General features: G+C 61.6%; 48 protein-coding genes and 2 pseudogenes (2 of these 50 cut by a window edge). 29 read left to right on the top strand and 21 right to left on the bottom strand.

Annotated features, from left to right (window positions below):
- The 3 genes in view from ASE04_RS15745 to ASE04_RS15735 are tightly spaced (at most 53 nt apart) and all read left to right on the top strand, a layout consistent with a single transcriptional unit that may run on beyond the window.
- Positions 1-1,134: the 3' portion of an ABC transporter substrate-binding protein gene (locus ASE04_RS15745; RefSeq protein WP_056818836.1), read on the top strand. Its footprint begins 192 nt before the window's first position; the window shows 1,134 of its 1,326 coding nt (coding positions 193-1,326); the start codon falls outside the window, past its left edge; the stop codon is at positions 1,132-1,134.
- A gap of 53 nt (positions 1,135-1,187) precedes the next feature.
- Positions 1,188-2,060, top strand: a complete 873-nt coding sequence (locus tag ASE04_RS15740) for a carbohydrate ABC transporter permease (RefSeq protein WP_056818833.1) — start codon at positions 1,188-1,190, stop codon at positions 2,058-2,060.
- Positions 2,057-2,878 carry a carbohydrate ABC transporter permease gene (locus ASE04_RS15735; protein WP_056818826.1) on the top strand — a complete coding sequence of 274 codons (822 nt, stop codon included), beginning with the start codon at positions 2,057-2,059 and terminating at the stop codon, positions 2,876-2,878. Before ASE04_RS15740 ends, ASE04_RS15735 begins: the two co-directional genes overlap by 4 nt.
- 38 nt (positions 2,879-2,916) lie before the next feature.
- Here the strand turns inward: ASE04_RS15735 and ASE04_RS15730 are convergent, their stop codons facing one another.
- The 6 genes from ASE04_RS15730 to ASE04_RS15705 all read right to left on the bottom strand — a co-directional run bounded on the left by ASE04_RS15730 (position 2,917) and on the right by ASE04_RS15705 (position 9,910).
- Positions 2,917-3,444 carry a hypothetical protein gene (locus tag ASE04_RS15730; protein ID WP_156408807.1) on the bottom strand — a complete coding sequence of 176 codons (528 nt, stop codon included), beginning with the start codon at positions 3,442-3,444 and terminating at the stop codon, positions 2,917-2,919.
- 312 nt (positions 3,445-3,756) lie between these two features.
- On the bottom strand, positions 3,757-4,827 hold the full coding sequence (locus ASE04_RS15725) for an LLM class flavin-dependent oxidoreductase (protein WP_056818822.1): 1,071 nt from the start codon (positions 4,825-4,827) through the stop codon (positions 3,757-3,759).
- A gap of 51 nt (positions 4,828-4,878) precedes the next feature.
- Entirely contained in the window at positions 4,879-6,033 is a 1,155-nt protein-coding gene (locus tag ASE04_RS15720) for an acyl-CoA dehydrogenase family protein (RefSeq protein WP_056818820.1), read from the bottom strand.
- A gap of 17 nt (positions 6,034-6,050) precedes the next feature.
- Positions 6,051-7,088 carry an ABC transporter substrate-binding protein gene (locus tag ASE04_RS15715; RefSeq protein WP_056818819.1) on the bottom strand — a complete coding sequence of 346 codons (1,038 nt, stop codon included), beginning with the start codon at positions 7,086-7,088 and terminating at the stop codon, positions 6,051-6,053.
- A gap of 10 nt (positions 7,089-7,098) precedes the next feature.
- Positions 7,099-8,277, bottom strand: a complete 1,179-nt coding sequence (locus tag ASE04_RS15710; RefSeq protein WP_056818817.1) for an LLM class flavin-dependent oxidoreductase — start codon at positions 8,275-8,277, stop codon at positions 7,099-7,101.
- A gap of 25 nt (positions 8,278-8,302) precedes the next feature.
- Positions 8,303-9,910, bottom strand: coding sequence for an ABC transporter substrate-binding protein (locus ASE04_RS15705; RefSeq protein ID WP_056818815.1), 1,608 nt, complete (start codon positions 9,908-9,910; stop codon positions 8,303-8,305).
- 274 nt (positions 9,911-10,184) lie between these two features.
- Between ASE04_RS15705 and ASE04_RS15700 the strand changes: the two genes are divergently transcribed.
- From ASE04_RS15700 to ASE04_RS15670, 7 genes are all read left to right on the top strand, one after another.
- On the top strand, positions 10,185-11,174 hold the full coding sequence (locus ASE04_RS15700) for an ABC transporter permease (protein ID WP_056818813.1): 990 nt from the start codon (positions 10,185-10,187) through the stop codon (positions 11,172-11,174).
- Positions 11,171-12,175, top strand: coding sequence for an ABC transporter permease (locus ASE04_RS15695; protein WP_056818811.1), 1,005 nt, complete (start codon positions 11,171-11,173; stop codon positions 12,173-12,175). The genes ASE04_RS15700 and ASE04_RS15695 overlap by 4 nt, the downstream gene beginning before the upstream one ends.
- Complete coding sequence (locus tag ASE04_RS15690) at positions 12,175-13,167, top strand: ABC transporter ATP-binding protein (protein ID WP_056818808.1); 993 nt, start codon at positions 12,175-12,177, stop codon at positions 13,165-13,167. Before ASE04_RS15695 ends, ASE04_RS15690 begins: the two co-directional genes overlap by 1 nt.
- Positions 13,148-14,083, top strand: a complete 936-nt coding sequence (locus tag ASE04_RS15685) for an ABC transporter ATP-binding protein (RefSeq protein WP_056818806.1) — start codon at positions 13,148-13,150, stop codon at positions 14,081-14,083. The genes ASE04_RS15690 and ASE04_RS15685 overlap by 20 nt, the downstream gene beginning before the upstream one ends.
- Before the next feature lie 13 nt (positions 14,084-14,096).
- Positions 14,097-15,155, top strand: coding sequence for an aldo/keto reductase (locus ASE04_RS15680; protein WP_056818804.1), 1,059 nt, complete (start codon positions 14,097-14,099; stop codon positions 15,153-15,155).
- An 83-nt stretch (positions 15,156-15,238) separates the two neighbouring features.
- Positions 15,239-16,480, top strand: coding sequence for an acyl-CoA dehydrogenase family protein (locus ASE04_RS15675; RefSeq protein ID WP_056818802.1), 1,242 nt, complete (start codon positions 15,239-15,241; stop codon positions 16,478-16,480).
- A gap of 106 nt (positions 16,481-16,586) precedes the next feature.
- On the top strand, positions 16,587-18,002 hold the full coding sequence (locus ASE04_RS15670; RefSeq protein WP_056818800.1) for an FAD/NAD(P)-binding protein: 1,416 nt from the start codon (positions 16,587-16,589) through the stop codon (positions 18,000-18,002).
- Positions 18,003-18,071: 69 nt separating this feature from the next.
- On the opposite strand, the gene ASE04_RS15665 is transcribed toward ASE04_RS15670, so the two are convergent.
- Entirely contained in the window at positions 18,072-19,688 is a 1,617-nt protein-coding gene (locus ASE04_RS15665; protein ID WP_056818798.1) for an ABC transporter substrate-binding protein, read from the bottom strand.
- Positions 19,689-19,987: 299 nt separating this feature from the next.
- Here ASE04_RS15665 and ASE04_RS15660 point away from each other — a divergent pair, with 299 nt between their 5' ends.
- A complete protein-coding gene (locus ASE04_RS15660) occupies positions 19,988-20,998 on the top strand; it encodes a LysR substrate-binding domain-containing protein (protein WP_056818796.1) in 1,011 nt (336 codons plus the stop codon).
- Positions 20,999-21,013: 15 nt separating this feature from the next.
- Here ASE04_RS15660 and ASE04_RS15655 read toward each other — a convergent pair.
- From ASE04_RS15655 to ASE04_RS15640, 4 genes and pseudogenes are all read right to left on the bottom strand, one after another.
- Positions 21,014-22,232 (bottom strand): annotated as a pseudogene (locus tag ASE04_RS15655) (acyl-CoA dehydrogenase family protein).
- Between the two features lie 13 nt (positions 22,233-22,245).
- Positions 22,246-22,587: a DUF3088 domain-containing protein gene (locus ASE04_RS15650; protein WP_056818794.1), complete on the bottom strand. Its 342-nt coding sequence runs from the start codon at positions 22,585-22,587 to the stop codon at positions 22,246-22,248.
- Between the two features lie 10 nt (positions 22,588-22,597).
- Positions 22,598-23,956: an LLM class flavin-dependent oxidoreductase gene (locus ASE04_RS15645; RefSeq protein ID WP_056818793.1), complete on the bottom strand. Its 1,359-nt coding sequence runs from the start codon at positions 23,954-23,956 to the stop codon at positions 22,598-22,600.
- Between the two features lie 11 nt (positions 23,957-23,967).
- Positions 23,968-25,146, bottom strand: coding sequence for an acyl-CoA dehydrogenase family protein (locus ASE04_RS15640; protein ID WP_056818791.1), 1,179 nt, complete (start codon positions 25,144-25,146; stop codon positions 23,968-23,970).
- A gap of 350 nt (positions 25,147-25,496) precedes the next feature.
- Here ASE04_RS15640 and ASE04_RS15630 point away from each other — a divergent pair, with 350 nt between their 5' ends.
- From ASE04_RS15630 to ASE04_RS15615, 4 genes are all read left to right on the top strand, one after another.
- The gene (locus ASE04_RS15630; RefSeq protein ID WP_056818787.1) at positions 25,497-27,095 is read left to right on the top strand and encodes an ABC transporter substrate-binding protein; all 1,599 of its coding nucleotides are present in this window, start codon (positions 25,497-25,499) and stop codon (positions 27,093-27,095) included.
- 17 nt (positions 27,096-27,112) lie between these two features.
- Positions 27,113-28,198 carry a rhodanese-like domain-containing protein gene (locus ASE04_RS15625; RefSeq protein ID WP_056818785.1) on the top strand — a complete coding sequence of 362 codons (1,086 nt, stop codon included), beginning with the start codon at positions 27,113-27,115 and terminating at the stop codon, positions 28,196-28,198.
- A 93-nt stretch (positions 28,199-28,291) separates the two neighbouring features.
- The gene (locus ASE04_RS15620; RefSeq protein ID WP_056818783.1) at positions 28,292-29,545 is read left to right on the top strand and encodes an acyl-CoA dehydrogenase family protein; all 1,254 of its coding nucleotides are present in this window, start codon (positions 28,292-28,294) and stop codon (positions 29,543-29,545) included.
- On the top strand, positions 29,542-30,849 hold the full coding sequence (locus ASE04_RS15615; RefSeq protein WP_056818782.1) for an NtaA/DmoA family FMN-dependent monooxygenase: 1,308 nt from the start codon (positions 29,542-29,544) through the stop codon (positions 30,847-30,849). The genes ASE04_RS15620 and ASE04_RS15615 overlap by 4 nt, the downstream gene beginning before the upstream one ends.
- 276 nt (positions 30,850-31,125) lie before the next feature.
- Here ASE04_RS15615 and ASE04_RS15610 read toward each other — a convergent pair whose 3' ends face one another.
- Both ASE04_RS15610 and hisD read right to left on the bottom strand, forming a co-directional pair.
- Positions 31,126-32,226 (bottom strand): branched-chain amino acid aminotransferase, encoded by a 1,101-nt coding sequence (locus ASE04_RS15610; RefSeq protein ID WP_056818780.1) that lies wholly within the window; start codon positions 32,224-32,226, stop codon positions 31,126-31,128.
- A 265-nt stretch (positions 32,227-32,491) separates the two neighbouring features.
- Positions 32,492-33,796 (bottom strand): histidinol dehydrogenase, encoded by a 1,305-nt coding sequence (gene hisD / locus ASE04_RS15605; protein ID WP_056818778.1) that lies wholly within the window; start codon positions 33,794-33,796, stop codon positions 32,492-32,494.
- Between the two features lie 180 nt (positions 33,797-33,976).
- Between hisD and ASE04_RS15600 the strand changes: the two genes are divergently transcribed.
- The 5 genes from ASE04_RS15600 (at position 33,977) to ASE04_RS15580 (ending at position 38,794) form a co-directional block, all read left to right on the top strand.
- A complete protein-coding gene (locus ASE04_RS15600) occupies positions 33,977-34,525 on the top strand; it encodes a cupin domain-containing protein (RefSeq protein ID WP_056818776.1) in 549 nt (182 codons plus the stop codon).
- 118 nt (positions 34,526-34,643) lie between these two features.
- A complete protein-coding gene (locus tag ASE04_RS15595) occupies positions 34,644-35,684 on the top strand; it encodes an ABC transporter substrate-binding protein (RefSeq protein WP_056818774.1) in 1,041 nt (346 codons plus the stop codon).
- 82 nt (positions 35,685-35,766) lie between these two features.
- Entirely contained in the window at positions 35,767-36,831 is a 1,065-nt protein-coding gene (locus ASE04_RS15590) for an ABC transporter ATP-binding protein (RefSeq protein WP_056818772.1), read from the top strand.
- Positions 36,828-38,006 (top strand): ABC transporter permease, encoded by a 1,179-nt coding sequence (locus ASE04_RS15585; protein WP_200960730.1) that lies wholly within the window; start codon positions 36,828-36,830, stop codon positions 38,004-38,006. Before ASE04_RS15590 ends, ASE04_RS15585 begins: the two co-directional genes overlap by 4 nt.
- A complete protein-coding gene (locus ASE04_RS15580; protein WP_056818770.1) occupies positions 38,003-38,794 on the top strand; it encodes an ABC transporter permease in 792 nt (263 codons plus the stop codon). Before ASE04_RS15585 ends, ASE04_RS15580 begins: the two co-directional genes overlap by 4 nt.
- 7 nt (positions 38,795-38,801) lie before the next feature.
- On the opposite strand, the gene ASE04_RS15575 is transcribed toward ASE04_RS15580, so the two are convergent.
- Together ASE04_RS15575 and ASE04_RS15570 are read right to left on the bottom strand one after the other, a co-directional pair.
- Entirely contained in the window at positions 38,802-40,907 is a 2,106-nt protein-coding gene (locus ASE04_RS15575) for a hybrid sensor histidine kinase/response regulator (protein ID WP_244490423.1), read from the bottom strand.
- The gene (locus tag ASE04_RS15570; RefSeq protein WP_082597363.1) at positions 40,897-42,387 is read right to left on the bottom strand and encodes an ATPase domain-containing protein; all 1,491 of its coding nucleotides are present in this window, start codon (positions 42,385-42,387) and stop codon (positions 40,897-40,899) included. The genes ASE04_RS15575 and ASE04_RS15570 overlap by 11 nt, the downstream gene beginning before the upstream one ends.
- Before the next feature lie 234 nt (positions 42,388-42,621).
- Here ASE04_RS15570 and ASE04_RS15565 point away from each other — a divergent pair, with 234 nt between their 5' ends.
- The 4 genes from ASE04_RS15565 (at position 42,622) to ASE04_RS31000 (ending at position 45,463) form a co-directional block, all read left to right on the top strand.
- Positions 42,622-43,686: a YihY/virulence factor BrkB family protein gene (locus ASE04_RS15565; protein WP_056818764.1), complete on the top strand. Its 1,065-nt coding sequence runs from the start codon at positions 42,622-42,624 to the stop codon at positions 43,684-43,686.
- 284 nt (positions 43,687-43,970) lie between these two features.
- Complete coding sequence (locus ASE04_RS15560) at positions 43,971-44,312, top strand: hypothetical protein (protein ID WP_056818761.1); 342 nt, start codon at positions 43,971-43,973, stop codon at positions 44,310-44,312.
- Between the two features lie 121 nt (positions 44,313-44,433).
- Positions 44,434-45,024: a hypothetical protein gene (locus tag ASE04_RS15555; protein ID WP_056818758.1), complete on the top strand. Its 591-nt coding sequence runs from the start codon at positions 44,434-44,436 to the stop codon at positions 45,022-45,024.
- 196 nt (positions 45,025-45,220) lie between these two features.
- Entirely contained in the window at positions 45,221-45,463 is a 243-nt protein-coding gene (locus tag ASE04_RS31000) for a DUF982 domain-containing protein (protein ID WP_056818755.1), read from the top strand.
- A 42-nt stretch (positions 45,464-45,505) separates the two neighbouring features.
- On the opposite strand, the gene ASE04_RS15545 is transcribed toward ASE04_RS31000, so the two are convergent.
- Complete coding sequence (locus tag ASE04_RS15545; RefSeq protein ID WP_056819123.1) at positions 45,506-45,733, bottom strand: hypothetical protein; 228 nt, start codon at positions 45,731-45,733, stop codon at positions 45,506-45,508.
- A 280-nt stretch (positions 45,734-46,013) separates the two neighbouring features.
- Here ASE04_RS15545 and ASE04_RS15540 point away from each other — a divergent pair, with 280 nt between their 5' ends.
- The gene (locus tag ASE04_RS15540; RefSeq protein WP_082597361.1) at positions 46,014-49,085 is read left to right on the top strand and encodes a hybrid sensor histidine kinase/response regulator; all 3,072 of its coding nucleotides are present in this window, start codon (positions 46,014-46,016) and stop codon (positions 49,083-49,085) included.
- 22 nt (positions 49,086-49,107) lie between these two features.
- Here ASE04_RS15540 and ASE04_RS15535 read toward each other — a convergent pair whose 3' ends face one another.
- The 3 genes and pseudogenes from ASE04_RS15535 to ASE04_RS15525 form a co-directional block, all read right to left on the bottom strand.
- Positions 49,108-49,995 carry an amino acid ABC transporter substrate-binding protein gene (locus tag ASE04_RS15535; protein WP_056818753.1) on the bottom strand — a complete coding sequence of 296 codons (888 nt, stop codon included), beginning with the start codon at positions 49,993-49,995 and terminating at the stop codon, positions 49,108-49,110.
- A 117-nt stretch (positions 49,996-50,112) separates the two neighbouring features.
- Positions 50,113-50,560 (bottom strand): annotated as a pseudogene (locus tag ASE04_RS15530) (DUF2721 domain-containing protein).
- An 80-nt stretch (positions 50,561-50,640) separates the two neighbouring features.
- Positions 50,641-53,244 carry an SH3 domain-containing protein gene (locus tag ASE04_RS15525; RefSeq protein WP_244490421.1) on the bottom strand — a complete coding sequence of 868 codons (2,604 nt, stop codon included), beginning with the start codon at positions 53,242-53,244 and terminating at the stop codon, positions 50,641-50,643.
- A 270-nt stretch (positions 53,245-53,514) separates the two neighbouring features.
- Here ASE04_RS15525 and ASE04_RS15520 point away from each other — a divergent pair, with 270 nt between their 5' ends.
- Both ASE04_RS15520 and ASE04_RS15515 read left to right on the top strand, forming a co-directional pair.
- Positions 53,515-54,126 (top strand): L,D-transpeptidase, encoded by a 612-nt coding sequence (locus ASE04_RS15520; RefSeq protein WP_056818751.1) that lies wholly within the window; start codon positions 53,515-53,517, stop codon positions 54,124-54,126.
- 77 nt (positions 54,127-54,203) lie between these two features.
- Positions 54,204-54,470, top strand: coding sequence for a DUF2277 domain-containing protein (locus ASE04_RS15515; RefSeq protein ID WP_056818749.1), 267 nt, complete (start codon positions 54,204-54,206; stop codon positions 54,468-54,470).
- 259 nt (positions 54,471-54,729) lie between these two features.
- Here ASE04_RS15515 and ASE04_RS15510 read toward each other — a convergent pair whose 3' ends face one another.
- The gene (locus ASE04_RS15510; RefSeq protein ID WP_056818747.1) at positions 54,730-55,527 is read right to left on the bottom strand and encodes an anti-sigma factor family protein; all 798 of its coding nucleotides are present in this window, start codon (positions 55,525-55,527) and stop codon (positions 54,730-54,732) included.
- Positions 55,524-56,276: a sigma-70 family RNA polymerase sigma factor gene (locus ASE04_RS15505; protein ID WP_244490420.1), complete on the bottom strand. Its 753-nt coding sequence runs from the start codon at positions 56,274-56,276 to the stop codon at positions 55,524-55,526. Before ASE04_RS15505 ends, ASE04_RS15510 begins: the two co-directional genes overlap by 4 nt.
- A 289-nt stretch (positions 56,277-56,565) precedes the next feature.
- Between ASE04_RS15505 and ASE04_RS15500 the strand changes: the two genes are divergently transcribed.
- A complete protein-coding gene (locus ASE04_RS15500) occupies positions 56,566-57,540 on the top strand; it encodes an MBL fold metallo-hydrolase (protein ID WP_056818743.1) in 975 nt (324 codons plus the stop codon).
- A 12-nt stretch (positions 57,541-57,552) separates the two neighbouring features.
- A protein-coding gene (locus tag ASE04_RS15495) for a tetratricopeptide repeat protein (protein ID WP_056818741.1) crosses the window boundary here: on the top strand, positions 57,553-57,671 show its 5' end (the start). It continues 367 nt past the right edge of the window; only the first 119 of its 486 coding nucleotides appear in the window; the start codon lies at positions 57,553-57,555; its stop codon lies off the right edge, out of view.

Raw genomic sequence — 57,671 nt, 5'->3', positions numbered from 1 at the left:
AACCGCGACGGTTTCTACGACAAGCTCCAGGCTGATATGGCGGCCGGATCGGACGCGTTCGACATCAATCTCGTCGCCACCTACACCATCGGCCGCTACGCGCCATACATGGAGCCCGTGGACCTTGGACCCGACGCCGCGAAGGTCTTCGGCGATTCCGTCCTGAAGACCATGCAGTTCGACGGCAAGCAGTATGGCGTGCCGACGGATCTGTCGCTGCACTTCATGTATTATCGCAAGGACCTCATCGACGCGCTGCTGAAGGACGATGCGGCGAAGAAGACCTATTCCGAGCTTGCCAAGAAGGTGCTCGGCAAGGATCTGCAGCCGAAGGATCCCGACAGCTGGACCTGGGACGACTGGGCAGCTACCGCGCTCTACTTCTCCAAGCAGGCCAATCCGGATAGCCCGGTTCGCTACGGAACCGTGCTGCAGATGAAGAACCTGCTGTTCAACATGATGGTGTTCCAGTCGCTGCCGCGCTCCTATGGCGCAAACTGGATGGACGACAGCGGCAACATCACCGTCGATTCGGACGCCTACAAAACCGGCTTGCAGCTCTACAAGACCCTCTACGATGCCGGTGCCTCGCCAAAGGATTCGCTGAGCTACGAATATCCTGAAACCAATGCCGCCTTCGCCGCCGGCCAGGCTGCAACGGCTCTGCAGTGGAATGCCGCAGCCGCCGACCTCACCAGCGCCGACAAGTCGCCGGCCGTGGCTGATGTAACGGGCATCGTCGCACCGCCGGCCGGTTCGAACGGTCGTGCTGACCACATCCACGGCCTTGGCCTCGGCCTCAACAAGAATGCCAAGAACAAGGAAGGGGCCATCAAGTTCCTGAAATGGCTGGCAACTGAAGATGCGGCCCTGACCTACGCGCGCGGCGGCGGTTCGCCGGCCCTGATGCCCGATATCGTGGCGAAGATCGCGTCGGAACGCCCCGATCTCGTCAAGCTTGGCGAATTCGCGAGCAAGTACGGCTACGTCATGAACGGCGCAACGTCGGCCAATGCGCTCTCGGTGTACGAGTTGCAGGCCAAGGAGTTCACCGGCTACTGGTCGGGTCAGCAGAGCCTTGAGGACGCCCTTGCTCATACCAAGACCGGTATGCAGGATCTCCTTAAGAAGTAACCTCGATCCGGATGCCGGGCCAAGCCCGGCATCCCTCCATCCGGCGGACCGAAATGGCTATCGTATCACGTGCAGAAGGCAGGGCTTATCTGGTGCCGCTCATCGGCTTCCTGCTGCTCTTCCTGGGCTTTCCTGCCCTCGTCAACCTGATCTATTCGATCTCGACCGTCGGTTTCCAAAACCTGCGCAGCCCGACGATCACCGGCCTCGGCAACTATCTCGCCGTATTGCAGGATCGCTCCTTCTGGAAGGCAACGTCCTTCTCGTTCACGTTCGGCTTGATTACGGCGATCGCGGAATGCGGGATCGGCTTATTCCTGGCGATCTTCCTGGCGCCGCTGCTTGCGAAGCGCTCGGTCCTGATGGCGCCGCTGATGCTGCCGCTGATGGTTGCGCCGGCGATGATCGGCCTGATGTATCGGCTCGTGTTGCACGAGTTCGCCGGCCCCGTTCCCTATTATCTTTTCCTCTGGTTCGGCGACAGCCCGGCCTTCCTCGACGTCAACAACGCCTTCAAGACACTCCTTGTCGTTGAAACGCTGCAGTGGACACCGTTCGCCTTCCTGCTCTTCTATGTCGCCTATTCGGCAATTCCCCTCGATGTCCGTGAGGCGGCCTCGCTCGATGGCGCCTCGGCCTGGCGCATCCTGTGGTTTATAGACCTCCCGCTGATGACGCCGACGCTTGTCATCGCCTTCTTCATCCGCTTCATCGACGGCTTCCGTGTGTTCGACAACGTCTATGCGCTGACTGGAAGCGGCGCTGGCGGCTCGACGACGTCGCTGTCCATCTACATCTACCAGGCCTTCTTCAAGGAGGGGTTGATCGGCAAGGCGGTTGCGGCCTCGGTCGTGCTGTTCATCGCCTCGCTTGCGGTGCTCTACGGGTTGAATTGGTTGGCCGGTCGCAGGAGGAGGGCAGCATGATCAACGCACTTCGTTGGATCGTCTTTGCGATCGCCGCGCTTGCGATGAACTTTCCGATCATCGTGACGCTCGTCACCTCGTTCAAGAGCGCACGGGAACTGTCCAGCAATGCCGGCCTGTGGATCAACCAGCCGACGCTTGCCAACTATGCGCGCGTGCTGACCCAGACGGACCGTTTCAATATCTATTCCTACCTGTTGAACAGCACGATTGCGGCTGTGCTAGGCACCGGGCTTGCCATCCTGCTGTGCCTGCCGGCAGCCTATGCCATCGCAAGAAGCGATGTCGGTCGGCGGGTGATGTTGCCGCTGGTCATCAACCTGCGGGCCGTGCCGCTCATCATCTTCGCGATCCCGCTTTACATGATGTATCAATGGCTCGGACTGCTCGACACGCAGGTCGGCCTTGGCCTAATCCTGACGATCGTCAATATCCCGCTTGCCCTCGTCATGCTGGTCAACGCCATCAATGACGTACCGCTCGAACTGGACGAGGCGGCGCGGATTGACGGTGCATCGTCCTTCCAGGCGATGGTTCGCGTCATCACGCCCGTCATCCGCCCGGCGCTGATCACAGCATTCATCTTCGGTTTCATCACCGCATGGAACGAATTCCTGTTCGGCCTGATGCTGACCACCAACAAGGCAGTGCCCATGACCGTCGGCGCATCCTTTTTCTTCGCTGCCAGCGGTGGTGGTGTACAGTGGGGCGTCGCATCGGCGGTGATGGTGCTCGGCGCGCTACCTCCCGCCCTGCTTGGGCTGCTGATGTACCGGCAAATCTCCGGCTCGATGACGGCTGGTGCGGTCAAGGGCTAGGCCGCCATTGCATGGATAGAATGGCGTGCCTTCGCAGATCAGCCGTTGCCGATGAGCTTGCTCGCCATGATCACCTCATTCTTGTTCCAATGAGTAGACTGGCATGCAGGAGGCTTCTCGCCCAGCAAGGCGGACGTCCGGCATTTGATCATCATGGCCAGAGGCATAGTCTGGTCGAGGTCAGCACTTTTCTGGCGTGACGCGCCCCCGGAGCCCGAGGAAGAACCAGAAACCGAAGCAACCGTCGGCGCTCCAGGCGTAATCACCTTGAGACCCTTCCCGGAGACCACGGGAGAACCGTTTCCAATGATTTTTCCAGCAAGAACAATGATCTTCCTTGCTGCTGCCATATCGTCCGCCGTCGGTTGGTTGACGCCGGCCTTTTCGACGCTAATGGGCTGAGCCAGGCAGGCGATTCCCTGTCCCAACTCCGAATCGCGGCTTGCGCTGTCAGGATTCAACAACTCCGCAGTGAGACTGGCTGAGCAGTCTTCAGCACTTGCCGAGCCATAATATCCGAGAAAAAATGCTGATGCCCCCATGGCGGCAAGATATAGCTTTCGCATCTCCATTCCCCCTTAGATAGCGCATATTAGTAATATCGCATATAGGTGGAGGGGAGTCACGTCATCAAACGCGCCGGCGTGCACATTCAATCTCAGGACGAGTGATGACTGCGCAAGCAACATCAGTCTCGGGTTTTGCAGCGACCGGTAACATCTTCCGCGGCACCCGATACTTTATGCGCAGATAGCCGGCTGTCTGCGAAGGAAAGAAAACGCCACGTGCTGAGAGCGCAGGGTGGGTGAGGAGGCCTCGTGCATTAGCTTGCTGCGGAGACACTCCTGATACACCCTCAACATCTCGCCACTCACACCTCAGTCACGCAAGAGCGGCAGCAAGTCGGTTCCTTGACGTTTGATCTCCGAGAGATAAGGCGTATCCGAGAGCACGAAATGGGTGATGCCTAGGTCCTGGTATTTGCGCAGCGACCTCGCGACATCTTTGGCCGAGCCGACCAGCCAGGTCGTGCCGGCGCCGCCGCCGCCAAATTTACCGGGAGCGGTGTAGAGGTTGTCGTCGAGAACGTCGCCCGTCCGATGCAGGTCGAACAGTCGCTGTTGGCCAACGGCGACCGCCCTGCGGTGATCGCTCCAGCCGGCGCCGTTGCCCTTGGCCATGTCCGCCACCTTCGCCTCAGCGTCGGCCCAGGCCTGCTCGGTCGTGTCGCGCACCAGCGTGGTGATCCGCAGCCCGAATTCGAGCGGCGGCAGATCCCGGTCAAGCTCGCGGCTCAGCGCCTTCAGGCGCTCGATGCGCTCGCGGACACCGTCGAGCGGCTCGCCCCAGAATAACTGCACGTCCGCCTCGCTGGCTGCGACCTTTTCCGCTGCCTCGGAGGCGCCGCCGAAATAGAGCTTCGGATGGCGACGGGCTCCGTGCGCCTTGATGCGCGGCACGACGGTTGATTCCGCGACACCGAAGTGCTCGCCCTCATAGCTGACATTCTCCTCCGTCCAGAGCCTGCGGATCAGCCGCATGAACTCCCTGGTGCGGGCGTAGCGCTGTGCCTGGCCTCCCTCGCTGTCGCCATAGGCGGCGAGATTGTCGAGGCCGGAGACGATGTTGACGCGAACCCTGCCGCCGGTGAGATGGTCGAGCGTCGCGGCAGCCGAGGCGAAATTCGCGGGCCGCCAGTAGCCGGGGCGGATCGCGATCAGCGGCTCAAACGTCGTCGTGCTTGCTGTAAGTGCTGCGGCGACGGTGAAGGTGTCCGGTCTGCCCCAGCCTGTTCCGATGAGCGCGCCTTTCCAGCCATGCTCTTCGAGTGCGCGGGCCTGTTCCGTCAGCGTGGCGAGGCTATTGTGATTGTCGAAGACCGTATCGCCACGATGGCCCGGTCTCGTGTCGTTCGGAATATACCAGAGGAACTCGCTGTCTTTGCTCATGTCGGCCTGCGCTTGTGAAATCAAACCATGAAACCCGAGGTCATCATCCCGCTATCGTGATGCGAGGCGGCTGAGCGCGTTGCGGGCGGCGATCGTACGGATCATGTGGCTTTGCGGCGCGTGGGAGCGCGCCGTGATGGCGTCGCGATGGTGGCGTTCCAGCTGGAAGTCGCGATTGAGGCCGGGATTTCCGGCAAGCTCGAGGGCGAGGCTGGTGATGGCGACCGCGTTGTCGATGACGACGTGGCGGACATGCATGCCATCAAGTCCGACGACCTTGCCGGCATCGACGTCCTCGCCGAGCGAGCGCAGCAATCGGGCATTGGTCGCCAGCCGCACCTCGATTTCTCCCAGGCCGTCCTGAATACGGGGAACGGTCGAGAGCGGCGCGCCGAGGCTTGCCGGCGTGTGGTGGGCGGCGAAGGCGAGCACCCGATCGCGCGCGGAAAGCGCAACGCCGTGGTAGACCGCGCCGATCAGCGAGAAGAAAAAGGCGGTTGCGTGTTCCTCGCGGCGCAGCGGCTCGGAGGCCGGCTGGGCTTCGATGATGTCTTCGAGTGGAATGACGACGTCGTCGAGGATGATGTCGTCGCTGGCCGTCGCATGCATGCCGGCGGCGTTCCAGGCCTTTTCGATGCGCAGGCCGGGGCTGTCGGTCGGAACGAGGAAGGAAGCCAGGCGCGGTTCCGGCTCGTCGGTCAGCGCCAGCAGCGCCACCCATTTGAGAACGGCGATGCCGGTCACGTAGCTTTTGTGGCCGGTGATGCGCCAAGTGTCGCCGTCGCGGCGGGCGATGGTCTCGGGCAGCGCACCGTGGGCTGGAGAGCCGATGCGCGGCTCTGCCTGGGCGGCGTTGATCAGGGCCGGGCCGAGCCGGTTGGCGGAGAGCACGCGTTCTGCCAGATGGGCCGGCCACTTGGCGAAGCGGCGCAGGCTGTAGTGGCTGTTATAATGCATGGCGAGCACGAGCGCGGTCGACGGTTCCCCGCGCGCGATCTCGCTGATCACGGCTTGCGCCTCGGCGAGCCCGCCGCCGTGGCCGCCATGCTCGGGCGCGGTCACCAGCCCAAGCAGCCCAGCCTCGAAGAGACGCGTGAAGTTCTCAAACGGGAAGTCTCCCGTCGCGTCATAGTGCGCGGCGCGTTCGGCGAAGTCGACGGCGAGACGCCTGGCCTTGTCGACCGGATCGATCTTTTCCTGAAGCATGATGGTCTCTCTCCCGATCAGGCCACGGCGCGGCGGTCGAAGGCGTCGATGTGGCGGCGGTCGACCCAGTCGGCGATGTCGAAATCCGCGGCGAGGAAGCCGAAATCGCGCAGGAAGTCCTTGTAGTGGCCGATCGCGTCCACCAGTTCGGGCTGCAGGCCAAGCCCGAGGTGCTTGTGGATGTCGGGGCCATTGGCGGCGAGAACCTGTTCTTCCGTGGCGCCGGCCTCGCGTGCGACGAAGCGTCTCGTCTCATCGGGATGCGCCTCGGCCCAGGCGCTCGCCCTGAAGATCGAGTCCAGCAGGCGCGCGACGAGATCCGGCCGCTCGTCGGCCAAAAGCTCGTCCACCGTCAGCACCCGCGGCGAGCCGGAGTTGATGCGGATTTTCGGATCGGGGTGGAAGCCGAACTCCGCCACCTGAATCGCGCCGATGAGGTTGGCGACATTGATGCCCGCCGTGCCCTTCACATAGATGGCGTCAACGTCGCCGCGAATGAGCGCCGCGACTTCCTCGCCATAGGCCTGCCGACGCTTCAACCCGAAGAGCGATGGACCTTCCTGCGTCGACAGCACGGAGTCCGAAAGCGCGACATCGACGATCTCGACGTCATCAAGCACCAGGCCTTCGAGCGAGAGGGCGGAAATAAGGCCCTTGAGAGCCGTGGCGCGCATGAAGTCGACGATGCCCTCGGGCCTGCGAGCGATGCCGAAGCGACGGCCCTTCAGATCCCTGGTGGTCTTGATGCCGGTTTCCGGCAGCGTGATGATCGCCTGGAACTCGTCGGTCCAAGTTATGCCGATCAGCCGCGTCTTGCGGCCCTCGGAACGGGCCCGGATCGGCGGTACATTGCCGCCATGGCGAAACGACCAGTCGAGCGTGTGGTTGAAGTGACTTTGGCGGATGTTGCGGTCGGGAGAATCGATGATCGACTTCAGCGTCACGCCGTCCTTGCGGAAGTTCTCCTCGAGATAACCGAGCTGTGCCGCAAGGCCGACGGGTGTCGGCACCGGGCAGCGCGTGTACCAGATTTCGGAAATGGCATTACTTGTCATGGCGTTTCTCCTAGTGTCGCAGGCCGGCTTGTTTCATCAGCGGCAGGACGTCGGTGCCGAAGAATTCAAGATCGTCGCGGAAGTCGAAGAAGCTGAGCTGCAGGCCATCGACGCCGGCCTCCTTCAGCTTGACGAACTGATCGACCACCTGTTCGGGCGAGCCGATGACGCGAATGTTGCCACCGATCGCGCGGTAGGGATCCTGCGGATCACGTCCCTTCCATGCCTGCGCGTCCGAGTTCAGCGACTGGAAGCCTTGCGGCGAACGCTGGTCGGCATGGGCGACGATGCGGTCGGCGAGCTCCCAGGCCTCTTTCTCCGTCGGCCGGCAGATCACCATCGGGTTCAGCAGTGTGCGCACGGTGCGCCCGACGCCGATCGCTGCGTCCTTGACGCGTTTCGTGTGCGCCGGCAGCGATTGCAGCGCGCTGTCGATGTCGGCGCCTGTCGGGCTGGTGATGAAGACGATATCCGAGTAGCGTCCTGCAAAGGCGATGCCGGCATCCGAACCCGTGGCGTTGACGAGGATCGGGCGGCCGAAATTCGGCTTCGGCGTTACGAAGCCGCCGCCGAGCTTCCAGCTGCTTTCGCCTTCGAAGGAGAAGTTCTCGCTGTCGCTCCAGAGGCGCTGGACGACTTCGAGGAATTCGGCCGCGAGTTCATAACGCTTGTCGTGCTCGATGCGCGGCCAGCCGAACATTTCGTGCTCGACCGCCCGGTGACCGGTGACCACGTTGATGCCCCAGCGCCCGCCGGTGATGTGGTCGAGCGTTGCGCCGAATTTCGCCAGATGCAGCGGATGCCAGGGCCCGTAAAGCACATGCATCGTCGAAATCAGCATGATCTTCTTGGTGAGGCCGGCAAGTGCTGCCGTCGAGACGAAGCTGTCGAGCGCATGGCCATCGAAGACGCCGCCATAGCCGCCCTTCGGCAGCCATTGCGACAGCGCGAAGACCAGATCGAAGCCGAGTTCCTCGGCCCTGAGTGTCAGGGCCTTGTTGTAGTCGAAGCGCCAGTCGGTCGACCGCTCGAGTGTCGATTGCGTCCAGCCGCCGGCCTGAATTGGCAGGAAGAGACCGAGGAGGACAGGCTGCCTGAGTGCCTGCGACAGCGGGCTTTCGGGAAAATCGGTCGGAGCGGCGAATTTCGGCAGGCCGACGATCGATCCGGGTGGGTGTTGAATGGACATGGATAGGCTCCCGTTTGCTGAACGATCAGGATGCTGCGACGTAAGCGAAGGCGAGGCTGCCTGCGATGCCTTCGCCACCCACCGTGTGATCGGAAATCCGCTTGTTGTAGATCGTCAGTTCCGGTTGGCTGACGATGTCGATCGCCGGGACGTCCTCGACGAGGATCTGCTGGATCTCGCGCCACTGCTCGACGCGCTTTTTCGGATCGACCTCGATGGCTGCTGCCTCGAGCAGTTCATCAACCTTGGGATTGCTGTAGGCCGCACCGTTCGAGAAGGGGACGCCCGGCTTGAAGTTCTTGCTCCAGTAGAGGCGCTGGACACCGACTGTCGGGTCGAAGAGGTTGCTCATGCCCTCGAAGGCGAAGTCGAAGTCGCGATCGGTGTAGATACGCCTCGTGTAGGTCGCGAAATCCTGGCTGCGGACCTTGGCGTTGATGCCGACCTTTGCCAAGGCCTGGCGGATATACTCGGAGCCGCGCGGATAGGTTTCGCCACTCGGCACGTAGTCGAGATTGATGCTGGCGCGTATGCCATCGGCGCCGCGCGGGTAGCCTGCCTCGTCGAGGAGCTTCTCAGCCGCGGCGAGATCGATCGGATATGTCTTCAGGTCCGGCACGAACCATTTTGCAAGGTTGGGGTTGATCGGGCCGGGGATCGCGGCGCCATAGCCGTAGTTGATGGTGTTGAGGATGACGTTGCGATCGATCACGTGAGCGAATGCGCGACGCACGCGCACGTCCTTGAAGAAGGGTCGCTCAAGGTTGAACTCGATGCGGCTGACGCCGTTCTGGTACTGATAGCCATTGGTCTCGAAAGCCAGCCCTTCAGCGCTCTGCAGCCTTTCGAGGTCGCTGAGAGGCACGGGCGTCGAAGGGGCCAGATCGATTTCACCGGTCTCGATAGCGATCGAGCGAGCGGCGGCATCCGAAATGAAGCGGATGATAAGCTGATCGAGATAGGGGCGGGGCTGGTCCCAGTAGTCGGGGTTGCGCTCATAGACGAGATGGCTGCCGCGCACCCATTCCTTGAACTTGAACGGACCGGTCCCGATCGGCGCCAGGTTGGCCGGGTTCTCGGCGACCTTGGTTCCCTCGTAGACGTGTTTCGGCACGATCGGCGTTTCCGATGCGGCAAGAGCCGTGATCAGATAGGGCGCAGGCTTTGACAGTTTGAGGATGGCGGTCTGCGCGTCGGGCGTTTCGATATCGATGAGATTGAGGAAAGTATTGCGTCCGCGCGGGTGCACTTCCTTCAGCGTCTTGATCGAGAAGGCGACGTCGGCGGAGGTGAAAGGCTGGCCGTCATGCCACTTCACACCCTCGCGCAGCTTGAACGTATAGGTCAGGCCATCAGGGCTGACTGTCCACTCCTTGGCCAGTAGCGGTTTCGGATTGAGCTCGAAGTCATAGGTGAGAAGCCCTTCCGTCGTCTTCGGCGAGACATAGACCGCATTATAGGCCGTATGGGCGATCGTCGTCAGGACGGGCGGCTCCGCAGCCAGAAGGAGCGTTGCGGTGCCGCCGCGCGTGGCCACCGCCGCAAAGGCCGGAAGCCGTGCTGTTGCGGTGACGCCGAGTGCGACCGAGGCCAGGAGAAAGTTGCGGCGTGTGGGTGCAGGGAATAGTGACATCGTGTTCAACCCTCATGAGCTCGGGGCCATCTTGGCCCGTTTCAGTGCCATTCCGCAGATCGTTCGTGCTTTAGAGTTTTTTGCCTCGTCGCTTCAACGAAGTGGTACAAAATGCTCAATAAGAATTATATGCGGTACGGTGTTTCTAAGAGTTCGCATTATTGCGGTTTCATTGGAATTATTTACCAATATGGATTTGACAAAATCAACAGAATTAGTCAACTACTGAGCGACAAGACGAGGTGAAATCTTTTCAGATCGCGAGGTGGGGCACATGTCGGCTTACAGGCGGATCGGTCGAACGATCAGCAGGACGATCATTCAGGCCGTGCCTACGATGCTCGGGATCGTCATCCTGAATTTCTTCTTTTTGAAGCTGGCGCCCGGTGATGCGGCCGATGTGATGGCGGCGGAATCGGGGTCAGCGACGGTCGAGACGATGGCTGCACTGCGAGAGCGGTTCGGGCTCGACAATCCGATCCTGGTTCAGCTCGGTAACTACCTCAACAACCTTGCGCATTTCAGTCTCGGCTTCTCACCGCGCTACGGCATGCCGGTTGCCGATCTGATCGGTCAGCGTTTGCCGGGCACGCTTCTTCTCATGCTGACGGCGCTCGCCATCGCGATTGCGGTCGGTTTGTTGCTGGGGTCGCTGATGGCAGCCTTCTCCGGGCGCCTGCCTGACCGGATCATCTCCGTCGTCTCGCTGCTGTTCTATTCGATCCCCGGATTCTGGATCGGCCTGATGCTGATCCTTCTCTTCTCTGTCAAGCTTGGCTGGCTGCCGAGTGGCGGCGACAGCACGATCGGTTCGCGGTTGACGGGCTACCGGGAACTGCTGGACAGGGTGCGCTACATGATCCTGCCGGCGACCTCGCTTGCGCTCTTCTATCTGGCGATCTACGCCCGGCTTACCCGCGCCTCCATGCTTGAAGTCAAGTCGCAGGATTTCGTGCGTACGGCTCGCGCCAAGGGCGTTTCGCCCTTCGTGCTGACGACGCGGCACGTGCTTCGCAACGCTCTCATCCCGATTACGACCATGGCCGGCATGCACTTTGGCGGCATGCTGGGTGGCGCGGTCGTGGTCGAGACCGTCTATAGCTGGCCGGGGCTCGGGCGCCTTGCCTTCGAAGCCGTCATGGCGCGCGATTTCAGCGTGCTGCTTGGCATCCTTCTGCTTTCATCCTTCCTCGTGATCGTCGCCAACGCGGCCGTCGATCTTCTGCAGGCGTGGATCGATCCCCGAATTGGAGCAAGCCGATGAACAGTCAGAAACTTGGAACACTGGCCGGACGGGCAATCGACTTCTCGCCGCAGGCAAAGGCAGAGGCCAACCAGCCGGTTCCGGAAGCGCCGAAGCAGCCGCGGTGGACGCATATCCATGCACCTGATGTTCGCGCTTCCGTCTCGGGCACGGCCTGGCGCGGCATGCGCCGCGAGCTGAAGATCTTCCTCGGCAACTACAACGCGCTTTTCGGCACGGGCATTCTGCTGCTTGTCGCTCTGTCGGCCCTGTTCGCGCCGCTTCTCTTTCCCGACGATCCGCTCGAAATGGTGGCGCGACCCTTCCTGTGGCCCGGGCAGAATCCGGCCTATCCGCTCGGCACGGATTCCATGGGCCGCAACGTGCTTGCCGGTATCGTTCATGGCGCGCGGATATCGCTTACCGTCGGGCTCGCGGCCACCGCGCTGGGGCTGACGGTCGGGATCGCGGTCGGAGCCGTTGCCGGCTATTTCGGTGGCTGGATCGACACCGTACTGGTCAAGTTCATCGAGATCTTCCAGACCATTCCGAGCTTCGTTCTGCTTGTCGTTCTCGTCGCTATCGCCCAGCCGACGACGGCAACCGTGACCATCGCCATCGCGATCGTCTCCTGGCCGACGGTGGCGCGCCTGACGCGTGCCGAATTCCGGGCGATCCGCGAGAAGGATTACGTGCAGGCCGCTCGCAGCCTCGGCTTCGGTCATACCCGCATCATCTTCCGCGAGATCCTTCCCAATGCGCTGCCGCCGCTGATCGTAACGTCGTCGGTGATGGTGGCAAGCGCGATCCTCATGGAATCGGCACTCTCCTTCATGGGGCTTGGCGATCCCAACCGCGTTTCCTGGGGTTCGATGATCGGCGCCGGCCGCGATGTCATCCGCACTGCCTGGTACCTGACGGCGCTGCCGGGGCTGGCGATCGTCTTCACCGTGCTTTCGCTCAACCTGATCGGCGATGGGCTGAACGATGCGCTCAATCCTCGCTTCTCGGAGGAACGCTGATGGCCAAGCTGCTGGAGGTTTCCGATTTCTCTGTGGGTTTCGGGTCGGCCGAACCTGTGAAGGGTGTGAGTTTCTCGGCCAATCCGGGCGAGATGCTCGCGATCGTCGGGGAATCCGGCTCCGGCAAGTCGCTGACGGCGCTCGGCCTGATGGGGCTGCTGCCGCGGCACGCTAAGGCAGGCGGTCAGATCCGTTTCGACGGGCGCGACCTTGTCGGCCTCCCGGAACGAGACCTGCGCCGCATCCGCGGCCGCGACATCGCCATGATTTTCCAGGAGCCGATGACCTCGCTCAATCCGGTGCTGACGATCGGCGACCAGATCATCGAGGTGCTGCGCATCCATGAGGACCTGAGCCGGCGCCAGGCGCGGGAGCGCGCCATAGCACTTCTCGATCTCGTCAGCATTCCCGAGGCGCGCCGCCGCATCGACGACTATCCGCACCAGCTTTCCGGCGGCATGCGCCAGCGCGTGATGATCGCAATCGCGGTCGCCTGCAATCCGAAGCTTTTGATCGCCGACGAAGCGACGACGGCGCTCGACGTGACGATCCAGGCGCAGGTGCTGCAATTGCTCGATAATCTTCGCGTGCAGCTGAACATGGCGGTGATCCTAATCACCCACGATCTCGGCATCGTCGCGCAATGGGCGGACCGCGTCGTCGTCATGTATGCCGGGCGCAAGATCGAGGAGGGGCTTCCGGGTGAGGTGTTCGAGAAGCCGTATCACCCCTACACCAACGGCCTCCTGTCGGCATCGCCACGCCTGAAGGCCGATTACCACTACCGCGACGGGCCGCTCTCGGAAATTCCGGGCTCGATCGTTTCGGCGGCGGGCGAGAAGGGCTGTTCGTTTCGTCCGCGCTGCACGGTCGCGCGACCCTCCTGCGCTTCCGTGGTGCCGCAGCTGATCTCTTTGTCGGCCGGCCGGCAGGTGGCGTGCCCCTATGTTCCAGCCATTGCGGAGAAGACGCATGTCGCTTCTGTCGGTTGATCGCCTCTCAACCCATTACGCCGGAGCCGGCGGCACCGTGCGCGCCGTTGACGGCGTCTCGCTCGAGATCGCCGAAGGTGAGACGGTGGCGCTGGTCGGCGAATCCGGTTGCGGCAAGTCGACACTCGGCAAGTCGCTGGTGCGGCTCGTCGATCCGTCTTCCGGAAATGTCACTTTCAAGGGCAAGGACGTCACCGTCATGGCGGGACGCGAACTGCAGTTGGTCCGGCGCAGCATCCAGATGATCTTCCAGGATCCCTTCGCCTCGCTCAACCCGAGACAGACGATCCGCACGATTCTAACGGCGCCGCTCGCGGTCCACGGCATCGGCGAGCGCAAGCAGCGCGAGGCGATCGCGGCGCAGATGGTGACCCATGTCGGCCTGCCTGCGGATTCGCTCGATCGCTTTCCGCACGAGTTCTCCGGCGGCCAGCGCCAGCGGATCGGGATCGCACGCGCCCTGATCCTGCAGCCGGAACTGGTCATCTGCGACGAGCCGGTTTCGGCGCTCGACCTGTCTATCCAGGCGCAGATCCTGAACTTGCTGGTCGAGATGAAGACGGAGCTGTCGCTCTCCTATCTCTTCATTTCGCACGATCTCTCGGTCGTGCGCTATTTCGCCGACCGCGTGCTCGTCATGTATCTCGGTCGCATCGTCGAGAGCGCGCCGACGAGCGAGCTGTGGACGGGCGCCAAGCACCCCTACACGCAGGCGCTGCTTGCGGCGGTACCCGATCCGTCGCGGCGCAAGCAGGCGGCGCCGATATCAGGCGATCTGCCGAGCCCGCACAATCCGCCCTCCGGCTGCCGTTTCCATACGCGCTGTCCGCTCGCCACCGATATCTGCCGGGCAGAAGACCCGGTGTTCCGCCAGTTCGGCAACGGCCACGCCGCCGCCTGCCATCACGCCCAGTAAGAAGGAGAATACAATGGTCGATTATCGCTATCTCGGGCGCAGCGCGCTCAAGGTGTCACCGCTCAGCTTGGGAACCATGATGTTCGGCGGGCCGACGCCCGACGATGTAGCATTCCGCATCATCGACAAGGCGCGCGAGCAGGGGATCAACTTCATCGATACGGCCGACGTCTATCACGACGGCAAGTCGGAAGAGGTTGTCGGCAAGGGCATCAAGGCGCATCGCGATCATTGGGTGCTGGCGACAAAGTTCGTCAACTCCCACAAGGAGGGGCCGAACCTCGGCGGCCAATCGCGCAAGTGGGTGATAGAGACCGTGGAGAATTCGCTGCGCCGCCTCAACACCGACTATATCGACATCCTCTATTTCCACCGTGCCGTCTTCGACGCGCCGCTGGAAGAGCCGGTGCGCGCCATCGCCGACCTTATCCGCGCCGGCAAGCTGCGCTATTTCGGCGTCTCCAACTTCCGCGGCTGGCGCATCGCCGAGATCGCGCAGCTGGCCGATGAACTCGGGATCGACCGTCCGGTGGCGAGCCAGCCGCTCTACAACATCGTTAACCGCACCGCCGAAGCCGAGCAGTTGCCGGCCGCCCATCACTATGGCCTCGGCGTCGTCTCCTACTCGCCGCTAGCCCGTGGCGTGCTGACGGGCAAGTACGAGCCGGGCAAGGAGCCCGCCGCCGACACCCGCGCCGGCCGCGGCGACAAGCGCATCCTCGAGACCGAATGGCGTCCTGAATCGATCGCCATCGCCAGCGAGATCGCCGCGCACGCCGCCCGCAAGGGGATTTCTCCGACCGAGTTCGCGCTCGCCTGGGTGCTGAACAACAAGCTGATCTCGGCCGCGATCACAGGCCCGCGCACGGAAGAACATTGGGACAGCTATATCCGCGCGCTCGACGTCAAGCTCGACGCCGAGGACGAGGCGCTGGTCGACCGGCTGGTCACGACCGGCCATCCCTCCACCGCAGGCTTCAACGACCCGAGCCATCCGGTCGAAGGCCGCGTGCCGCGGAGCGCGGCAGCTGGCGCCGACAACGTCGTGCCGCTGGCGCGCGCCGTCGCCTGATCATGGCCTCTTGATGACAAGACAGGAACCCGCCGCTCAGGCGGGTTCCTGCAACCTATTTCCCCGGCCGAGAAGGGTCCCGCATGCCGAACACCGCTCCCGCATCACTGTCCCCAACGCCCACGCAAGAGGGCGGCGAGCTATCGACGCTGCTGGCGAAGATCCCGACGCTTGCGGCGGAGATCGCGAAGGATGCGGCCAAGCGTGATCTAGAGCGGGAACTTCCCTTCGAGGCTTTCCGCCAGTTCAAGGAAGCGGGGCTCGGCGCGTTGCGCATTCCCATCGCGCTCGGCGGCCCCGGCGGTTCGGTTGCCGATTACATCGAGATGATCATGGCGATCGGCGCGGCGGATTCGAATGTCGCGCATGCGCTGCGCAGCCATTTTAATTTCACCGAAACCCTCATTCTCACACCCAACACGGCGATTGACCGCACGCAGCTCGGCCGGGTTCTGTCGGGCAAGCTTTTCGGCGGTGCGCACACCGAGCAGGGCACCAAGCGCCCGGGCGAGGTGACGACGCGGCTGACGAAATCGGGTGACCACTACCGCCTCAACGGCCGCAAATGGTACGCGACGGGTACGGCTTTCTCAGACGTCGCCTCCTTCAGCGCCAAGAACGACGACGGCGCGTTCGTCAGTGTCCTGCTCCCAGTCGACCGCCCCGGCATCTCGATCCTCGATGACTGGGACGGCATGGGCCAGCGGTTGACGGCAAGCGGCGGCGTGCTGCTTGAGAACGTCGAGGTGCTGCCGCATGAGATTTCCACGCGTGGGCTCAACACGTTGGTCGGCCGACACACCTCGACCCTGCGGCAGCTCCACCTCGCGGCCTCGATGGCGGGCACGGTGCGTGGCGCGCTGGCCGAAGGCACCGATTATGTCCGACGGCAGGCACGCTCCGCCGCCCACAGCGCCGCCGAGACCGCCAATGCCGATCCCTTCGTCCAGAAGATTTTGGGTGAGATCGCCGCGGGCTCCTTTGCCGTCGATACGCTGATCCGCGAAAGCGCCCGTGCGCTGGACAAAACGGCAGAGCTTTTCGGTGCAGGCGATCCGGGGAAGCTCGAAGTCGCACTGATCGAGAGCGCGCTGGCGACGGCACACACGCAGATCGTCGCGTCGCAGATCGCGCTGGCTGCCGCCACGAATGTCTTCGAACTAGGTGGCGGCTCCGCGACGTCGCGCCAGCTCAATCTCGACCGGCATTGGCGCAACATCCGCACAGTGCTCAATCACAACCCGCTGCTGCACAAGGCGCGTGTGATCGGCGATTTCTACATCAACGGAACCACGACGCATCTCGAGGAAGGCAAGGTCTTCTAAGGCGGCGGCCGGGTCCATCCGGAATCCCTGACTGATCAACCAACGCCGCACATCGCTGCGGACCCGAGAGATTTGCCCCATCTACCGCGATGGGAAAGGAGGCTCATTGCGTATCGATCGTATTCCGCATCACTCCGTTGCCATCGTCGGGGGCGGCTTCGCCGGCGCGGTGACCGCGCTCAAGCTGCTCGACCGAACCGACGTGCCGCTGGCCATCACGATCATCGAGCGCCGGGAAGAGCTTGGTCGCGGTATTGCCTACAGCACGATGGAGCCCGTCCACCTCGTCAACGGACCAGCTGAGATCTTCTCTCTCCATCCCGAAGACCCTGATCATCTCTCACGCTGGCTGGTCGAGAACGGCCCGGCCAATGGCTGGACGCCGCCGACAGAGGTGAGCTCAAGCAGTCCGCCGCGCTATCTCTACGGAACCTATGTGCGCGACGAACTCGCCCGCGCCGCGGCAAATGCGCGGCGCGGCTCGACGCTGCGGCATGTAAGGTCAGCTGTATCGGCACTCGTGGCGGCGCCGAACCGGATCCGGATCACGATCGCCGACAGTACCGTCGTCGAGGCCGACGAGGCGGTGCTGGCTCTCGGCGCCTTCCAGCCCCGGCTGCCGGCAACGGAATCCCAGCTTGCCGGCCATCCGCGTTTCGCGGCCAATCCTTGGGACGCACGCGCGCTCGACCGGCTGGTCGACTGCAATGAAATTCTGCTGATCGGTTCCAGCCTGTCGATGGTCGATGCGATCGCCAGCATGGAGGCGAGGGGCTTTCGCGGGCGATACCGCGTGGTATCGCGCCGTGGCCAGTTCGTGGAAGGGCGCAGGACCGTCGAGACGGCGCGCGACTTCCTGGCCGATGGGCCGTTACCGGCAACCGCGCGCGAGCTGCTAAAACGCGTCAAGGCGGAGCGGCGGGCGATTGCGGCTGATGGCGCGGACTGGCAAGGTCTGCCTCTGGCGATCCGGCCGCATATTCTCTCGCTGTGGCAGGGCGCCAGCGATCGCGAGCGGCTGCGGTTCACGCGGCATCTCAGGGCCTTCTGGGACGTGACCGCGCATCGCTCGGCGCCGGAGAGCCACCAGATAGTCGAGCGTGTCATCGAGGAAGGCCGGCTGACGCATGGCCGCGCCCGCATCCTCGGATTTGCCGCCGAGGATGGCGATATCACCGCCAGGCTGAAGACAGGGGCTGATATCGAGACTGTGTCCTTCGACGGTGTGATCGATTGCCGTGGGCATCAGCTGCATGACTGGCGCCGTATTGCCGACCCCTTCGTGAAGAACTTGCTCGCCAGCGGCGAGGTTCGTCCTCACAGCACCGGCTACGGGATCGATGCGACGCCGGCGGGCGATCTCATCAACGAGGAAGGGCTTGTTCACCGCAACCTCAGCGCTATCGGGCATCCGCTGCGCGGCGTTGCGTGGGAATCGAGCTCGATCACCGAGCAGCGCGCCCAGGCGATCGCGCTTGCCGATCGCATCCTGGCGAAATTCACGCCGATCCGCGTCGCCTGATCTTATCTCTGAATGCAGAAAGGGGCGCCGCGAGGCGCCCCTTTCTCGTGCAGGCTCGGCCTCCGCGCCTCAGCCTTCGCCATCCTTGATGTAGACATCCGCGAAGTTGGACTGCACACCCTCAGCCCCGATCGTGTGGTTCTTGACCCGCTTGTTGAAAACGGTGACGTTTTCGAGCGCGATCAGGTTCACCACCGGCACGTCTTCGGCGATGATCTTCTGGAAGGCGAAGAACTGCTCCTTGCGTTTCGCGTCGTCGATCTCGACGGATGCGGCTTCGAGCAGCTTGTCCACCTCCGGGTTGGCATAGTGGCTGGCGTTCGAGAAGGGCAGGCCGAGCTTGAAGTTCTTCGACCAGTAGATGCGCTGCACGCCGAGCGTCGGATCGAACTGGTTGCCGAGATATTCGGCCGTCACGTCGAAGGCACGGTCGGTGTAGACCTTCTTGATGTAGGTGGAGAAGTCGTAGGAATCGATCGTAGCGTTGATGCCGATCCGCGTCAGGTTCTGCTTCAGATATTCGGCAACCCGCTTGAAGCCTTCATTGTAGGAGTTGTGGGTGAGACGCAGGTCGAAGCGTACCCCATCAGCGCCGCGCTTGTAGCCAGCTTCATCCAGCAGTTGTTCAGCCGCCTTCAGATCGAAGGCATAGGGCTTGATCGATGTGTCGAGGTAGCGCGGCAGGAAGGTGCTGATCGCTGTCGGCGATACATGGCCATAGCCGTACCAGACGGTGTTCAGGATGACGTCGAGGTCGATCGCGTGGGCGATGGCGCGGCGAACGTTGACGTTTTTCAGATACTGATTGTCGAGGTTGAAGATCAGCTGTGTCTGATCGCCCTTGGTCTCGTAGCCACGTGAATCGACAGCGATGTTGGGGAGCGCCTTGACGCGTTCCAGATCGCTCAACGGGATCGGATTGTCGCCGCCGATGTCGAATTCGCCGGTCTCAAAACCGGCCGCGCGGGCTGCACCATCGGGCACGAAACGCACGATGACTTGGTCGAGATAGGGTTTGCCCGCGTCCCAGTAGTCAGGGTTGCGCTCGAGAATAATGTGCGATCCACGCACCCACTCCTTAAAGACGAATGGTCCGGTGCCGATCGGCGCGCCGCCGTTCGGACTGGTCGGCACATCGGCGATCGCAACGCCGTCATAGACGTGCTTCGGCACGATCGGGGATTCAGCCCCGTAAAGCGCGCTGAGGAGATAAGGAGCCGGTTTGGAAAGTCTGATCACGGCGGTGAGCGGGTCAGGCGTTTCGATCTTGGTGACATTGGCGAAGGTGCCGCGACCGCGCGGGTGAACCTGTTTCAGAAGCTCGATCGAATAGGCCACATCACCCGACGTAAAAGGCTTGCCGTCGTGCCATTTCACGTTCGGGCGCAGCTTGAAGGTGTAGCTCAGCCCGTCGTCGCTGATCGACCATTCGGTGGCGAGCTGCGGCTTCGGCGTCAGGTCGAAGTCGTAGGTCAACAGACCTTCGGTGATCTTTGGGCTGACTTTCTGGGTGCCGCCGGCCGTGTGGGCGAGTGCGAGGATCGTCGGCGGCTCCGGCTCGACGATAAAGCTCAGTGTGCCGCCCTTTGTCGGCGCGGCAGTCTCGGCGAAGGCGTTGAGCGGCAGAAATGCGGTGAGAGCCGTCGCGGCGAATAACTTGCTGAGCTGGCGTCTGCTGATATCCATGAATACCCCCTGAATTGAGATGGACGCCTCTATCGAAGCGTCGTAGCCAGCATCATCGGGCAGCGTGGCGCAAAACCGGAAGAATGTTTTTCTCCCTGTCCGGGAAAGGAAAACTTCCCGTTGAGGATCCCGGTGGCCAGCGTCGGTCGCTTTAATCTACTAAAAATATAGACAATTCTCGAAAATGAGTTTTTGCATCCCCGATCGGTGCTCGCGGCGTAAGAAAATGTTCCTTTCTGCGGGAACGGAAGCAAAGCCGGTTCTCGTCTTCATGGGCGCGTCTGTGGTGCAATCAGCCCATGAGCACGTTCGCCGAGACCCGCAGAAAAACAATCCAGCCGACGCTTGCGCGGCTACCGCCGCTGACATCGCTGCGGGCCTTCGTCGCGACCGCACGGCACCTGAATTTCGTCCGCGCCGCCGAAGAGCTGCATGTAACGTCGGCGGCGGTCGGCCAGCAGATTCGCCTGCTGGAGGATTACCTCGGCCAGCCGCTTTTCAATCGCGTGCGTGGCCAGTTGCATCTGACACCTGCAGGTCTGGCCCTGGTGCCCGGATTGACCGGCGCCTTCGACGCCGTCCTCGCCGCCATGGCGCAGTTCGTCCAGAGCGACGATGAGCAGCCGATCCGCATATCCGTCGCTCCGTCCTTCGCAAGCAAGTGGCTGATCCCGCGACTGGACGCGCTGCGGCGCGCGGCGCCGGGGCTGCAGGTGCTTGTGGATGCGTCGACGCAGCTGATCAACCTTGATGCCGGCGATGCCGATTGCGTGATCCGCTACGGCAGCGGGCCGTATCCGGGACTCATCGTCGATCATCTCTTTTCCGAAGCCGTGCTGCCGGTGTGCAGCCCGGAGTTCGCCGATACCCATGGTTTGTGGGGCAAGCCGGAGGCAATCGAGGATGTGCCGCTCCTGCATGAAGAAGGGGCCGAGCGCGATCAGTCCTGCCCGGACTGGAGCGGTTGGCTGCGCGCGGCCGGGCTTGCCTATCGGCCGTCGCATGGTGGCTTCCGCCTCAACCAGTCTTCCCTTGTCCTCGATGCAGCTCTGGCGGGGCAGGGGTTGGGGCTCGGCAAGATCAGGCTGGCGGAAGCCGACATTCGCTCCGGACGGCTGGTCAGCCCCTTCGGTGTGCCGCAGCCGGTCAGTTCCTCCTACTTCTTCGCGACGACGGCACATACGGGGCGGCTGATGCGCGTCGATCTGTTCCGCGAGTGGCTGCTTGCCGAGGCGCGCGCCCTGCAGACAATGGACGAGATCATCGCCCGGCGAATTCGACCGGCGGCGGATATGATGGCGGCCGAGTAGGGCCGCCACTCAAGCTCATTGGAAAACACCCGGCTCGGGATAATCACCGGTCAGGAACCATGAACCGACGTTCCTGGTCTTGTACTCGGCCGGATTGTGGAGGGTGTGGATGCGGACATTGCGCCAGAAGCGGTCGAAGCCATAGGGGCGCACGGCCGAGCGGGCTCCCATCACTTCGAATATCTCGCTGGTGACCTCGAGTGCGACCTTGCCGGCCAACACATTGGCCGAGGCAACCGCGATTGCCGTGGCGCCACGCTCTTCCGCGGTCAGCGCCGGGCCCCTGGCGTAGGCGGCGTCGATGGCAGTCGCGGCACGGTCGGCAAGCGCTGTGGCGGCTTGCACCTTGGTCCAGAGCTCACCGTATTGCCGCTTGATCCAGGGATCGTCGGCATGGCGCTCGACCCCCGAATAGATCCAGGGGCGGGATTTCGTGATGGTGTAGTCGCGCGCTGCGATAAGGGCGCCCTGGGCGCTGCCGATGAAGACGTTGAGAAGAACGCTCTGTTGCTGCTGGGGTGCCAGCAACGATATGGCGTCCTTCGGACGTTCCGGCAGGATTTCGTCATCCGTGATCGAGACATCCTTGTAGAAAACACGGCCGCTGCCGGTCTGCCGCTGGCCGATGCCGTCCCAATCGTCGGCTATCGTTATGCCGTCGCGATTGGCGGGAATGTAGGCGAAGCTGCGGGCGTTTGTTTCCTCGTCTTCCCATGCGACCATAATAGTCGGCGACGTGCGAGCCAGAGGCGAATGGCCGATAGCCGTTCAAGAGGACGCCACCTTCGATCTTTTTGCCGAAGAGGCTCTTGGAAAAGCTGTTCGTGGTATTGCCCCAGAACCAGCGGCCTTGCGCCGAGCGCCGCAGGATCGCGGCCAAACGTTCGTCGTTGGCGTTGGTCAGGGCATTCTGGATCGGGCTGAAGTGATAGCCGAAGAGATGGCCAAGCGAACCGTCGACCTTGGCGAATTCGCGCACGATCCGAAGCGCCGTGGAGTAGGGTTGTCCCTCGCCACCGAACTCTCGGGGAATGAGGAGGTTGACGAGACCGCTCTCCTTCAGCAGCCGTATCTGCTCGATAGGGCGCCCGCCTTGTTGATCGCGCGCGACGGCATCAGTTGCAAAGATGTCGCGAAGTTCGGCGGCCTTGGCGAGGTAGGGATCAGTTCGGTCCGGCTCGAAGAGCACGGGCGGCAGTGCGGCTGGTTCGAAGCCTGCGGGCTTTACGGTCATCGTCGTTCCTCCATCAGTCATGCAATCGCGGGAAGCCATGTCGCTCGGCGAGAAGCTCGAGGATGCGGCTGGTCTTCGAGACGAAGCGCTTGCCTCTCCAGTCCGCGGCATCGGGGGGCGGGTTGGAGGCGAGCACCAGCACCGGCAGGGACTGGTTCTCTTCGCCCACCGCCTCGATCACCCGCGTGCGCGGACGGGGGAAAGGAACGCGGTGGATGTCGAGCCGGCTCGCCAGCTCGGGGAAGCTTGCAAGCAGCCCCTCGATCGCGTTGCAATGGGGGCAGACGAAGGTCTGGCCGGGCTGTTTCGGATCCGAGAAGCCGGGGGCGATGAGAAAAAGAGTGTCGCGGCTCATGTGTTTCCACTCACTCGGCCGCGACGGCACCGCCACGGGTGGCGAGGCTATTCTCTGGGCGCTTGAGACCAAGGTTCTCGCGCAGCGTGGACCCTTCGTATTCGTGGCGGAAAAGGCCGCGCCGACGCAGTTCCGGCACTACGAGCTCGATGAAATCGGAAAGCCCGCCCGGCATGATCGGCGACATGATGTTGAAGCCGTCGGCACCGTAGTTTTCGAAGCGCTCCTCCAGCTGATCGGCGATATCATCGGGCGTGCCGACGACCTGCCAGTGGCCGCGCGCGCCTGCGATGCGCAGGTAGAGCTGGCGGATCGTCAGGTTCTCGCGGCGGGCGAGATCCAGCACCAATGCCTGTCGGCTCTTGCCGGCATTGGTCGCGGGCGGATTTTCGGGTACGGGCCCATCCAACGGATAGTCCCTGAGGTCGACGCCCGAGAGTTGCGAAATCAGGTTCAGGCCGACCTCCGGCTGGATGAGCTCCTGCAGCGACTGGAACTTCTCCTCGGCTTCCGACCGCGTGCGGGCGACGACGGGGAAGATGCCGGGCAGGATCTTCAGGTCGTCATGCGAGCGGCCGTATTTGGCAAGCCGGCCCTTGACGTCGGCATAGAAGCCGGTTGCTTCCTCGAGCGTGATCTGGGCGGCGAAGATCGCTTCCGCGGTGCGGGTGGCAAGCTCCTTGCCGGGCTCGGAAGCGCCGGCCTGGACGACAACCGGCCGGCCCTGCGGCGAGCGCGGAATGTTGAGCGGGCCGCGCACCTTGAAGTGCTTGCCACTGTGGTTGAGCCGATGCAGCTTGGCCGGATCGAAATACCGGCCGCTTTCGCGGTCGCGCGGAAAGGCGTCGTCCTCCCAGCTGTCCCAGAGGCCGAGCACGACATCGGCGAATTCCCCCGCCCGTTCGTAGCGGTCGGAATGCAGGATCTGCGTCTCATGGCCGAAGTTGAAGGCGGCGTCGGGGTCGGAGGAGGTCACCAGGTTCCAGCCGGCCCGGCCGCCGCTCAGCCGGTCGAGCGAGCCGAACTGCCGGGCGAGATTGTAGGGATCGGAGTAGCTGGTGGAGGCGGTGGCGATCAGCCCGATATTGCGGGTGACGGAGGATAGAGCAGACAAAAGCGTGATCGGCTCGAAGGGGTAGACGCCGCTGTGGGCCTTGCGGCTGGCGGCCTCGACATCCTTGATGCGCGCGGCCACGCCGTCGGCGAAGAAGATCGTGTCGAACTTCGCCGCTTCCGCCAGCTTGGCCAGCTCCACATAGTTCTCGAACTCGGTGCCGACGGAGGCCTTGGGATGACGCCATGCGGCGACGTGGTGTCCGGTAAAAAGCAGAAATGCGCCGAGCTTGATCTTGTCCTTGCGTTTCGCCATTGCGGTTCCTTTCAGCGATAGATGGCCGGTACGGGGAATTCGCCGGTCAGCAGCCATGTGCCGACGGTGCGTTTCTTGTACTCGGCGGGATTGTGAAGCGTGTGCGTCCTGACATTGCGCCAGAAGCGGTCGAAGCCGTTGGCGGTCGTCGCCGAGCGGGCGCCCGTCACCTCGAAGACCTCGCTGGACACGGCAAGCCCGACTTCGCCTGCATAGACGTTGGCGGTCGCGATATCGATCGCGGCGGCGCCACGGTCGGCTGCGGTCAATGAGGGACCCTCGGCATAGGCTGCATCAAGGCTGCGGGCCGCCTTGTCGGCGAGCTCGGCTGCCGCCAGCGTGCGGATAAAGAGGTCGCCATACTGGCGCTTGATCCAGGGGTCGTCGACGTGTCGTTCGACGCCGGAATAGATCCAGGGCCGTGAACTCGTCGTCGTATAGTCGCGGCCTTCTTCCAGGATGCCTTGTGCGCTGCCGACAAAGACATTGAGAAGGACGCTCTGCTGGAGGAGCGAGGTCAGGGAGGACCAGGGCGTCAGCGGCACGTCGGGCGCGCTGATCAACTCGTCGTCATGAATTTCAAGGTTTACGAAGCGCACGGTGCCGCTTCCGGTCTGTCGCTGACCGATGCCGTCCCAGTCGTTTTCGATGACGATGCCGGCGCGGTCGGCAGGAACGGCAGCGGTCAATCGCGCGCCATCGGCGTTCTCCCAGGAAATCTGGATGTAATCCGCGACATGCGTGCCCGAGGAGAAGGGGCGGCTGCCGCTGATGATCCAACCCGTGGCGGTTCTTTTGCCGCTCGACGTCTTCGACAAGGCATTGCCGGAATTGCTCCAGATCCAGTTTCCTGCCGCCGAGCCGGTCAGCCACTTCTCTTTCTGCGCGGCCGAGCCGCGAAACAAGACGAGGTTGAGAGGCAGGTGGTGATAGCCGAAGAGATGGGCGATCGATCCGTCGGTCTTGGCGAATTCCCTGACGATGCGCAGGATCGTCAACCACGAGGCGCCCTGGCCGCCGTATTCCCTGGCGATCTGCGCAGAAGGGAGCCCGCTTTCCTTCAGGAGCCTGATCTGTTCGACGGGCCTCCCGCCCTGTTTGTCTCTCTCGACGGCATCGAGGTGAAACGCTTGGCGCAGCTCGCCCGCCTTTGCCAGAAGCGTATCGTCGGCATCTGTTTCGAACGGCATGTTGCCTCCCGGGAATAACGGTAACGGGGTGCGTTTGCCCCGCTATTTCCCGTCAACGGTTGGCTGGCCCGCCGTTCAAGTCCAGAAATATCTGGTTGATTTCGCGGAAAGAAATTCTTTCGCCGGGGCGCCGTATTTCGGCGTTTCGCCGGCTTGCTCTTTGGCGAAATCTCATCCTGCCGAAGCATGGAAATTGAGCAGCTTTTCCTTCGCATCGGGCTGACCGCGAACAGCCTTTCGGACGCAAATTTTCTTTTCCAGACGAGAAGAAACTTTGACTTCGCCTTTTCGAACGCAGCACCGAAGCTTCCCCTCAGCGGACCAAATCCAACCAAAGAGGAGTTCTTCGCGTGTCCATCAACCGTCGCAGTTTCAACCAGCTGATGTTGCTTGCGAGCGCCAGCACCTTGCTCCCGTCGATCGCTTTTGGACAGAGCGCCGCGCCCGCAACGGGCGGGACCTTGAACTGGCTCTACCGGGTGGACCCGGGCAACGCGCTTTTCGCCATCAACACCTCGTCGGGCACCGGCCAGGCGATCGGCCCGAAGATCGTCGAGGGACTGCTGACCTTCGACCTCGACGTCCGGCCGCAGCCGCTGCTGGCGACAGAATGGTCGGTTTCCGACGACAATCTTCGCTATACCTTCAAGCTCCGCAAGGGCGTGAAGTGGCACGACGGCGAGGACTTCACCTCCGACGACGTCGCCTTCTCCATCTTCCGGCTGAAGGAAGCGCATCCGCGCGGCCGCATCACGTACCAGAACGTGGTGGCGGTCGAGACGCCGGATCCGCTGACCGCTATCATCGTGTTGTCGAAGCCGGCTCCTTTCCTGGTCGCAGCGCAGTCGAGCTCTGAATCGCCGATCGTGCCGAAGCACATCTTCGAAAAGCTGGCGCCGGGCGACGGGCAGACGCTGCAGACGGCGATCGGCACCGGCCCCTTCAAGCTGACGGAATGGGTGGCCGGCAGCCATCTGATCTTCGAGCGCAACCCCGACTATTGGGATGCGGGAAAGCCCTATCTCGACCGCATCATCCTGCGCGTCGTCACCGACCCGGCTGCCAGGTCGGCGGCGCTGGAGACGGCCGAGGCCGATATCGGCGACAATCCGGTGCCGCTTGCCGATCTCGACCGGCTGAAGCAGGTGCCGAATCTGATTGTAGACACGACCACCTATGCCTATTCCGGTCCGCAGCAGCAGCTGTTCTTCAACTACGACAATCCGCTGTTTGCCAAGCGCGAGGTCAGGCTCGCCATCGCCCAGGCAATCAACCTGCAGGAGATCGTCGACGTCGCGCTCTATGGCTATGCGCAGGTTTCGCCGAGCCCTGTGAGCACGGCGCTGCCGCAGTGGTACGACAAGAGCGTCGTGGCGCATCCCCATGATGCGGCAGCGGCCGAAAAACTGCTGGATGAAGCCGGCTATCCGCGCAAGGCAGACGGAAAGCGCTTTGATCTGAGGCTCACCTACAATTCCTATCTGCCGCAAGGCTATGCGGACGTCCTGAAGAGCCAGCTGGAAAAGATCGGCGTCGGCATCGAGATCAAGAAATACGACCTGCCGACCTTCCTGAAGACCGTCTACACCGACCGCGCCTTCGATTTGGTGGTGGAGTCGCTCTCCAACACCTTCGATCCGTCGCTCGGCATCCAGCGCGCCTACTGGAGCAAGAACTTCAAGATCGGCCTGCCGTTCTCGAATGCCAGCCACTATTCGAACGCCGAGGCGGACGAGCTGCTCGAGGCGGCCGCGACCGAGCCGGATGAGAAGAAGCGTTGGCAGGTGTGGAGCAAATTCCAGCATCTGATCCACGACGAGGTGGCCTCCATCGATCTCGTCGCCGCCGGCGCCCAGATCGTCGCCAACAAAAGGGTCAAGAACTACGTCACGGGATCGCAGGGGCTCAACTGGAGCTTCGGCGACCTGTGGATCGATCCGAGCGCGTGAAATCGAGGAGTAGGGACATGACAAAACATTCGATAGACAAGGCCACATTGATCGATTGGCTTGGCGACGGGCTGGAACTGGCGGTTCTCGATATCCGCCCGGCCGAGGATGTCGGCTATGCGTCGCCGCTGTTTGCGACGAATCTGCCGGCCGAGCGCCTAAAAGCCGAGCTCGGTCGCTTCGTGCCGCGCCGTATTGTCCGCACGGTTCTGGTCGATGGCGGCGACGGCACCGCAGAAGCGGCGGTCGGCCGTTTGCGGCAAGCGGGCTGGACGGACACCTATTTCCTGGAAGGCGGCATTCCCGCCTGGGTGGAAGCAGGTGGAAAGCTTCCGACCTTCGACATTCCCGGTGTTCCCTTCGTCGCCATGGTGCGTGAGGAGAGGCAGACACCGGTGACCTCCGCCGCCGAACTGAAGACGCTGCGTGACCAGGGGACGGACGTTATCGTGCTCGATACGCGCACGCTCGCCGAATACGACAAGGCGCACGTGCCGGGCGCCGTTGGCGTACCGGGAGCCGAACTGCTGCTGCGCTTCAAGGACCTCGTCCCTTCCAGGGAAACGAAGGTTGTCGTTTCCTGCGCCGGTCTGCCACGCGCCATTCTCGGAGCGCAGACGCTGATCGATGCCGGTATCGCCAACGCCGTCTCCTATCTCGACGACGGGACGCGCGGCTGGACCGATGCGGGTTTCGAACTGGAGACCGGTCGCACGGCGTCTTACGGCGAGCCAAGCGAGACGGCCCGCCAATTCGCAAGCGAGCGCGGCGAGAGCCTTTCGGCAAGGGACGGACTGACGTTCATCGATCGGCAGACCGCCGAGGGATGGAACGCCGATCCGGCGCGTACGACCTATCTGCTCGATGTCCGCACGCCGGAGGAATTCGCGCGCGCGAACCTCGCCGGATCGATCTCGTCCGAGGGCGGGCAGCTTCTCGGCGTAGCCTATCGGACGATCGCCGTGCGTGGCGCCCGCATCGTGCTGATCGATGATTTGCTTGGGTCGCGCGCCCGTATCGTCGCCCACTGGCTTTCCCGCCGCGGGTTCGAGATCGCACTCCTGCTTCACGATTTCGAGGCGCAGGATCGGGCAGCCGCTTGAGGCGAGGCTCGCCTCGGCCGGAACGAGAACCGAGCGTCGCATGCCGCGGTCGTCAGCCGGCGGTATTGCGGCTTTAAAACAGGAAACAACATCATGACTGATATCAATGGTGCCTGGGGCGCACCGCCCAGCGAGCGCTTCGAGCGTCTCGCGCAGACCTTCAGGCCGGTATTCGCCCGTATCGGTGAGCGGGCTGTTGACCGCGACCTCGCTCACGAATTGCCATTCGATGCCTACGAGTGGCTGAAAAGCTCGGGCTTCTCGCGATTGCGATTACCGGTCGCCTATGGCGGCTTCGGCGTATCCTTGCCGGAGCTTTTCGGCCTCATCATCGAGCTTGCCGCGGCCGATCCGAACCTCACCAACGCCTACCGCAGCCACTTCGGCTTCACCGAGGATCTGCTGAACGCGCCCGATAGCGCCTGGCGCGATGCCTGGCTGAAAAGGCTCGGGCAGGGCGAGACTGTCGGAAGCGGTTTCTCCGAACTTGGGGACACGCCGCTCGGCAGCTATTCGACGCGACTGGTCCGCAATGGCGCCAATTGGCGGCTCGATGGCGAGAAATTCTACACCACCGGCTCCCTCTATGCGGATTGGATCACGCTCGGCGCGATCGACGGGGATGGGCAGCCGATCGGCGCGCTGGTGCCGACTTCGGCGCCGGGTGTGGAGATCGTCGATGACTGGGATGGCTTCGGCCAGTCGCTGACGGCAAGCGGCACCGCCCGTTTCCGCGATGTCGAGATTGCCGACGAGCTGATCAAGCCAAGTTCGGTGCGTTTCAGCTATTCCGGCGGATTCTTCCAATTGGTCCATCTCGCCTCGCTAGCCGGGATCGGTCGCGCCGCGGCGAACGACCTGGCGCGGCATGTAGCTGCACGTAAAAGGGTCTATAGCCGAGGCATCGCGTCCCGATCCGCTCAGGATGCGCAGGTCCAGCAGGTGGTGGGGAAGGTGAGAGGCGCAGCCTATAGCGCCGGCGCGATCGTGCTCCAGGCTGCCAGGGCGCTGCAGCGTGCCTACGAGGCCAACCAAGGCGGCGATCAGGAGCAGATCGCGCTGGCCGGCCGCAATGCCGAGCTCGAGGTCAGCCAGTCGGTGACCGTCGTCACCTCGCTTATCCTCGATGCGAGCACGGTGCTGTTCGACGCGTTGGGAGCATCCGCCGCCAAGCGCGGCCACGGTCTCGACCGCCATTGGCGCAACGCACGCACCATCGCCTCCCACAATCCGCGCATCTACCACGATCGCATCGTCGGCGACTTCGCCGTCAACGGCACGATCCCGGGCCCGCAGGCGGGCGTCGGTGTCGCAAAAGAAGAACAGGCAGAACGGACTGACGCATGAGCATTCAAAAACGTCGCATGAACCTCAATGTCGGGCTGAACTCCACCGGCTATCTTGCCAATGCATGGAAATACCGCAGCGGTGACAGGCACGATATCAACGATCCCGCCTATTACCGGAGGCTGGCGGAAATCGCCCACAAGGGGCTGTTCGATGCCGTATTCTTCTCCGATCATCCGGTGTTGATGACGGAACCGCTCGGCCGCCCGTTCCACACGATCGATCCGCTGATCCTCTGTACGACGCTGGCCGCGCAAGTGCCCGACATCGGCTTTGTCGTCACGGTTTCGTCTACCTACAACTCACCCTATAACTTCGCGCGGCGCACCCAGTCACTCGATATCGTCTCGGGCGGTCGGCTGATCGTCAACATCGTCTCGTCGTTCAATCCGAATGTCGCAGCCAATTTCGGCAGTGCGGCACTGCCGCCGCGCAACGAGCGCTATGCTCGGGCGACCGAATTTCTCGACGTGGCGAAGAAGCTGTGGTCGAGCTGGGATCCGCGGCGCGAGGGCGAGGTTCCCTCTGATCGCTTCTGGGACAGCACCAGCGCCGCGACCATCGATCATGACGGCGCCATCTTCCAGGTGCGTGGCCCCCTCAATGTCCCGCGTGGCCCACAGGGCCATCCCGTCATCGCTCAGGCTGGTGCCTCGGAGGGCGGTATCGAGCTTGCGGCGCGGCACGGCGAGATCATCTATTGCAACATCCTGTCGAAACCGGCGGGCAGGGCCTTCGGCGACAAGGTCCGCAACAAGGCGGTGTCGCTCGGCCGCGACCCGTCCGGCATTCGCATCGTTCCCGGACTTGTGGTGATCGTCGGCGACGACAGAAAGGAAGCGCTGCGCAAGCATGAACTCCACAGCGGCGCGGGCTCCGAGGATGGCCTGCTGGAGCGTTTCGTGCGCGAGCACGGTTTGGACCGTGACCGTTTTGATCCTGATGCCCTGCTGGACTACGAACGTTTCGTGCCCGACCCGAACAGGCAGCAGGCCGTGGGGATGGGGCTTGGCCTTTCCGACCTGCTGCAGCATGAGAAACTCACGGCTCGTCAGGCGGTGCGCCGTTCCGAAGGCCATCACCGGCTTCTGCTCGGCACGGCGGAAGAGGTGGCCGAAGAGATGATCGACTTGTGGGAAGACGGCACGGTGGACGGCTACACGCTGCAACCGCCTCGGGCGCCCGATGATATCGAGGAGTTCGTCGGCAAGGTCATCCCGATCCTCCAGGATCGAGAGGTATATCCCCGCCGGTACGAGGGCCGAACGATCCGCGAAAGATACGGGCTGCCTTATCCCGCATGACGGAGGCGGGACATGACCTGCCCAATCAAGCGGTCGCCTATTGCGTCACTACCGAACTAAGCGAGTGTTACGGATCAGCTTCCGGCCTATCAGCGCATCACTTCAGGACTGTATAGATAAGCGAGTTCCGCACCTGCGGAGGCGTTCCCTGCTGGCCGGTTGTTCCGCCCATCATGATTTCCCAGGCGTAGCCGATCTCGACAACATTGCCGTGTCGTCGAGATTTTTCATAAGGAGGGCTAAGCCTCAAACATCCAGAAGGTCGCTATCCAAGGCTCAGGCCAGGATGCGACGCGTCCAGCCACGCTCGTCGTTGGTGACACCCTTTTGCAGGCTGACGAGTTCCTCGCGGAGTTCGCTGGTCAACTTGCCGGTCTGTCCGTCTCCGACCAGGAATTCGCCGCCGGCATGCCGAACCAGGCCAATACCCGCCAAGACCGCGGCGGTGCCGCAGGCGAAAGCTTCGGAGAGTTTGCCGCTGGCAGCGTCTTCCTGCCATTCCGCGAAGGAGTATGGGCGCTGTTCGATGCGCAGGCCCTTCTCTTCGGCGAGCGCGATGACAGAGGCCCGCGTGATGCCAGGCAGGATCGTGCCGCCGAGCGGCGGGGTCACGACGGATCCGTCGTTCATGACGAAGAACACGTTCATGCCGCCAAGTTCCTCGACCCAACGATGTTCAGCCGCATCGAGAAAGACGACCTGATCGCAGTTCTTTTTCGCCGCCTCGGCCTGCGCGATAAGACTTGCGGCGTAATTTCCGCCGCACTTCGCAGCACCGGTGCCGCCATTGGCCGCCCGCGTGTATTCGGTCTCGACCCACAGGGAGACGGCCTTGGCTCCGCCTTTGAAATAAGCACCGACCGGAGAAGCAATGATGCAGAAGATGTATTCCTGGGCCGGACGAACACCCAGGAATGCCTCGTTGGCGAACATGAAGGGGCGAAGATAGAGGCTGGCGTCGCCGGAAGGCACCCAGGCCTTGTCAACGCGGACGAGTTCTTCCACCGCGTTCAGGAAAAGCTCTTCCGGCACGGGAGGCATCGCCATGCGGGTGGCCGATTGCGCAAAGCGGCGGGCGTTTTCCTCGGGGCGGAACAGCAGAATCCGGCCGTCGTCGGCGCGATAAGCCTTCATGCCCTCGAAGATTTCCTGAGCGTAATGCAGAACCGCGCTCGCGGGGTCGAGCTCGAGAGGGCGTCTCGGCGTGACCTTGGCGTCGTGCCAACCCTTGTCGGCGGTCCATCGCGCCAACACCATGTGATCCGTGAAAACCTTTCCGAATCCCGGCGTCTCCAGCAGGCGGATACGGTCGGCCTCGGAAACGGGGGACTTGTGGAATTCGATTTGGATTTCGGTGGAAGTCGACGTCACGGTCATTAGTGGCACCTTAATAGCCCATTGGATGAATGGCGGCGACACTACTTCCGACGGGCCAGTCTTGGAAAGTCTGAAAACAACCGAACGGTCATTTTACAGAGGAGGGGCGCCGCGTCGGGCCATGTGCAACTCGTGAAGGTTGCTTGGTAGGGATGGTAGGTCGGCCCGGAGACTAATGCCAGTCCGAGCACGCCAACAAACAAAAGCCATCCCCGGAGGAATGGCCTCGTTTCCGCAGAGACGGGTATTCAACCCGGCGACATCTTTACTTCGAGACAGCAGCGAGTTGCTGCGGGTTGAGACGTAGTGCCGCCGCGCGGCGGTGGCCTTCGAGTTTCTCGGTCGCGCTCTGACGAACGGCGGCCGGCGCGACGGCTGCGACGCCGCGCTCGTCGAGCCACTGGTGCGTGGCGATCTTCACGTACGAACCGACCCAGAGTCCGCCCGTGTAGCGGCCGGCTGCCATCGTCGGCAGGGTGTGGTTCGTACCGCTGCACTTGTCTGAATAGACGACGCTTGCCAGCTCACCAATGAAGATGGAGCCGTAGTTGCGCAGCTTCTTGGCGGTCGCCTGAGGATCGCGCGTGTGAACCTGGAGATGTTCGGTGGCGATGTAGTCCGAATAGGCGATCATCGAAGCTTCATCTTCGACAACGGTGATTTCGCCATAGTCCTTCCAGGCGACGCCCGCGACGTTTGCCGTCGGCAGATCCAGCAGCTGCTTTTCGACCGCGACCAGAACCGCGTCCGCAAGCTTGCGGTCCGTCGTTACTAGACCGACGCGGGTGCGAACGTCGTGCTCGGCCTGCGCGAGCAGGTCGGTCGCGATCATCTCGGCATTGCCGGTTTCGTCCGCGACGATGAAAATTTCGCTCGGACCTGCGAGCTGATCGATGCCGACCTGACCGAACACCTGGCGCTTCGCTTCGTTGACGAAGGCATTGCCCGGGCCGACGATCTTGTCCACGGCCGGAATTGTCTCGGTGCCGTAGGCCATTGCAGCGATAGCCTGCGCGCCGCCGACACGGAAGATGCGGTCAGCGCCGGCGAGGTGGCAACCAGCGATCATCGCCGGATGGGCATTCGGCGGCAGGCAGGCGATCACCTGGTCGCAGCCGGCGACTTTCGCCGGTACGATCGTCATGACCGGAGCCGAAAGCAGCGGATAGCGACCACCGGGAACGTAGCAGCCGACAATTTCGATCGGAATGACGCGATGGCCTAGGTGAACGCCGGGCAACGTCTCGACCTCGAGCGGAAGGATCGTCTTCAGCTGCGCTTCGGCAAACTTGCGGACATTGGCGATCGCGAACTCGGTGTCCTCGCGCGTTTGCGGGTCGAGATCTGCGACCGCCTTGAGCTTTTCTTCTTCGGTGACCTCGAACTTATCGAGCTCGGACTTGTCAAACTGGAGAGAATAATCGCGGACAGCTGCGTCGCCGCGCTCGCGGACCTGGGCAATGATGTCCTTGACCGTCTTCTCGACGGGTGCCGTGTCGGAAACCGCGTCCCGCGTCGGTTCCTTGATCTGAATGAATTTGCCTTTGAGAGCATCGAGCCGCGATGTCATGAAAGTCTCCTGTGTGCGTGCTGGACAAAGCATCACGCACTCCAGACAGTCCGACAATTACCCACTGGACAGCTGTTCAGTATTTTCACCAGCCCCGGGGGTCGCTACTAACTGCCGGTAGTCGATCGAGTCCGACGATGCGATGTTGCGCGAGTGTTTGACTTTGAACAGGGGGCCTTTATGCCGAAGATTGGAAGCAAGCTCAGGGAGCTCAGGCGCCGCCGTGACTTGGGCGTCCGCGAGTTGGCTGCGCGGTCCGGGATATCTCATTCAACGATCTCGCTGATCGAGCGCGACCGGATGAGCCCGTCCATCGATACGCTTGGCGCTGTCCTTGATGCGTTGGGCACGACCCTGCCTGGCTTCTTTTCCGATCTGCAGTCGAGCTTGCCCTATACGCCTTTCTACACCGCACAGGATCTGGTGGAGATCGGGAAGGTCGACACCATCTCATACCGTGTCATCGGCCTCGATCATCCAAATCGCCAACTCCTGATGCTGCACGAACGATATGCGGTCGGTGCGGACTCGGGCGAAGCTTTCACGCACGCCGCGCAGGAGGCCGGAATGGTCTTGTCAGGGGCGGTGGAGATCACCGTCGGCGGACAGCAGAAAGTTCTCGGGCCTGGCGACGGCTACTATTTCGATAGTCGCCTGCCGCACCGGTTCCGGAATGTCCACGAGGGCGAGAGTGAAATTCTGAGTGCGATTACGCCGCCCACCTACTAGCTGTATCCACGCCCCTAACCGGCGGTGAGAATAGTCACCACACCGCTCCGGCCGCCTTCCAAAACGATTAAAACGTGGTTTCCTAATCAATGTTCAATTCCAAAAAGGGGAACGTTCGATGAAACTCCTTCGAGTATCACTTATTGCGACAACGGTATTGGCATGCGGCGTTCTCGCCGCACAGGCTCGCGACCTGACAGTTGTGTCTTGGGGCGGCAACTTCCAAGATGCGCAGCGCAAGATTTTCTTTGAGCCCTACGCGAAAGAATCCGGCAAGCCTGTTCTCGACGAGAGCTGGGAAGGTGGCTACGGCGTTCTTCAGGCCAAGGTCAAGGCGGGTACGCCGACCTGGGATGTCGTCGAAGTCGAGTCCGAGGAACTGGCTCTCGGATGCGCCGATGGCATCTACGAAAAGATCGACTGGCAGAAGATGGGCGGCAAGGAAGCTTTCCTTCCGGCTGCCGTCAGCGATTGCGGCGTCGGCAACATCGTCTGGTCCACAGGTCTTTCCTATGATGCCGAGAAGCTGAAGGAAGCGCCGCAGAGCTGGGCCGACTTCTGGGATACCAAGAAGTTTCCGGGCAAGCGCGGTCTTCGCAAGGGTCCAAAGTATGCGCTCGAATTCGCCCTGATGGCCGACGGCGTTCCGGCCGATCAGGTCTACAAGGTCCTCAGCGCCGAAGGCGGCGTCGACCGTGCATTCAAGAAGCTCGACGAACTGAAGAGCGACATCGTGTGGTGGGATGCCGGCGCGCAGCCGCTGCAGCTTCTGTCTTCAGGCCAGGTGGTCATGACGGCTGCCTATAACGGTCGCATCACCGGCATCAACCGTTCGGAAGGCAAGCATTTCGGCTTCGTGTTCCCGGGAAGCGTCTATGCAATCGATAGCTGGGTCATCCTGAAGGACGCCCCGAACAAGGACGCAGGCATGGACTTCATCGCTTATGCGAGCAAGGCGGAAAACCAGGCCAAGCTTCCTGAATACATTGCCTACGGCCTGCCCAATCTTGGCGCCGCCAAGCTGGTGCCCGAACAGTACCAGAAGGAATCTCCGACCTCGGAATCGAACCTGAAGGGTGCGATCCCCCTGGATGTTGATTTCTGGACGGATAATTCTGAAGAATTGACCCAGCGTTTCAACGCCTGGCTTGGTCAATAATCTTGTGGTGCGGGGCCTCTTTCGAGGCCCCTTGTCGCGCTGTTCGGACCTTGCAGCGCGAATGGGAGAAGAGTGGGCATTGATGACCGACGCCTTTATTCAATTTGACAAAGTCAGCAAGTCGTTTGGACCCATAACCGTGGTCGACGATCTCGACCTTTCGATCGGCAAGGGAGAGTTCGTCAGCATGCTCGGCCCGTCGGGATCCGGCAAGACAACCCTGCTGATGATGCTGGCGGGCTTCGAGAAGCCGACAAGCGGAGAGATTTCCGTCGATGCCAAAAGGGTCGACGGCCTCCCGCCATACAAGCGCAATATGGGCGTCGTGTTTCAGAACTACGCGCTCTTTCCCCATATGACTGTCGCCGAGAATGTCGCGTTTCCGCTGAAAATGAGAGGCGTTTCCCGCTCGCAGATCGCCGAGCGAGTCAAAAAAGCGCTCGACATGGTGCAGCTCGGCGCGTTCCAGGGACGTAAGCCGATCCAGCTGTCCGGCGGCCAGCAACAGCGCGTGGCGCTTGCGCGTGCGCTCGTCTTCGAACCCGAGGTCGTCCTGATGGACGAGCCGCTCGGGGCTCTGGACAAGAAGCTGCGCGAGCAGATGCAGCTCGACATTCGCGACATCCACCGGCGGCTCGGGCTGACGATCGTCTTCGTGACGCACGATCAGACGGAAGCGCTGACGATGTCGGACCGGATCGCGATCTTCAACCACGGCAAGATCGAGCAGATCGGCACGCCCGGGCAAATCTATGACAGCCCGCGAACACAGTTTGTCGCGGAGTTCATCGGCGAGACCAACCTTCTTACCGGCAAGGTTCAGAGTACGAGGGAAGGTGTCCTTGGCATTTTGCTTGCGAGTGGCGCGAGCATCGAGGTCAACGCGCCTGTGCCAGCAAAGGTCGGAGACGAGGTGAAGGTCTCGATCCGGCCTGAACGGATCGACATCAACTCGGAAACGACCGTTGGCAATCGCCTGACAGGCACTGTCGCGGACATTGTCTACCATGGTGACCATCTACAGGTGCGGGTTCAGAGCCAGGGGAAAGATCTGATGATCAAGGCGCACCGCAAATCGTCACCCCTCAACATCGGGGACGAAGTCGTGGCGTCATTCTCTCCTGATCATTGCTGGATGGTATCATGAGGGATAGCTGGATCTGGAAACAGGCTGCATCGTTCCTGCTGGTAGCGCCGCTGGCACTGTTCCTCGTGCTTTTCTTCGTTGCACCGCTGGCGACAATGATGAAGTCGGCCGTGTCAGATCCCGTTGCGTCCCGCGCCCTGCCGACGGTCGCATCCGCCTTGAAGGGATGGGATCGGGCAAGCGCGCCTCCGGCCGGAGCCCAGAAGGCGTTTGCCGCGGATATCAGGGGTATCAAGGATGATGAGCTTTTTGGGGACCTCGTTCGGCGGCTGAACAGCGCCAAATCGGGCTTCCGGACGCTGATGACCAAAACCAGATCGGCGGTAACCGCGGACGAGAACGTCATTGACCTGACAGCGATCGATAACCGCTGGAGCGATCCGGCTTTCTGGATCGCGATTCAGGATGCCGCGAGCTCGCCGATAACCGATCGAAACCTGCTTGCGGCCGTTGATCTGACCCGCGACGCCAGCGGATCGATCACCAATGCCCCTGAGGGCACGTCGGCGAACCGCGACACGCTGATACGCACGCTCACGACCGCCGCGATGGTGACGATATGCTGCATATTGCTCGGCCTGCCTTTTGCGATGGTGGCAGCCTCGGTCACCGGTTGGGTGCGTCAGCTGCTTTTAGGCGCGGTGTTGCTTCCTCTGTGGACATCGCTTCTCGTCCGTACCGCTGCCTGGTTCATCCTTCTGCAGGATAACGGCCTGATCAACGCGTCACTGCAGGCGATCGGTCTGACAAGCAGTCCCATTCCATTGATATTCAACAGGGTAGGGGTCGTTATTGCGATGACGCATGTTCTCCTGCCATTTATGGTTCTGCCTATATTCAGCGTTCTGATCGGCATTCCGAAGAACCTGATGCCCGCGGCAGCTTCGCTCGGAGCAAATCCCATCCGTGCTTTCGGCCGCGTTCTGCTGCCGCTTTCGCTGCGTGGGGTGGTCTCGGGCTCGCTGCTCGTCTTCATGAGCGCGCTTGGCTATTACATCACCCCGGCGCTGATCGGTGGCGCCAAGGACCAGATGATCAGTTCCGTGATCGCATACTACGCCACCGGCGCGGCAAACTGGGGAATGGCGGGTGCTCTCGGCTTGGTGCTGCTTCTCGCGACAATTCTGCTCTACGTCGTCTATCTGCGGCTCTCTTCCGAGGAGGCCCGGACATGAAGCCGCTGACACTCGCAAAGATCCTCTTCGGAAGCCTCGCCGTGTTCTTCCTTATGGCGCCGCTGATCGCGATCCTGCCGCTGGCATTTACCAACAGCGTCTTTCTCAACTATCCTATCCCCAGCTTCTCGCTGCGGTGGTTCGAGGAACTGTTGACTGCGGACGCTTGGCGCCGGTCGATTGTCAACAGCCTGATCATCGGCGCCGGGACGACCTTACTGGCCACCGTGCTCGGCACGATCGGCTCGCTTGGCCTTCGCGGGAAAAAGGTCTCGCTGCTGTTCGGGTTCATCCGCACGGTCTTCCTGCTGCCGATGGTCGTTCCGGCCGTCGTACTCGGCGTCGGGATGCAGCTGATGTTTGCTCAGTATGGGCTGGCCAATACCTACCTCGGCGTCATCATTGCTCATACGGTTCTCGCCGTTCCCTTCGTGGTGGTCAACGTGACCGCCTCGCTGCAGGGGATCGATCGTCGCCTCGAGCATGCGGCCGCGAGCATGGGGGCGGCACCTCACGTCGTTCTTCGAACGGTCACGCTTCCCTTGGCGATGCCAGGCATCATCTCGGGGGCGGTGTTTGCCTTCGCAACGTCGTTGGACGAGGTGGTGTTGACATTATTCGTCGCGGGTCCAAATCAGCGCACGCTGGCGCGTCAGATGTTCTCGACCATCAGAGAGAATATCAGCCCGGCGATCGCGGCGGCTGCGTTTGTGTTCATCGTCGGCACTGTTCTCATTGCTCTCGTGGTCAATCTCGGAAAGAGAAAGACGCAGGCGCAACGAGCCTAGTTGGTGGTCAGCGATGCGGCTCCGTCGTAACCATCTCGCTGATCTTGGCTGCAAGCGTGTCGACAGCGAAGGGTTTGCTGATCATTGCCATGTTCGTCCCGAGAAAGCTTGCTTTCGTCGTGGCATTCTCCGCATAGCCGGTAACAAACAGGATCGGTATATCCGGCCGATGCTGGCGGGCGACATCGGCGAGTTGTCGACCATTCATGCCGGGAAGGCCGACGTCCGAGATCATCAGGTCGATCGGCTGGTCGCCGGAAAGGATCGGAATAGCCCCGCCGGCAGCGGAGGCCTCCAAGGCACAATAGGATAATTCCGTAAGGACGTCGCAGATCAGAAGCCTGACGGCGTCATCGTCCTCGACCACCAGTACTGTCTGGCCCTGTCCCTCCGGTGTCGGATGTGCACTGGATTCGGCTTCCTCTTTCTCCTCTCCCTCGGAGGCGGGCAGATAAAGTTCGATCCTGGTACCTTGGCCGGGGGCGCTATGAATACGAACCTGTCCGCCGGACTGCTGTGCAAAGCCGTAGATCATCGAAAGCCCGAGGCCGGTGCCCTGTCCGATCGGCTTGGTCGTGAAGAAGGGCTCGAAGACCTTGTCCAGGATTTCGGCTGGCATTCCGCCCCCGGTGTCCTTCACGGCGATGACGATATATCGCCCGGGCTCAAGTCCCGAGGCTTTGTCGCTGGGGCCGACTTCGTGACGAGTACCGGTTATCGTCAGGTGTCCGCCGTCGGGCATCGCGTCGCGTGCATTGATTGCCAGGTTGAGGAGCGCGCTTTCAAGCTGGTTGACATCGGCGACCACGCTTCCGACGGCCGCATCAACGACGATCTCAACGATGATCGTTTCCGGAAGAGTGCGTTCCAGAAGCTCCTTCGTCGCGTTCAGCTGCGCGGCGACGTCTAACTGCTTGGCGTCCAGCGTCTGGCGCCGCGAAAAGGCCAGAAGCCGTACGATCAGCGCCGCAGCACGGTTGGCGGAATCCGTTGCGGCGTCCATGAAGCGGTCCACTTCTTCCAACCGGCCGCTGGCGATCCGTCGCTTCGCGATGTTGATGCCGCCGATGATGCCCGTGAGCATGTTATTGAAGTCGTGCGCGATCCCACCCGTCAGCTGACCGACCGCTTCCATCTTCTGCGCCTGGCGCAAGGCATCCTCGGCGCGGCCGCGTGCTGACATCTCCTCTTCCAACTCGGCAGTTCTCTCTACAACGCGCTCCTCGAGGGTCCGATTGAGTTCGTCGAGGGCCTGCCGTTCTGCCCTGAGTGCGGCTTCCGAAGTCGCCAGCGCCTTCTCCGTTCTTTTCCGTTCGCTGATATCTATGACGGTTCCAATGAAACGAACCGGGACGCCGTCGACGAATATCGCTCCTCCTTTCGCCGCGATCCACCGCTCCGCGCCGTCCTCAATGCCGATTGTTCGGTATTCGATGTCGTACTCGCCGCGCCCGGTCGGCTCGAGGGCAGCCTTGACTGCGTCGTCGGCTCGTTGGCGATCATCGGGGTGCATACCCGCCAGAAAAGCGCCTTCGTAAGTCACTTCCATGTCGGATTGGATGCCGAACATCGATCTGCAGCGTTTGTCCCAGCTGAGCCTGCCGGTCGCAGGTTCGAAATCCCAGGTGCCGATGCCCGCGGCACTTGTGGCGAGACGCAGTCTGGTTTCGCTATCGTTCAACTCCGCGAGCCCGTCACGCATCTGGAACTGCTTCTGCCGCAGCCGCATCGCGGACGCTACGGCACTGAAAAGGGATGCCTTTCCAAGCGGTCGTTCCAGAACGACGCTGTTGCTCGCCAGATCGAACAGCGCCAACTGCGAAAGGCGGACATTCGGCATTCGACTGGATCGCGGCGCTGCCAGCAGAACAAATGGCACATCGGACCAGGATGGCTGGAGTTCGAGCGCGGTCTTCAAAGCATCGACGTGCTCGATCAGCGCCTCTTCGGTAAGAAGAACGGCGCCGATTTCATCGTTGATGAGGGACGCGACCTCGATCAGGTCGCGACATACGACGACACTGTAGTTTTGCTCGCGCAGAAGCGACGCGACGCTGTCAGCATCGCGGCCGAACGGCGCATTGACAAGGATGCGCTGCCCTTCAGGTGTCACTATCTCGATCTTCCATTAGCGGGTCTCTCGCCCCAAGATATTCCGGCGTTCCGGTGAGAATTCCGCGGAACTGCGACAACGGCTCGCCGATGCGGATGCCACCGCTATCGATCCGCAGTTCGCGAATGGTGTCTTCGTGCGCACCGCCGCGGTTCTTGAGGACGGAGATCGCCTTGCGAACGCGGCCCTCTGCCTCGAAGAAACGTAAAAGAACGACGCTGTCGGCGACGTAGGAGATGTTCAGGTTCGTCGACATGGAGCCGACGAGGCCATTCTGGGGATTGATCAGGAAGGTGACCACGCCCTTCTGGCTGAGATAGGACAGGAGTTCGTGCATCTGGAGTATGAGCTGTTGCTCCTGCGGCATCGCTGCCAAATAGCCATTGAGGCTGTCGATCACGATCATCCGGGCGCCTCGACGCTCGACCTCGATACGGACCCGTGTGGCGAATTCGCCGGGCGAAATTTCCGCGGGGTCGATCTGTTCGACGACCAGCGTGCCGTTTTCGATGTGCGGTAGAAGATCGAAACCGAAGGCTTTGGCCCGGACAAGCAGGGTGCCGAGGCGTTCGTCAAACTCGTAAACGGTGCAGGGCTCGCCGCGTTCGCATGCAGCGAAAAGATACTGAAGCGCTATCGTCGTCTTGCCGCTGCCGGCCGGGCCGCTGAGAAGCGTGCTGGTTCCTCGCAGGGGACCACCGCCGAGGAGATTATCCAGTTCAACGATTCCGCTTGGCGTAATATCTCCGGAGAATTCCGCGTGGTGGGAGGCGGCGATCAGACGAGGATAGATTTCAAGGCCCCCGGTCCTGATGGTGAAGTCGTGATACCCAGCGATGAAATCGATACCCCGAAGCTTCTGAACCTGCATCCGGCGGCGGGCGGCGCCGAAATCCAGCGTTAAACGCTCAAGGGTGATAACGCCGTGACAGAGGCTATGAAGGTGGGCGTCTCTGCCATCGTGACTGCCGGTCATGTCATCCACAAGAATGACTGTCGTGTCGCGGCCCGAAAAAAACTGCTTCAAGGCAAGAACCTGGCGGCGGTATCTGAGCGGATCCTGCGCAAGCAGGCGCATTTCGGAAAGGCTGTCGAAGACCACCCGTTTGGGCCGGACCCTCTCGACCTCGTCCTGAATGAGCCGGATGGTTTCGCCAAGCTCCATCTCCCAGGGATGAAGAATGGACTGATCGCGGCCATCGCCGAAAACCTCGGCAGCGGAACTGAACTCGAAGACGTCGAACTCGCCGCTATCCCAACCGTGTGAGGCCGCAACCGCGGACAGTTCTTCGGCGGTTTCGGACAAGGTAATGTAAAGCGCCTTCTCTCCGCGGCGCACGCCCTCACGCAGAAACTGCAAGGCCAAGGTTGTCTTGCCGGAGCCGGGCGCTCCTTCGAGAAGGTAGAGCCGCCGGGATGAAAGCCCTCCTTTCAGGATTACGTCGAGTCCGTCATTTCCGGTTGATATCGTCGTGGACAATAGTGAGACCTCAAGCAGTGGCAGTATAGGGCGCGTCGAATTCTGTGAGATATGAGGGTTTTAACGGAAGGCAAGATGAGGCCCGTGATTAACGGATCAGCGTACGCGGAGCTCGACCGAAAGGTCCGCCCCTGGCGAAGAGGGGTGCCATGATACCGCTTGCGGTCGTCTCGAAACTGCAATGAACCCATTTGCCCTGGCTCGGCGTTATTGAAACGCAATGGAGTGAGAGCGATGGGATCAAGAACCGTGGGTGCGACAACCTTGCTTGTCTTTTCCGTGGGACTAATCGGTTTGGTTGCGCTCGCGCGATCGGGGTCCGAGGTTGACGTCAAGGAAGTTTCCGACCCACCGGACAGGGGCAGGGATGCAGCTACGCCGGAGGCAATTCCCTACAAGGGGCTGCGCGATGTGCTCTGGCGGGTGATGCATGAGGTGGCGGCTGACCGCGTAACGCTGATCGCGGCCGGCGTGACATTCTATCTTCTGCTGGCGTTATTTCCGGGGCTTGCGGCTCTTGTCGCAATCTATGGATTGGTGGCGGATCCGGTGGCGATGGCCGATCACCTGCGTGAACTATCTGGAATGCTGCCGCCCGGCGCGTTCGACCTCATCGCCGACAGGATCGCCGATCTGGTGGAAACACGCAGCGCAACACTTGGCTTTACGTTTGTTGCTGGACTGGCTGTTGCGCTTTGGAGCATTCACAGCGCAACGCTCGCGGTCTTCGAGGCAATGAATGTCGCCTACGAGGAAACCGAGAAGCGCGGCTTCATCAAGCTCAATGTTATCGGCTTCTGCTTCACTCTTTGCGTGATGCTTGCCGCGATCGTGGTGCTCGGGTTGGTTGCCGTCATGCCACTGGTGCTGTCTTATTTTTGGCTCGATCAGTTCAAGGAAAATCTCGCACTTGTCTTGCGCTGGCCGCTTCTCGTTCTGATTGTCACCTCCGCCACCACGGCGGTCTATCGTTTCGGGCCGAGCCGCGAACCGGCGCGAGTCCGGTGGATGACATGGGGCGCAGTCCTCGTCACGGTGTCGTGGTTTGTGATGTCGCTTGGTTTCTCCTTCTATCTCGACCACTTCGCGAACTACAGCGCCTCGTACGGTACTCTGGGCGCGCTGATCGGCTTTCTGATCTGGGCGTGGCTATCGGTCATGATCCTGATCGTCGGCGGGGAACTGAACGCGGAGCTCGAACACCAGACGGCGAGAGACACCACGACGGGGCCTCCGCTGCCGATGGGCTCTCGTGGTGCCTATGTTGCCGATACGCTCGGAAAAGCCTGGAACAGCTGACCTGGTGGCAACCTTTGACGGTCTTGAGCGTTAGACCGATCAGATAGGAGCCACCATGCTGTTTTCATCGTCGCCATTCTGTTGGTGATCCTCGTCCCCAGCGTGCGGACACTGCTCTACGCGGCCGTCGGATATGGGGATTACCTTCTCGAAAGGCGACGGACGCTTGCGGTGCTGAGAGCAACGATCAAGCGCCGAGACGGGCCACGTTAACGGCCTCTTCATGGAAGGCCAGCTGGAACAATCCGCACCTCACGCTGTTTGGAGCGAGGAAGGAACCTCCCATGACCCAGGAAGACGACAAGCTCGAACCTTACGATATAGATCCGCCCTATGCACAGCCAGGCAAGGCAACACGCCCGCAGACGAGGCTCTTTTTCGCATGGTGCGTGGCAATCGCGGGTATTGCCGTGATCGGCATAGCGCTTCTGAGCTATATGGTCTGGCCGCCGGGTTCAAAGGCCGATCCGGCGACGACCGCGGCGATGCGCTCCGACAGAATAGGCACGCCCGGTACGGCACCCGATGCCTCGGCGACGACGATTGACCGCAGCCCCTCGCCGAGTGGAAGCGGCAGCGGCCCCACGGGTGTCACCAGTCCAAGCGGCAGCGAGAAGGTCCAGTGACCGCGCCATGGGCTGCATCTTTCGGGTCGGACGCCCGAGAGAGTCTCTCAACGGAACAGTTTCTTTTGGCCGGTGTTCATTACCGACAGGGCCTAGACAGCCCGAACACGTGGAGAACGTCATGACCGGCATCGATAATCAATGGGCACGGAGTTCTGACAGTAGCGGTGCACTCAGCACCCTGAGTGCATTTTTCGACAGCCGCAGTGATGCCGAAAGCGCCATCAAGCGACTGAAAGACTTTGGTCTGCGTGACGACTATATTCGCTTCATGCCCGGCGACGAGGCTGAAGGCGAATTTCGCCGAACCGACGCCGGCGGTTGGTGGGCGGGTCTCGCGGATTGGTTCTTCCCGGCAGGCGATCGCGCACTTTTCACCGAAGGCCTGCGTCGCGGTGGGTATCTCGTGTCGGCTCAGGTCGATAAGGGAAACTACGAGCGTGTCCATGCTATCCTCGATGACGAGGGGAGCATCGACATCGACGAGCGAGCGGATCAATGGCGTGGCGAAGGCTGGGATAGCACGCAACACGGGTTCGCGGAGGTCGATGATCCGTTGTCTTCCTCAAGCGCGCGCGCCGCGCGCATTCGCGACTTCGAGAGATCGCCTCGCGTACGCGCATATGGCGTTGAAAACCTTATGAATGCCGACAAGCCTGCACCGGGGCTGGACGAGATCGCACCTCCTTCGGATCCGACCTCGAAAATCTAGCGGAGCGGAGACCAGGCAGCCGCTGCTTCGTCGCGGCCGCGGGAAGCTTGCGCCCTATGTTCGCACATCCAAGCGTTGTATCCTGGTGGCGCGAGCTTTGTTAACCAGCTACCGGAATACGGAAAAATTCCGGCGCGCAACAGGAACATTTCACCCCTGCCAGAGTTCCTTGGTGTCAGTTCGGGAGGAACGCAAAATGCCAATAGAAAAATGGCAATCACCTATCAAAATATCGACGGGCAATCGGAGCAGCGAGACCATCGGAAGCCCATTCGAGGCGGTGATCTACCTGACCGACAGCTGGCCTGAGCGCAGCAGCGTGTCGTTTATCGAGGCCCGGAATGCATGCCGCGGCGCTCTTGCCGGTCGGATCGATCCGGAAGTCGCCCGCGCGAAATTTCTTGCAGCCGTGCAAGCCGCGAAGATGCAGGTGAACTGAGGCGGAATGACAAAGGCGGCGGCGGTCCGCCGCTTTCTTCCTTTATTCGGCCGCGTGACGGACTACCAAGTCTTCGGGAGAGATAGCTCTCGAAATGATCTCGAAATCCCCAAGCATATGGTGTTGGTCCGAGCCGACGACTGCCAATGTCCAATATTCAGGGTCCTTGCCGAACACGGTCGATACCTGAACGACCGTGGCGGCTTCGCCTGACCTGTTTGCAGGTCTGGCCCAATAGAACGCATCCGGCACCAAACTCTTCACGAACATACTCCCACTCCTGTCCGAGATCGGGACGATATCACAGACTTCGAAAATGAACATGCCTCGGTTTTGGTGGGGGCGGTCGAACAGTGGAAAGTGCCGCAAGAACCAGCGAGACACGAGGGCGTCAATAAAGCAAACTCGTTCAATATCGTTGCTGCAGGTTATGAAAAACTCTGTCTTTACAAAGAATTGAATGGGATGTGACAAAGATGGGCGTGCGCAATTTACTTATGCTGTTCTGGCACTAGATACGGCCTGAAAATAACGGGCTGTACCCTGCAAAATGAGCTCTTCCGAATTCGACTTTCTTTCCCACGACGGCGAACTTGCCGATCTCATTCGAAACTTCGCATGGTCTTCGACATCGATCGGTGCGCCGTCTCAATGGCCTGAGGCGATAAAGGTCACGACCTCGACCATACTGCAATCGCCGGTGCCGATTGTTACTCTTTGGGGAGACGATGGCGTCATGATCTACAATGACGCCTATTCGGTATTCGCCGGTGGGCGCCACCCCGTTCTTCTCGGGTCGAAGGTGCGCGAAGGATGGCCTGAAGTCGCCGACTTCAACGACAATGTCATGAAGGTGTGTCTGGTGGGTGGGACGCTTGCCTATCAGGACCAGGAACTCACCCTCGACCGGACAGGGCAACCTGAGCAGGTTTGGATGAACCTCGACTACTCGCCTGTCATGGACGAGGAAGGACGGCCCTGTGGTGTCATCGCGATCGTCGTCGAGACCAGCGCCAAAGTTAAGGCCGAACGTCGACTTCGCGGCGAACAGGAGCGCCTGACGCGCATGTTCGAGCAGGCGCCCGGCTTTATGGCGCTGCTGTCGGGCGCCGAGCATCGCTGCGAAATGGCAAATGATGCCTACCTGCGTCTCATCGGCAAGCCTCGAGAGGCGGTCCTTGGAAAGACGCTCCTGAGAGCGCTTCCCGAGCTGAGGGGGCAGGGCTATCGGGAGCATCTTGATGACGTCTACGAGACTGGCAACTCCTACCAAGGCCGCGGCGCGGCGGTCCGGCTTGAACGCAATGGGGTGATGGAAGACCGGATCGTCGACTTCGTGTTCCAACCGGTCGCCGGTGAAGATACCCGGCCGGTCGGCATCTTCGTGCAAGGACATGACGTTACCGAGCAGCATGCGGCCGAGGAGGCGCTTCGTCGGGAAACGCGGCTCCTTGGCATTCTGAACAAGCTTGGTTCCGAGTTGTCGGCCGAGCTCGATCTGGAAAAGCTGGTCGACAGGATCACGCATGCGGGTGTGGCGCTTACCGGCGCGCAATTCGGCGCCTTCTTCTACAACGTCCTCGATGACAAAGGCGAGAGCTACTATCTCTACTCGCTCGCAGGCGTTCCGCGCGAGCACTTCTCGCGCTTCCCCATGCCCCGCAACACGAAGGTTTTTGCCCCGACGTTCACTGGCGAGGGGGTGGTTCGGTCCGACGATATCACCAGCGATCCGCGATACGGAAAGAACGATCCGCACAAAGGCATGCCGCCCGGCCACTTGCCGGTACGAAGCTATCTCGCGGTACCGGTGAAGTCGCGGTCCGGCGAGGTTATCGGCGGTCTGTTCTTCGGCCATGAAGCTCCGGGGAAGTTCAAGCAGGAGCACGAGGATCTTATTCTGGGTGCAGCCGGCGTGGCAGCTGTCGCGGTCGATAACGCCCGGCTGTTTCAGGCCGTCGAGCGCGAGCTCGCGGAGCGGCGGAAGGCGGAGAAACTGCTGCAGGAGGCGAACGCCAACCTCGGCGAACGGGTCGCCTCCGAGATCGCGGATCGGCTGCAGGCTGAACAGGCACTTCGCCAAGCGCAAAAGATGGAGTCCCTTGGTCAACTAACCGGAGGTGTCGCCCACGACTTCAACAACCTCCTGCAAGTGGTTTCCGGCAACCTTCAGCTTCTTAGCAACGATGTTGCGGGTAACGCGGCTGCCGAGCGCAAGGTCGCCAACGCGCTGGAGGGGGTCTCGCGTGGTTCGAAACTCGCGAGTCAGCTGCTGTCGTTCGGCCGCCGCCAGGCCCTGGAGCCCAAGGTCATAAACATCGGCCGGTTCGTGGGGGGCATCGAGGAACTTTTGCGCCGGACGATCGGCGAAGCGATCGAGATCGAGACGGTGCGCGGTGGGGGATTGTGGAACACGCTCGTCGACGTGGTGCAGGTCGAGAACACAGTCCTCAATCTCGCGATCAACGCGCGTGACGCCATGGATGGTAGCGGCAAGCTCACAATCGAGGTGGCCAACGTCCAGCTCGACGAGGAGTATGCCCGCCAGCACCAGGATATGGGGGCCGGGCAGTACGTGATGCTAGCGGTGACCGACACCGGTTCCGGCATGCCGGCTCATGTTCTGGCGAACGCCTTCGATCCCTTCTTCACGACTAAGCCTCTCGGCAAGGGCACGGGCCTCGGGCTTTCGATGGTCTACGGTTTCGTCAAGCAGTCCGGTGGCCACGTCAAGATCTACAGCGAGGTCGGCGAGGGGACCACCGTGAAGCTGTATTTCCCGCGCAGCCATCAGCAGGAAGATACGATCATTGCAATCGAGCACGGCCCCATCGTGGGTGGCAGCGAAACCGTGCTGGTCGCAGAGGATGACGAGCAGGTACGAAACATCGTCGTCGCCATGCTTGGCGATCTCGGGTACAGCGTGCTGAAAGCGAAGGATGCTTCGGCGGCCCTGACGGTCATCGAAAGCGGCGTTCCGATCGATCTCCTGTTCACCGATGTGATCATGCCAGGCCCCTTGAAATCGGCCGAAATGGCGCGACAGGCGCGCGAGCGGATGCCCGATCTCGCCGTGCTCTTCACCTCAGGCTATACCGAGAACTCGATTGTCCACGGCGGCCGGCTCGATCCCGGTGTCGAACTGCTGACGAAACCGTACTCGCGCGAAGCGCTTGCCCGGAAGATCCGCCATTCACTGAACAACCGAAAGCAGAAGTCCGCGTCTGCCTCCTCCACGCAAGCTAGGGTTCCCGACGCTCAGCCGGTTCCCAACATCGCTCGGCGAGCGATGCTTGTTGAGGACGATCAGCTGATACGAATGGCCACCAGCGACATGCTCGACGAACTCGGATGCGTCGTCGTCGAAGCGGAATCCGCCGAGGAAGCGCTTCAGTTGCTTGAGGCCGATGATGTCGATGTTCTTGTTACGGATCTTGGCCTGCCTGGAATGTCGGGAGAGGAGTTCTGTCGGCAGGTACGCGAGCGGTGGCCGCACATTGCCATCATATTCGCGACCGGGACCGACCGCAGCCCGCACCTGGACGACATGAGCCGAACCGCCATGCTGCTGAAGCCCTACGGACCAGACGGGCTGAAGGCGGCCTTGGAGAAGGTGCGGTAAAATCCGGCGTCGTCCTCCCTTCTCAATAGGGCACGTGTTCCATGATGACCTGCGTGTGAAGCATCGGAGCTTCGGCTCCGAAATAATGCTCCAGAAGCGGCAGAAAATCGTCCGACAGATAGAAATCCGTCAACACACGATCGGCGAGCAGGCGGAAGTCGGCATCATCCCGGCGAAGGGCAATTGCGTAGGGTTCGTGGGTAAAGAGCCGGTCGCCGATCTCGAGGGAGGATGGATCGCGCGCCCGCTTGACGAGGCTGATGAGGAGGGCTCGGTCAGCGATATAGGCGTCGATCTTGTGATCCTCCAACGCTGCTAACCCCTCCTCATGGGTTTCGAAGGCGGCAAGCTTCGTCTTTGAAGCCGGCGTTGTCGCCAATGCCTCCCGCAAGGCCATTCCCGTGGTCGTGCTGGCGCGTGCGCCGATTGCATGCGCGGATGCGATCCGTTGGCTGACAGCACGGACGGCGGGCTTGTCCAGGAACATCGTCTGCAGGTAGTCGGCCGAATCCTTGCGGAGCAGTGCAGTCGCCCCTGTCAGGAAGATCGGTTGCGAGAAATCGACGATTTCCCGCCGCTTCAGATTGACCGTCGTCGCACCACAGAGAAGATCGACGTTTCCATCCTTCACCGCATCGAAGCCGTTGGCGAGCGTCATCTGGACGTATTCGCGCTTCAGATCCGGAAACTGATGCTCGATCTCGTCGGCGATCTTGCCGCAGAGGTCGATCGCGTATCCCTCGGGATCAGCACCGGCTTTGACGGACGAGAAGGGCGCCTCGTCGGCGATGTAACCGAGCCGCAGCGTGTTTCGCTCGGCAATCGTGTCGAGCGTTGTAGCGCCCGCCGCGAAGGCGGACAGGCAAAGGGCAAGTTTGACCAGTAGCAGTCGCGTCATGCACTTTGCCATAGGCCTGATCCTCATCCCGAAGACGGTTGCGATCCTGAAATATGCACGCAGACTATGGGCTGCCGGGCGTTTGTCAACTCGGGTTTGCCAAACGCCGGTTCCAGCCGAGGGCGGCGATCAACTGATCAGATCCCGATCCTTTTGGATCTGTATCAGCATGCTGCGGCCGGCTGCGAGCAGTTCGAACAGGAAGGCAACGAGCGACAGCATCAACGATATGATTGCGCCACCGAAGAACCAGAAGATGTTCTGAGGTTGCAGGCGAATGGCGAGTGCGCCGGAGAGGAGATTGAGGATTGCCCCGCACGTGCAGATGCCGGCCACGACACCGAGTATGACGGCGATTTCCAGAACCAGTGTGCGACGGCGGAGATAGATGAGCTGCTGTTGCCGGTCGGATCTCGTCAGAGCGGTATCGATCACCTCGTTCAGCCGGTCGGATACCCTTCCGAGACGGATGCAGTAAATTCCGACGAAAGCGGCTGTGCCCGCCAACAGGGAATACCGGCGCGAGCGAGGTTTGGATTACCCCGGCGTAGTCAACGATGATCGGAGGGGTGTCCATCCGTGTCTGCTACGCGTTTGGTCGGACCTGCCTGCAGCATTGTTGGAGAGCGCCGACTGGATGAGGAACAGTGTCGCGGTTCATCGGCCGCGACCTCCCCCGCCCCCACGGGGCATGGCTCGGCCACCGCCACCGCCGCCGCCACGGCCACCACCACCTCCATGAACGCTGCCGCCGCCTCGTCCGCCGCCACCCTGGAAGCTGCGACCTCCACCACCACCGCTGCGGCTTGCGCCGCCCTGGAATCCGCCGCCCCGGTTGAGGTTACTGAAATTACCGCCTGACTGGGGACCGCGGCCATAGGCGCGGTTCAGTTCGTTGCGATTGCCGAACTGGCGCCCGTTCATGTCGAAGTTGAGATGAGACGGGATGCTGTCGAGCGATCGCTGCGGATTGCGGCGCGGTGCGGCCGGACGTTGCGCGGCCCTGGGCCTCGATGCTTGAGGTCTGTTTGCCGTTGGGCGCTGCTCGGCCCGGTTGATGCTGCCGCGGTCGGGGCGTTCCGGCCCGACGGGCTGCCAGCCGTCAGTGGAATGTTTCTGCCACTCCCCGTCCTGGCGTCGATAGACATTGCCGTCACGCCCGGCATAGACATCGCCGCCCTTGCTTCCGGCGATAAAGCCCTTGTCGCCTTCGCTGTTGCGCCAGCGCAATCCGCCGGCACTACCCGTCGATCCGCCGCTGATGCGGGCGAATTCGCCGCCGTGCTTGACGGAGACGCTACCCCAGGAGCCATAAACATTCTGGCCTCCGCGCGCGACGACAGCATTGCCCGTGCGCGGATTGTACGCAGCAATAAAGCCTCTCTCGCCGTTGGGGCCGGCCACCGCGCCGGCACGGATATGGGTGCCTGTCTTCGGATTATAGGCAGCGCCCACGACAAGGCCGCGGTTCGGTCCGTAGGCATAACCGTAGCGACCAAAGGCGCCATAAGCAGGGTTGTAGAAGGCACCGACGCCGTAGGTTATCGGCGGCGGATAATAGGGCAAATCAGGGTTGTCGTAGTCCCAATAGGGCGGATAATACCAGCCCGAACCCCACACCAGCGTATCCCAAGCCAGGTAGGCGCCGAGGTAGCCGAGCGTATAGCCGTACCAGACCGCGTCATCCTCCGTATCGTACACGCGGACATAGGTGGCGTTGTAGACCGGCGATGACGGCGGGATCGTATAGATTTCGTCAGCAACCGCAAGGGCGACGGCAAATGGTCCGGTCGGCGTGTCGCCGACAAACCAGATGCCGTCCTTGAGCACGAAATACTTCTCTGCGACCTTTATCACCTGTTCATTTGCGTTGACGGCATAGAACATCGACGTGCCTTCGATCGGCTCGAATTTCGGCTCGCCGCTATAGCTAACCTCCACCTTGACCGATCCATCGGTCGAAACGCGCGCCATCTTCGGAATGCTCGCCCTCAGGCGCGCTTCGGCGCTCTCCGAGGTCCCCGGAATGGAAGCGCGCACCGCCGCATATGGCGCATCGTCGGGCACGCGCTGAAAATCTTCCGGCAGGCTGGCGGTGGCAAAGGTCCAAGGTCCGTTCAGGGATGCTGACGAGAACCATCTTCCCGAGAGGAGCGTGTACCAGGTCTTGCTCGCTTTCTGGTAAAAGACGGCGCTCGTGGTGTTCGACACCCATTCAAGGCCTGTTCCCGGCACCGGCTCGAGAACCGGCTTGCCGTCGAAGAGCAAGAATTCCGCGGGTTTCTCGGAGTAGAACACCGTTGGCACGGTCTTGTCCGCGAAGGGAACAGCCGGTAGCGCGGCTTTTGCGTCCTTCCAGTTGTCGTCCGCAGGCAAGCTGGAGATAACATCAGGCAGCGTGCTGGCTTCGGTCCAGCCGCTTTCCAACGCGTTCGAGGTCAGCCAGCTCTTGTCATCCCGAAGATAGTACGCGCCTGTTGCGTCGACCTTCAAAACATCCCAGTTGGTGTTGGCGACAAAGGAAAGACCCGGCACGCCTTTAACCGGCGCCGACACAGCCTTGCCATTGGTCTGAACGAGGATCGCGGGTGTTTCGCTGGTGAAAATCGGCGGCGGATCCGTCTTGATGTCGGCTACATCGGCAAGCCGCTTGTAGTCCGCCAGGCTTGCCGTCAGCCGATCCTCCGACACGACGATGGGGTCGGTCGGCATCAGCTTTCCGACCTCGAGCGACAGGTCCGACAATTGCTTGCGATCCAGCGTCGAAAACTCCACCCGCGTCGCCTTGACCTCAGTCAGCGTGACATTCTCGTTTTCGTCGTCAGCTACTGTCTTGGCCGAAACCCCGATGATGCCGTAGATCGGTTTCGCGTCGGCAGAGGGTTTCAGTTCGGTCGCGATTAGCGCCTCGAGCAGGGTAAAATCGGTCCAACTGGTAATTTGCGGCTGGAAAAGGGTGATTGTTGCGCCTGTCTCGGTCGTGAACACCCTGGGCCAGGCAGGCGCGCTCGCTTCTGACTGATTGAGATATTTGCCGGCAACGAAACCATTGGCGCCGGAATAGCTCACGGCGCACCAGGCGGCACCGGCGTCGCACTCCTTGATGTCGACCTCTTCCCCCTGTGGAAGGACGCGCATCGCCTCGAAGCCTGTTCCGGGTCCCGTTCTGAGATTGACGTTTGCCGTCAGCACGGCGGGGTCGGCGAAAGCGGTCGTCGAGAAAAACGAGGCAATCGTCAGATAAGCGAATATTTTGTGCACGAACCTACTCCCTGCTGATTTCTCCCGGTCAGCGGCCTGCTTGCCTCGCAAGGCCGGCGCGGTTCACGCGAGCAGTCTCCTAGCCGAATGCAGGATAGGGGCTTGAAGCAAGCGCGCACATTGGGAATTCCACTTACGTATTTCTACAGAAGCGCAAGGCGGCGCGTCACGGGGTGCGGAGCAGGGGAATCGAGGAAGCCAGGTTTACGGTCATAGTGCCGCCACAGAGTTCGGCCCAATCAAGCTTGTATAACAAGCGGATGGCGAAAGATGAGATTGCTGGTTCTCCTTGCCGCGGCGCTTTTGCTGACGGTATTTCAGGCCCAAGCCCAGATCTATGGGCCATACGACGGATATGACGAGTATGGTGGCTACGGTTATGACGACCCCTACGGCGCCTATCCTCCACCGCCCGAATATGAGCCCCCGCCACGTTACCGCGAGCCTTACAGGGAGCGACGGGCGCCATCGATACGCGGTACTGCAGGCACTATCGTCATTGCCACGCGCGAACATACGCTTGTCTACACGACATCGAGGGGCGAACAGTATGTCTACCCGATCGCCGTCGGTCGGGCAGGCAAGCAGTGGTACGGATCGACGCGGGTAGTGTCGAAGCGCCAGCATCCGGAATGGCGGCCGACTGCCAGCATGCGCCAGAAAAATCCGAGACTTCCAGCGGTCGTTGGGCCGGGGCCGTCGAATCCGCTTGGAACCCGGGCGATCTATCTCGCCGACGGGCTGCTGCGCATACACGGGACGAACGATCCTTCCTCAATCGGCACCAATGCGTCGAGCGGGTGCTTTCGCATGTATCGGCAGGATGTCGAGGAGCTCTACGAGCTGGTTAAGCCGGGAACCAGGGTCATCGTCCGGCGGTAGCCTTACTTCCCGGTTGCCATCTGCTGTCGCGCGGCTAGTTTTCTATTCTGAGCACTCTGCCCAATGGGAGCAAAGCCATGTGTCGAAACATAAAGCCCTTGTTCAATTTCGATCCACCGGCGACGGATGATGAAATCCATGACGCGGCGCTGCAGTTCGTGCGCAAGCTGAGCGGAACGACTAAACCTTCGAAGCGCAACGAGATTGCGTTCGAGCACGCGGTGAGTTCGATCGCGGCGTGCGCACGCGATTTGCTCAGCTCGATGGAAACATCGCAGCCGCCACGTGATCGCGAGGAAGTCGCGGCAAAAGCACGTGCAAGAAGCGCGGCACGGTTCGCGTAGAGCACTTGCGGCCGAGCTGCTGCCGCTTGCAGTGAAACGGCGGGATCAGACTTCAGTCCGACTACCCGCCGGCTCTCCGCGACCTAACTGTCAACATGGGAAGCGTTCGATGTAGTGATGATGCCTCGCGCTTTCCTATCTCCTTCGCAAGGGAGCAGAGGAGGCTACGGTCTTGTGCCCAACATCCTGGCCGTAGCCTCCTCGATAATCCTGCTACGTCACCTCTGCGCGCGGTCTGGCCCATATTCCGGGGATAGCTCTAATTCGCGGGCGGCCGCATGAAGCTTGTCCGAAATCTCGCGAGATCGGCGGCACTGACGTCCGATACTGCCCAGAACACAAGCCCATCGGCCGACCATTTTGCCATATTGTAGCCGTCATGTTCGCTGTCGGTTTGGCCAACGGCCGCCTGAGGCCAGATGAACAGGTTGATGACGTGTCCGTTGTGCCGGTAGATCAGCGCCGCGACGACCCTGCCGCCAATATAGTCCGCGCGGCCGCCGACCAGCGGGAATCCATCCTTGGAAAGGTCGTTGACTGGCGGAGAGAAATCGATGCGGCCGTTGAACCAGGGCTTCACCGTATGCTGATTGGAGGTCTGCACGTCGGTCAGATGGTCGGCCAGCATCGAATGCACGTGGCTCGCCAGCAATTGGTCCTCGATTCCAAGATCGGGCGCCGGCGTGTTCAAGAAGAGCACGGCGCTTGCGGCCAGTGCGGCTAGCGAGGGGACGAGGCTCCAGTCCCGTATGAAGCGGAGGAAGCGTCCCCACAGGGGCTGAGTTTCTGCACGAGGTGTCGAAGACGGTATCTGCATGTCTCGCGACAGAGCAGACAGGACCTGAGAGCGCACCTCATCCGGAAGTGGAAACCGCACTCCATCTCGGCTTGTCAGTTGTCGCACCACACGCACCCTTTCGATCTCCTCCCGGCACTCCGGACACCCCGCCAGATGTGTATCAAGTTTGGCGGCCTGCATAAGATCAAGTTCACCATCGATGAACGCATGCAACACCGGCCCCCATTCGCCGCAACCAGGATTCCGGTCGTCGGTCACGCTGGCACCTCTCCATCCCCGAGAGCGGCCCACGCCTCGGCAAATTCGCGGCGCGCGCGGGCTATGCGTGACATTACGGTGCCGATCGGACTATCGATGACCTCGGCGATCTGCCGATAAGATAGTTCCTCCATCTCGCGCAGAACCAATACCTCGCGCATGGCATCCGGCAGCATGCTGATGACGCGACGAACTCTGTCGGACTCGCTCTCTCGGATCATCGCCGTTTCCGCCGTGTCCTCCTGCGAGGCGATTTCATGTGGCAGGGTCTCTTCGGAGTCCGCGCCGCTTTCGTCCAACGGCGTTTCGAAACGGGCACGGCGGCGCCCTTTCTGCTGCCATGCAAGGTAACAGTTTCTCACGATCGCAAAAATCCAGGCGCGAGAGTCGCCGCCGCGATAGGTCGCGAAGCTGCGATAGGCCCGCAGAAACGCGTCCTGCAAAATGTCCTGCGCCGCATCGGCATCGCGGCTGAGGAACCGTGCGAAATTGTAGCACGCATCCATGTGAGGCAGGATCGTCTGTTGAAACCGCAGTGCGAGATCAGCCGAAAGCCGCTGTGCGGGAGTCGCGAGCACGTCGGGTCGGGCCTGGCCTCTTGTTTCTTCCATGAGGCCGACGATCAAGCTCACCGCCCGGGCAAGGATCGTCGCGAATGTCGAGGAGCGGCGACGCCAGTGCCGTGCGGCCGTGACCAGCCGATAATCGTCGGGCAGTATGGGGTAGGCGATACTGACGTCGGTCATCACATCCTCAACGGCCGCCAGGCCCAGGCGATTTTAATCCTCAGGCCCGTGCGTGCGCAACACGGCCTATCCCTATGAAGATCATCGACGGGCCGGTTTTATTCCCGGAGACAGCAGATTTTTCCGCGGCAACGCGGCGTTTTCAAATGTTCTTTTATTTTCAATGTATTGCGTGAAATTTCGCTGAGAGGCGGAATAACCTCCAAGCTGATGCGGTCTAGTTTTTCAGCGAGGCACGGCATGCTGCTGCACCTCGTCAGATCGACCCGCAACGCCTTGAGGAGGCACTACCATGCTTGATATGTCACGCCGCGCCGTGCTCGGATCGGCTGCCGCTGCAGTCGCATTCGGCCTGGCGTCCAAACTGGAAATGCTGGCGCCGGCCTTTGCCGCATCTCCCGATGAGCCAGTGACCGGCTTCTATCGCTACAAGGTCGGCGATATCGAAGTCACCGCCATTTATGACGGCATCTGGCGCAAGCCGCACGACCCGGCATTCATCAAGAACGCCTCGATCGAAGAGACCAAGAGAGCGCTCGCAAACGCCGATCTCCCGACCGACTTCATGCCGATTCCGCTAACGGTCGTCGTGCTCAAGGTGGGAGGCAGGCTGATCATGATGGATGCCGGCTCCGGCGTCGGCCAATGGCAGACCAACGCAACCCATCTTCCTGCCAACATGGCCGCTGCGGGTATCGACTACAAGAAGATCGATACGGTGATGATCTCGCATTTCCACCCGGATCATGTCTGGGGGCTGATGGAGAAGGGTTCGAATGCGCCGGTTTTCGACAATGCCGAGCTTATCGTGCATTCCACCGAATATAACTGGTGGACCGATCCGTCGCGCATCGAGACGCTTCCTGAAGGGCGCAAACCCGCCGGCAAGCGAATAGCGGCGGTTTTCCCGACCTGGAAGAACTGGAAGCTCGTCGAGGACGGCGCGGAGGTGGCGCCCGGGATCCAGCTAATTTCGGCGCCCGGTCATACGCCCGGTCATGCCGCCTACCTCGTCAGCTCCGGAAACAGCCAACTGCTGGTTTCGGCTGACATCATGTACGTCCCGGCGCTGCTTGCCCCGCACCCGGAATGGCAGGGCAGCTACGATCAGGATGGGCCGCTTGCGATAACCAGCCGACGCAAGCTGATCGATCGCGTCATAGCCGACAAGATCGCCATCTGCGGTTCGCATTTTCCGTTCCCCGGATCAGGCAGCTTCGTCAAGGACGGAAATGCCTACGCGTTTACGCCAACCATCCATGCCTGAGGAGATATCGCAATGAAAAGATCATTCACAAACTACGTCGTTCTTGCTGCGATCGGCTTCTGCTCGGTATCTGCGGCGGCGTCCGCGATCTCGACGCTGGCAGCCATTCCAGCGTTTGCCATCGACGATAT

The organism is Rhizobium sp. Root708, assembly GCF_001429725.1.
GTDB lineage: Bacteria > Pseudomonadota > Alphaproteobacteria > Rhizobiales > Rhizobiaceae > Rhizobium.
The sequence above is the reverse complement of the archived record's forward strand: the minus strand, read 5'-3'. Positions and strand labels throughout refer to the sequence as shown.

Coding starts and splice junctions, on each gene's coding strand:
- ASE04_RS15625 (WP_056818785.1), top strand. CDS start 27,113: ATGACAAAACATTCGATAGACAAGGCCACATTGATCGATTGGCTTGGC.
- ASE04_RS15590 (WP_056818772.1), top strand. CDS start 35,767: ATGACCGACGCCTTTATTCAATTTGACAAAGTCAGCAAGTCGTTTGGA.
- ASE04_RS15565 (WP_056818764.1), top strand. CDS start 42,622: ATGGGATCAAGAACCGTGGGTGCGACAACCTTGCTTGTCTTTTCCGTG.
- ASE04_RS15540 (WP_082597361.1), top strand. CDS start 46,014: ATGAGCTCTTCCGAATTCGACTTTCTTTCCCACGACGGCGAACTTGCC.
- ASE04_RS15680 (WP_056818804.1), top strand. CDS start 14,097: ATGGTCGATTATCGCTATCTCGGGCGCAGCGCGCTCAAGGTGTCACCG.
- ASE04_RS15615 (WP_056818782.1), top strand. CDS start 29,542: ATGAGCATTCAAAAACGTCGCATGAACCTCAATGTCGGGCTGAACTCC.
- ASE04_RS15515 (WP_056818749.1), top strand. CDS start 54,204: ATGTGTCGAAACATAAAGCCCTTGTTCAATTTCGATCCACCGGCGACG.
- ASE04_RS15620 (WP_056818783.1), top strand. CDS start 28,292: ATGACTGATATCAATGGTGCCTGGGGCGCACCGCCCAGCGAGCGCTTC.
- ASE04_RS15645 (WP_056818793.1), bottom strand. CDS start 23,956: ATGGCGAAACGCAAGGACAAGATCAAGCTCGGCGCATTTCTGCTTTTT.
- ASE04_RS15710 (WP_056818817.1), bottom strand. CDS start 8,277: ATGTCCATTCAACACCCACCCGGATCGATCGTCGGCCTGCCGAAATTC.
- ASE04_RS15650 (WP_056818794.1), bottom strand. CDS start 22,587: ATGAGCCGCGACACTCTTTTTCTCATCGCCCCCGGCTTCTCGGATCCG.
- ASE04_RS15545 (WP_056819123.1), bottom strand. CDS start 45,733: ATGTTCGTGAAGAGTTTGGTGCCGGATGCGTTCTATTGGGCCAGACCT.
- ASE04_RS15560 (WP_056818761.1), top strand. CDS start 43,971: ATGACCCAGGAAGACGACAAGCTCGAACCTTACGATATAGATCCGCCC.
- ASE04_RS15740 (WP_056818833.1), top strand. CDS start 1,188: ATGGCTATCGTATCACGTGCAGAAGGCAGGGCTTATCTGGTGCCGCTC.
- ASE04_RS15715 (WP_056818819.1), bottom strand. CDS start 7,088: ATGACAAGTAATGCCATTTCCGAAATCTGGTACACGCGCTGCCCGGTG.
- ASE04_RS15690 (WP_056818808.1), top strand. CDS start 12,175: ATGGCCAAGCTGCTGGAGGTTTCCGATTTCTCTGTGGGTTTCGGGTCG.
- ASE04_RS15705 (WP_056818815.1), bottom strand. CDS start 9,910: ATGTCACTATTCCCTGCACCCACACGCCGCAACTTTCTCCTGGCCTCG.
- ASE04_RS15610 (WP_056818780.1), bottom strand. CDS start 32,226: ATGACCGTGACGTCGACTTCCACCGAAATCCAAATCGAATTCCACAAG.
- ASE04_RS15535 (WP_056818753.1), bottom strand. CDS start 49,995: ATGGCAAAGTGCATGACGCGACTGCTACTGGTCAAACTTGCCCTTTGC.
- ASE04_RS15595 (WP_056818774.1), top strand. CDS start 34,644: ATGAAACTCCTTCGAGTATCACTTATTGCGACAACGGTATTGGCATGC.
- ASE04_RS15685 (WP_056818806.1), top strand. CDS start 13,148: ATGTCGCTTCTGTCGGTTGATCGCCTCTCAACCCATTACGCCGGAGCC.
- ASE04_RS15720 (WP_056818820.1), bottom strand. CDS start 6,033: ATGCTTCAGGAAAAGATCGATCCGGTCGACAAGGCCAGGCGTCTCGCC.
- ASE04_RS15640 (WP_056818791.1), bottom strand. CDS start 25,146: ATGCCGTTCGAAACAGATGCCGACGATACGCTTCTGGCAAAGGCGGGC.
- ASE04_RS15695 (WP_056818811.1), top strand. CDS start 11,171: ATGAACAGTCAGAAACTTGGAACACTGGCCGGACGGGCAATCGACTTC.
- ASE04_RS15520 (WP_056818751.1), top strand. CDS start 53,515: ATGAGATTGCTGGTTCTCCTTGCCGCGGCGCTTTTGCTGACGGTATTT.
- ASE04_RS15555 (WP_056818758.1), top strand. CDS start 44,434: ATGACCGGCATCGATAATCAATGGGCACGGAGTTCTGACAGTAGCGGT.
- ASE04_RS15700 (WP_056818813.1), top strand. CDS start 10,185: ATGTCGGCTTACAGGCGGATCGGTCGAACGATCAGCAGGACGATCATT.
- ASE04_RS15665 (WP_056818798.1), bottom strand. CDS start 19,688: ATGGATATCAGCAGACGCCAGCTCAGCAAGTTATTCGCCGCGACGGCT.
- ASE04_RS15500 (WP_056818743.1), top strand. CDS start 56,566: ATGCTTGATATGTCACGCCGCGCCGTGCTCGGATCGGCTGCCGCTGCA.
- ASE04_RS15735 (WP_056818826.1), top strand. CDS start 2,057: ATGATCAACGCACTTCGTTGGATCGTCTTTGCGATCGCCGCGCTTGCG.
- ASE04_RS15675 (WP_056818802.1), top strand. CDS start 15,239: ATGCCGAACACCGCTCCCGCATCACTGTCCCCAACGCCCACGCAAGAG.
- ASE04_RS15725 (WP_056818822.1), bottom strand. CDS start 4,827: ATGAGCAAAGACAGCGAGTTCCTCTGGTATATTCCGAACGACACGAGA.
- ASE04_RS15580 (WP_056818770.1), top strand. CDS start 38,003: ATGAAGCCGCTGACACTCGCAAAGATCCTCTTCGGAAGCCTCGCCGTG.
- ASE04_RS31000 (WP_056818755.1), top strand. CDS start 45,221: ATGCCAATAGAAAAATGGCAATCACCTATCAAAATATCGACGGGCAAT.
- ASE04_RS15730 (WP_156408807.1), bottom strand. CDS start 3,444: ATGCGAAAGCTATATCTTGCCGCCATGGGGGCATCAGCATTTTTTCTC.
- ASE04_RS15600 (WP_056818776.1), top strand. CDS start 33,977: ATGCCGAAGATTGGAAGCAAGCTCAGGGAGCTCAGGCGCCGCCGTGAC.
- ASE04_RS15660 (WP_056818796.1), top strand. CDS start 19,988: ATGAGCACGTTCGCCGAGACCCGCAGAAAAACAATCCAGCCGACGCTT.
- hisD (WP_056818778.1), bottom strand. CDS start 33,796: ATGACATCGCGGCTCGATGCTCTCAAAGGCAAATTCATTCAGATCAAG.
- ASE04_RS15585 (WP_200960730.1), top strand. CDS start 36,828: ATGAGGGATAGCTGGATCTGGAAACAGGCTGCATCGTTCCTGCTGGTA.